Raw genomic sequence first — 55,045 nt, 5'->3', positions numbered from 1 at the left:
GGCTCGCTCTCGCTGTTGGCGATCCAGCCGAGGTCGATGAGCGACTTCGTGATGACGGCGCTGGAGGAGATGTAGACGATGCCGCCTAAGAGGGCGGATTCGAGCAGACTCCACCCGAACAGCAGACCGAGGCCGACCCCGACGGGGAAGTTGACACCGAGGTCTAACAGCCCCACACCGGTGATTCGCCGCCTTGCCTCCAAGAGGCGGTCGAGACTGAACTCCAAGCCGAGAAAGAACAGCAACAGCACGATGCCGATTTCGGCGAGTATCGTCACGATGTCGCCGCTCGGGACCGCGAACTCGGAGGCGTACCGCCCGAGCACGTTCGGTCCGACGAGCATCCCGACGACGACGTACAGCGGAATCACCGAGAGACCGACGCGCGTCGCTATCGTGCCCGCCACCGCGATGCTGACGAACAGGGCACCGACCTGCCACAGTTCCATCGCCGCCATCTAACCGCCGCCCCCTTCGTCTAGAGCCGTCGCTGCCGTGCTCTCGGCGGCGTACGCGCCGCCGTTCATTCGTCGGTTGCCGACTCTGCGGTCGCGTACTCTTGAAACTCCCGGCAGGCGTCTTGTCCGCCGATGACGACGAGGGTGTCTCCTTCCTCGACCGCAAAGTCCGCGCCGGGGTTCGAGACGGTCTCGTCGCCGCGCTGGACGGCGACAACGGAGACGCCGACCCGCTGGCGGACCTGCGACTCGGCGAGCGTCTTACCGACCAGCGGCGAGTCGACGGTGAGCTTCACCCACTCGATGAGCGTGTCGTCCGACAACACCGTGTCGATGGTCTCGGTCCGAATCGGTTGGAAGTACGCCCCTTCCATGATGGTGCCGACCTGCCGCGAGAGGCGGTCCGAGAGCTCGAACAGTTTCTCGGAGTCCGCGTCCGGCGATTCGCGGAGAAAGAGCTCGCGCTTGCCGGTGTTGTGGATGACGATGACGAGTTGACTCCCGTCGTTCAACTCCACCTCGAACTTCTTGCCGACGCCCGGAAGGTCGCTCTCGTAGACGGTCATACCATGAAGAATTGAACGCGGGCACCAAGATTCTACCGTCGTTCCCTGCCGCGAACGCCGACCGTACCTACCGTCCGGGACGGACTCAGGCCACCAACAGCACCGCCGCGATGCCGACGCAGGCCGTCGGCGGAATCGAGAGGTTGTCGTCGACGACGTAGCCCGCGACGACCGGTTTGACGCCGTCGGCGAACGTCGCGCCCGCCGCGCCCGCCGCCGCCGCGCCGAGGCCGACGAGTCGGGAAACGTCCGCCGGTCCGGTGGTGAACGGCACCGCCAGCGCGAAGCAGACCAGGAACATGACGCCGAGGACGCCGAGTTCCTTCGCGCGTCCCGCCTCGTTGCTGCCCAGAATCCCGCTTATCGGGTCGCCGACGGTGAGCATCAACATCCCCGGCACCGCGACGAACCACGGGAACAGCCACGCGACGGCAGTCATGCTGTACATGTACAGCGCGTAGCCTGCGACGTTCTCCCGTTCGTACTCGCGGGTCAGATTGCGGTACACCCACCAGTCGAGACCGACGCCCAACCGGGCGAGTTCGAGCACCGAGACGAGCACCGAGAGACCGAGCAGCACGTACCCCAGCTCCTGCCACGTGACGACGCCGAGCAGGTAGAGCGCGGGGATGCTCGTTCCGCTCGCGTGGACGAACCGGCGCGTGAGTTCGCTCACGCCTCCGCGGTGTCGGCGTCGACGCGTTCGTACGCGTCGAGCAGGTCGTCGAACGTCTTGCGACCGGACCGCATCGCGGTCAGTTCGTCGACGAGCGCGTCGACCGGCAGCCGAATCTGGGCGGTCGTGTCGCGTTCGCGTACCGTCACCGTCGTCTCGCCGTCGCTCTCGACGCCGTCGCGGTCCACGGTGACGCAGAACGGCGTACCGATTTCGTCCTTGCGACGGTAGCGACGGCCGATGTTACCCGAGTCGTCGTACTCGGCGGAGAGACCCGCCTCGCGTACGTCACGGACGAGCTCCCGTGCGAGGTCGGTCAGTCGCTCGTCGTTGCCGACCAGCGGGAAGACGCCGACGTACGTCGGCGCGACTTCGGGTTCGAGCGCGAGGTAGGTACGCTCCTCACCCGCCACCTCGTCCTCGCGGTAGGCGTGTTCGAGCACCGTGTACACCGTGCGGCCGACGCCGAACGACGGCTCGACGACGTGGGGGGTGATGTGCTCGCCGGACTCGGTCTGCTCTTCGACGCGGAAGTCGGCGACCTCGGTCGAGACGGTGTACTCCTCGCCGTCGGCCTCGACGGTCACCTCGTCGCTGTCGAAGGCGTCGGGGTCGCGCGCTGCGAGGTCGCGCAGCGCGTCGGCGATGTCGGCGGCCGCGCCGCCGAACTCCGGACCGAGCGAGCTCATGTCGGGTTCGACGACGGCGCGTTCGACCGTCTTCGGTTCGTCGTACTGCTTGAACACGGTGAAGTCGTCGTCGCCGTACTCGCCGTGCTTCGAGAGGTCGTAGTCGCCGCGGTAGGCGAACCCGGCGATTTCGACCCAGTCGCCGCCGACCTCGGACTCGGCGTCCCAGCAGTCGCTGGCGTAGTGGGCGCGCTCGCCCGCCAGGTGCTGGCGGAAGCGGAAGCGGTCCATGTCGACGCCGATTCGCTCGTACCAGCCCTTGGCGACGCCGAGGTAGTAGCCGACCCACTCGTTGGCGATGATGCCCGCCTCGACGGCGTCGCCGATGGTCGTCTCCAGGTAGTCGCCGTCGTCTTTCTCCTGTTCGGTCGCCGGGTAGAGGCGAACGTCGACGTCCGAAACGGCGTCGAGGTTCGGTTCGTCCTCCTCGGGGTCGATGAACTGTTCGAGCTCCGCTTGCGTGAACTCCCGCACCCGAACGAGACCCTTCCGGGGGCTGATCTCGTTGCGGTACGCGCGACCGATCTGGGTGACGCCGAACGGCAGCTGGCCGCGGGCGTACTCCTTCAGTCGCGGGAACTCGACGAAGATGCCCTGCGCCGTCTCCGGGCGGAGATAACCGGGTTGGTCGCCGCCGGGACCGATGTCCGTCTTGAACATGAGGTTGAAGTTCTCGACGGGCTGGCCCGCGAGTGGTTCGCCGCAGTTCGGACAGTGGATCTCGTGGTCGGCGATGAGGTCGGCGACTTCGGAGTTCGGCAGCGCCTCGGCGTCTTCGATCTGGGTGACGTCCTCGACGAGGTGGTCGGCGCGGTGGCTCTCGCCGCAGGCGGCGCACTCGACGAGCATGTCGTTGAAGCCGTCGAGGTGGCCGGAGGCCTCGAAGACGGGTTCTGGCATGATAGTCGGTGCCTCTATCTCGCGGTTCCCCTCTCGGACAGTGAAGCGGTCGCGCCACGCCGACTCGACGTTCGCCTTCAGCGCCGCACCCTGCGGGCCGAACGTGTAGAAGCCGGCGACGCCGCCGTACGCGGCGCTGGAGAGGAAGAAGAACCCGCGGCGTTTCGAGAGTTCGGCGATGGCTTCGGTGTCGGTCATCTCAGAGCGCCTCCAGCAGGTTCACGTCGCGAACGACGCCGACGAGCTCGTCGCCGCTGACCATCGGAATCTGTTCGATGTCGTTCGTGATCATCTGCTGGGCGGCTTTCTGCGCCGTCTTCCGGCGCGTCAGGGTGACGAGGTCGCTCGTCATGAACTCGGAGACGGGTTCGGTCGGAATCTCGACGTTCCGGGTCGGGATGTAGCGGTTGCCGACGGCTTTGATGCCTTCCCACATCCACTCGTCGTCCTGGTTGGCCATCGAGTCGCCGGTCTCGTCCTCGCCCTCGACGACGCGGGCGACTTCGATGATGTCGACTTCGGTGAGGATACCGGACATGGTTCCCTCGTCGCCGAGGACGACGGCGTACGGCACGTTCGCGTAGTAGATTTCGCGCTCGGCGACCGTCAGCGGCGTCCCCTGATACGCCGTGTTGATATCCGTCGCGGCGAGCTCGCCGACCTCCGTCTCGCCGTCGACGTCGCCGCGGGCGATGGCGTGGACCACGTCGGTGATGGTGACGATACCGACGAGCGTCGTCGTGCCGCCGGTCTCGACGACGGGGACGCGGCGTGCGCCCTCGCGGAGCATCAGTTGCACGGCGTCGGTCAGGTCGGTGTCGGGCGTCGTCGTCGGGACCTCCCGCATCAGGATGGCGAGTTGGTCCTCGTCGGGGTGTTCGATGAGATCGTCGCGGGAGACGAGACCGCGGTACTCCTCGCCGTCGTCGGTCTGTTTGACGACCGGAACGGAGGAAAAACCGCGCTCTTGGAGATACTCGAGTACGTCGTCCCGCGTGCCTGGGAGTTCGACCGTCACGACCTCCTCGCGGGGCGTCATAGCGTCGGCGACTTGCATAGCGTCGCGTACTCTCTCGCACCTCTTGTACTCTGCGAAGGTGTGGTGGTCGGTCCCGTTCGGACCCTCGGTTCTCCGTTAATACCGTTTCGCTTCCTGTAAACCCATTACCTATTCTAGGCGAGACCGACTGCTTTCCGGAAATCGGCGTTTTCACGCGCTCTCTGCGTCATTCAACTCCACGAACACACCGCCAGTAGAGTGGGACAACTGGCCTGTCGTTTCGGTGTGTTTATTACCCCATGCGATAACATCCCATACATGACGCCGGAAGCGACGGCAGCCGTCGATGTCCCGGACGCCGAGGTCATGGCCTCGGTGGATTCCTCCTCTCCTCGCAGCGCGGAGCTCATCATCGCAGATATTACGCGAGACGACGCCTGGCTTTCGATGCGAGCGGCCGACGCCCCGGTACTCGCCGAGTGGTGCTGAACGTCTCGCCCCCGACCGACGACCGCCTTTTTGCGTGGCTCTCTTCGTGAGCCGAGCGTACCGCTCTCTCGTCTGAGCCACCCGGCCTCCCCGGACCTCCGTCGCAGCTCCACCGAAAAACGGCGTCGACGCGCGGTTACCGCGTCGGGGCGCTGCGCTGCCGACTCCGACCGCGTCCGCGCTCGTCGCCGCGACTGCGCTCGGTCACCGTCGCGGTGACGTCGGCGTTCGCCCGCGAGGAGTCGAAGTAGATGCGGTCGTACTCGCCGGAGTCGTAGTCGACGTAGAGGTCGAGGGGAACCTCGCCTTCGCCGTCGACCATCTGCGCGACCGCGGCGTCGTCGAAGCGGACCACCAGTCCGTCGTCGCCGTCGACGACGGCCTCGGGTTCGACCGCCTCGCCTGTCTTCGTCCACAGTTCGACGCGCTCGCCGAGTCCCTCGAAGTCGTCGAGTTCGTCGAGATAGATGACCACGCGGCCGCGACCGTCGACCCGAACTTCGGGTTCGTTGCCGAACGTCGAGTCGACGCGCTGCATCCGTCCTTCGACGGTCGGCGCGACGGTGCCGCGCTGTTTCAGGTACGCGATGACCGCCGGCGCCAGCAGTTCGTCCGTCTCGTCGAGCACCGGTTTGTCCGACAGCGGGAAGCCGCTGCCGCCGCCCGCCATGTAAGAGTTGACCGCGACGGCGTACGTCTCCGCGGGGTCGATCGGTTCGCCGCCGACGTAGACGTCACGGACGAGCTCTTCGCCCTCGTGGCCGATCCACTCGAAGCGGACGCCGCTGACCTGTTGGCTGACCTCCGCGCCGTACTGCTGACCGACCTCGCTCTCCAGGGTCACGACCTGACTGGCGAGCGTCTCGACGAGCTCCTCGCCCGTCAGTTCGAGCGTCGTGAGCGTGTTGGCGAACGGGAGCACGTTGAACACGTCGCCGCCGGTGAGTTCGCCGGGTCCGTAGGCGGCGTCCGAGCGGATGCCACCCGAGTTCGTGATGGCGACGTCGGCGTCGGTTCGCTCCCGCATCGCGTCGGTGATGAGGTTCCCGATGGCGGTCTCTTCGTGGTAATTGAGGTTCGCGCTCGCGTCGAGCTCTGTTTCGGTGGTCGCGATGACCTCGTCGAGGTTGACCTCCGCGCGGTACTCGTTGATTATCTCCGAGACCCGCTCGTTCTTCTCTACGTCCGCGGTTTCGAGCAGTTCGCCCTCGGCGGCGGTGACCGCCCCGTCTTCGACCGCGAGGTGAATCTCGCTGAGGTGGTTCGCGTTCGCCTCGGCCTCGCTGACGACGGTTCCGGAGACGAGGCTCGGTTCGTACGCCTGCTCGTCGTGGCCCGCGAGCACGACGTCGACGTCGGTTGCCTCGGCGAGTTCCTCGGCGGACCTGACGCCGATGTGATTGAGCACGACGACGACGTCGGCGTCCTCCTCCTCGCGGAGTATCGTCTCGTACTCGTCGACCGTCTCGACGGGGTCGCGCACCGTCAGCCCCGCCGCGCCGAGGTCGTCGCTGACCGACCCGTCGAGTCCCTGGTAGATGGTGCCGAGCACGCCGACGCGGACGCCGCCGCGCTCGACGACGACGTACCGCTCGGCACCCGCGACCGGCTCCTCGCTGTCCTCGTACACGAGGTTCGTAGCGACCCACGGAAACGAGGAGGCCTCGGCGGCCTCGGCGAACCCGTCGACGCCGTAGTCGAACTCGTGGTTGCCGACCGTGTCGGCGTCCGGGTCGATGACGGCGAGCGCCTCGACGGGCGCGCGCCACTCCGACACCGGAGACAGCGCGTGCGGGCCGATCTGGTCGCCCGCGCCGAGGACGACGACCGGTCCGTCGGCCGCCGCCCGACGCTGTTCGACGAGCGTCGCCAACCGCGGCAGCGTCGTGTCCTCCGCCGCCGCGTTCTGAACGTCGTTGTACGAGAGAATCGTCAGCGTCTCCGTCTCCGCGGCGGCGACGTTCGTCGACAGCGCCGCACCGCCGAGTAGCGCGCCCGTGGTCTTCAGGAACTCACGTCGCTCGAACCGGTGTTTCGATGACATGTGGCAGGCGGAAACTGGCGAAGACGGTTGAAAAAACATGCTATTATCTGTCTGTAAATATTACTGCGTCTCTCGACCGCTCCGTTCGGGTACGTACCGGTCCGTACCCGCTTCGTTCGTCTCGCTCGGGCGCCACCTCCCGCGTACGTCGGTTTGCGTTTCGCTCGCATTGGTTCGTGGTTCGCTCGCATCGATTCCCGCCACCTGCCCCGCGAACACTGAACTTTTTTGATGGTCCCCCGCAACGAGTGGTCCATGAACTACCGGGAGGTCACTTCGAGTCGAGAGTTTCTGGCGCGACTCGAAACGGGTGCGGACTGGCGCGAGGAGATCGAGGAGTTCGCCGAGCGCGAGGGGATCGAGTCGGCGTGGTTCAACGCGATGGGCGCGGTGCAGGACGCCGACGTCTGGTTCTACGACCAGGCGGACAAGGAGTACCGCTCCGTCCAGTTCGACGAACCGCTGGAGGTCGCCGCCTGCGTCGGCAACGTCGCGCTGCTCGACGGCGAACCCTTCGCGCACACCCACGCCGTGCTCTCGCGGCCGAGCGGACAGGCGCTGGCGGGTCACCTCAACGCCGCGACGGTGTTCGCCGGCGAGGTGTACCTCCGCGCGTTCGACGAGTCGCTCGAACGCGACCACGACGACGTGACCGACCTGGACCTCTGGCTCTAACGTGAGGCCGGACGACGAGCGCTACTTCGCGCGCATCGAAACCCGCCTCGACGAGGCCTTCGAGCTCGCCGACGCCGCCCGCGAGCAGGGCAGAGACCCCGGAACGGAAGTCGAAATTCCGGTCGCCAAGGACATGGCCGACCGCGTCGAGAACATCCTCGAAATCGAGGGCGTCGCCGAGCGCGTCCGCGAACTGGAGGAACAGATGTCCCGCGAGGAGGCGGCGCTGGCGCTCGCCGAGGACTTCGCGGAGGGCCGCGTCGGCGACTACGACACCCGCGCGGGGAAGGTCGAGGGCGCGGTCCGCACGGCCGTCGCGCTGCTCACCGAAGGGGTCGTCGCCGCCCCCATCGAGGGTATCGACCGCGTCGAGATCCTCTCGAACGACGACGGCACCGAGTTCGTCAACGTCTACTACGCCGGGCCGATCCGCTCTGCGGGTGGCACGGCGCAGGCGCTCTCGGTGCTCGTCGCCGACTACACGCGGACGCTCATCGGCCTCGACGAGTACAAAGCCCGCGACGACGAGGTCGAACGCTACGTCGAGGAAGTCGCGCTGTACGACAAGGAGACCGGCCTGCAGTACTCGCCGAAGGACAAGGAGACGCGCTTCATCTCGCGGAACATGCCCATCATGCTCGACGGCGAGGCGACCGGCGACGAGGAAGTCTCCGGCTACCGCGACCTCGACCGCGTCGACACCAACTCCGCGCGCGGCGGGATGTGTCTCGTCATGGCCGAGGGAATCGCGCTGAAAGCGCCGAAGATTCAGCGCTACACCCGTCAACTCGACGAGGTCGACTGGCCGTGGCTCCAGGACCTCATCGACGGCACCATCGGCAGGGACGACGGGGAGCCAGACGGGAGTAAAGACGCCGACGAAAGCGAGAAAGCGGACGCCGAGGTCGACGCGGCCGACGACGCGGGCGACGTCTCCGAGGCCGACCCGGCCGAACCCGACGGTCCGCCGCGCGTCGACCCCGCGACCAAGTTCCTGCGCGACCTCATCGCCGGCCGCCCGGTGTTCGGTCACCCCTCCGAAGCGGGCGGCTTCCGACTCAGATACGGCCGCGCGCGGAACCACGGCTTCGCCACGGCGGGCGTCCACCCGGCGACGATGCACATCGTCGACGACTTCATCGCCACGGGAACGCAAATCAAGACCGAACGCCCCGGGAAGGCGGGCGGCGTCGTCCCCGTCGACTCCATCGAGGGGCCGACGGTCCGCCTCGCCAACGGCGACGTCCGGCGCATCGACGACCCCGAGGAGGCGCTGGAGATCCGAAACGGCGTCGAGAAGATTCTCGACCTCGGCGAGTACCTCGTCAACTACGGCGAGTTCGTCGAAAACAACCACCCGCTCGCGCCCGCCTCCTACACGCCCGAGTGGTGGGTGCAGGACCTCGACCACGCCGGCGCGGACGTACAGGCGCTTCGGGACTCGCCGCGCGTCGACCTCGAGTCGCCGACCGCCGAGCAGGCGCTGGAGTGGGCCACCGAGTACGACGCGCCGCTGCACCCGAAGTTCACCTACCTCTGGCACGACATTTCGGTCGCTGAGTTCGAGGCGCTCGCCGACGCCGTCTCGGCGGGCGAACTCGTGGACGGAATTCTCGCCATCGAGCGCACCGAGACCACGCGACGCACGCTCGAACACCTACTCATCGAACACTCACAGACCGACGACGCGCTCCGCATCCCGGAGTGGCGACTGTTCGCGCGGACGCTCGGCGTCGACGACGGCCTCCGGAAGACGTGGGACGCCGACGACCTCTCCGCGGAGGCTCGCAGCTGGAACGGCGGCGACAACGCCGTCAAAGCCGCTACCGAGGTCGCGCCCTTCTCGATACAGGAACGCGCGCCGACCCGCGTCGGCAACCGGATGGGCCGACCCGAGAAATCCGAGAGCCGCGACCTCTCACCCGCAGTCCACACGCTGTTCCCCATCGGCGAGGCCGGCGGGAGCCAGCGCGACGTCGGCGAGGCGGCCCGGAAGATGGACGACCGGGGCCGACGCGGTGTCGTCGGCGTGCGCGTCGGCCGCCGCGAGTGCGCCGCCTGCGGCGAACGCACGTACAAACCGGACTGCCCCTCCTGCGGCGGGCACACCGAACCGTACTACGAGTGCGCCGACTGCGAAATCGAGGTCGAGCCCGACGAAGGTGGTCGGGTTGTCTGCCCGCGCTGCGAGCGCGACGTCGAGAGCCCCGACTGGCACGACGTCGACGTCGGCCGCGAACTCACCGAGGCCTTGGACGCCGTCGGCGAGCGGAAAGCCTCGTACAAGATTCTGAAAGGTGTGAAGGGGCTCACCTCGGCGCACAAGACGCCGGAAGCCATCGAGAAAGGGATTCTCCGCGCCAAACACGGCGTCACGGCGTTCAAAGACGGGACGGTCCGCTACGACATGACCGACCTGCCCGTCACCGCCGTCAGACCCGAAGAGTTGGACGTGACGGCCGAACACTTCCGCGAACTCGGCTACGAGCGCGACATCGACGGCGAACCGCTGCGCCACGACGACCAACTGCTCGAACTCAGAGTGCAGGACATCGTCCTCTCGGACGGCGCGGCCGAGCACATGCTGAAGACGGCGAACTTCGTCGACGACCTCCTAGAGAGCTACTACGGACTCCCCGCCTTCTACGAGGTGAACGAGCGCGACGACCTCATCGGCGAACTCGTCTTCGGGATGGCACCGCACACCTCCGCGGCGGTCGTCGGGCGGGTCGTCGGGTTCACGAGCGCGGCGGTGGGGTACGCGCATCCGTACTTCCACGCCGCGAAGCGTCGGAACTGCTTCCACCCGGAAACGAAGGTGTGGTTCGAGGACGAGGTGGGCGAGTGGCACTACGACAGTATCGAATCGCTGGTCGAAGCGCGGCTCGACGACCCTGAGACGGACGACTTCGGGACGCTAGTGCAGGAGTTGGACGAAGACGTTCTCGTTCCTGCTGTTGGCCCCGACGACAGCCCGTGCTTGAGCCGTGTGGAGTCGATCTCGAAGCATCAGTCACCCGACCACTTGGTTCAAGTAGAAACGCGGAGTGGTCGCACGCTCATTGTAACAGCTGATCACAAACTCCGACGATGGAACCGAGGACTCGAACCAGTAGAGGCTCAGTCTCTCCTGGTCGGCGACGAACTTCCCGCACCGGAGGCTGTTTCCTTCGACGGAGATCATGTCACCGTCGACCTCTTAGAGGAGTTCCTCGCCATCGAGTCGATTCCGAACGAAGACCTCGTAATTCGAGGCTTCGGTACCGAGCAACTCAAAGCACTGCTAGACGATGCAACGTCCGGCAAAGGCTACTGTAAAGCTACCGCCGAGACGCTCGGAGTTAGTCAATCGACGGTCTACAACTGGGTTAGTAGAGACAGCATCCCCGTCAGTATCCTCATCGAACTGGTCGGCGAAGACGACATCGTTGACCTCGTTCCTACCGAAGTCAATCTCGGTATCCGCCGCGATACGGCAACCGTTTCCCGTCAGTTAGTGGTCGATGAAGACGTTGGCACTCTCCTCGGATATTACGCGGCTGAGGGGTTTACTCGGCGTGAAGTGGGCCAGTTCTACCAGACGACCATCTGTATTCCAGACGAAGAGGCACGGACGGCAGTCATCGACGCTTTCGCCGACGCACTCGGCATTGGGGCCTACGAGGAGAACAAGTGGAAAGTGACGGTATCCAGCCGCCTCGTCACAGCACTGTTTTCTGATGTCCTTGACGTAGGCGGCCGTGCTGAGTCGAAGCGCGTTCCGGATTGTGTGACTTCCTCCACTCGCGGCGTTGTCGCCGCATTCCTCGCCGCGTACTTCAGCGGAGACGGCAGTGCCTCCGGTGACCGCATCGAGATTCGTGCCCATACGGTTAGTGACGAACTCTCGCAGGATCTCGTCGGTCTTCTCAAGCGGTTCGGAATCGCGGCGAAGACGTACTCCGAGGTTCGCACCGTCAATTCGGGCGTCGTTGCTGAGTTCTACGACGAGTCACCGGTGTTCGAGACGACCGTTCTCAAGATAACCTCGGAGAACGCCGTTCGCTTCGCCGAAGAAATCGGATTCCATCTCGAACGGAAGCAAACCACGATAGATACTGTGCTGGCGGCGACCGAACTCCGTTCGCAACGGCTCTTCGGCGACGGTGGCGACGTACTCCTCGACGAAGTTGTCTCCGTCGAGTACGTCGAAAGTGACATAGAGCATACGTACTGTCTCACCGTCGAGGAGACGCACACGCTCGTGGCCAACGACCTCTACGTCGGTCAATGCGACGGCGACGAGGACTGCGTCATGCTCCTCATGGACGGCCTGCTGAACTTCTCGAAGGAGTTTCTCCCCGACAAACGGGGCGGGCAGATGGACGCACCATTGGTCATGTCCTCGCGCATCGACCCCTCCGAAATCGACGACGAGGCGCACAACATGGACATCGTGCGACAGTACCCGCGGGAGTTCTACGAGGCGACCCGGGAGATGGTCGACCCCGGCGACGTGGAGGACCTCATCACCATCGCCGAGGACAACCTGGGCACCGACCTCGAATACTCGGAGTTCCGCCACACCCACGACACCTCGAACATCCACCTCGGCCCGGCGCTCTCCGCCTACAAGACGCTCGGGTCGATGACCGAGAAGATGGACGCCCAGCTCCACCTCGCGCGGAAACTCCGCGCCGTCGACGAGACGGACGTCGCAGAGCGCGTCATCGAGTACCACTTCCTGCCGGACCTCATCGGCAACCTCCGCGCCTTCTCGCGCCAGCAGACGCGCTGTCTCGACTGCGGCGAGAAGTATCGGAGAATGCCGCTCACCGGCGACTGCCGCGAGTGCGGCGGGCGCGTCAATCTCACGGTCCACCAAGGCTCCGTGAACAAGTACATGGACACCGCCATCGAGGTGGCCGAGGAGTTCGGCTGCCGCGACTACACGAAACAGCGCCTCGAAGTGCTCAAGAAGAGCCTGGAGAGCGTCTTCGAGAACGACAAGAACAAACAGAGTGGTATCGCGGACTTCATGTGATTTACTCCTTTTTGGTCCAGATTTTTGCGACGAAGGCGGCGCGAAGCGCGGCCTGAGGAGTAAAAAGGTGGTCGCAGAACGATAAGAACAAACAGAGCGGCATCGCGGACTTCATGTAAGCGAACGTGCTTCGACGCGTCGATGGCGGTAACCGACGAGACAGAGCGTCGGCCCGAGGGCGGTCAGCGGCTCGTCCACGGGGTCAGAGCCCGCATCGCGGCCGCCGATTCGAAGGATGCCGTGCGGCCCGTTCAGCCACGTACTACCGTCGCCCCCTCACCACGACCGTGTTCGCCGCGAGGTCCCCGAGACGTTGACCTCGTTCGGTGAGACGGATGCTGAGGACGCCGGCGACGTAGCCGACCGGGAGCCAATCCACGAAGCGGAGTGCGGTTCGAATCCCGGCGGCCCGGTAGGTGCATCGAGCTCCGTCGGCTTCGACGACGACGATGCCGACGGCCGCTTTACCGACGGTTCTCCCCCGACTCCCTTCGAACGCGACGTGATAGAGCAATCCGACGATCGTTGCGAGGAGTCCGAACGCCAGTACTCGCTTTCCGAGCGAACGGTCCGACCGATTCACTACGCCGAGCACGCCGCCGCCGACGAGGAGCAGGTCCACGAGGTACGCGACCGCCCGTCGTCGGACTCCCGCCGCTTCGAGTTCGCGGTGCATTCTAACCGAACGCATTCGAATACATCTCCCGCCGAAACTACTCGTCGCGGCTTACCTATCCGTTTCGGCGGCCCGCCGCCCGATTTTCTATCCCGCGAACGAAACGCCATGGGAGAGGACGTTCAACAGTGGAGTCCTCACAGCGCAGGGCGTCGAGACACTCGCTCTCGGGTTCGGTAGCGCTCGGTTCTCCTCTCCGAAACGTTCTCTGCGACCTACTCCATCCTCCTCTCGGAGACACGTCGTCACGCCGCGTCGACTGTCCAGTGACGCGAACACTCAGCTATAACTTAATTTTCTGCCGACACAAGAATAACTCTAATAGCTCCTAATCGTGATTGTCAACGACACGCATGAGAAACTATCACGACCCGACGTACACGACACGCGAACGCGATTACGAGCAAAAGACGACCGGACTCCGACGACGGACGGTGCTAGGCGCACTCGCGGCCGCGGGCTTTCTCGGTTCCGCGGAGTCGGCCGCCGCACTGGACGACGACGGCGACACCCCCGACGGCGGCCCGACCGACGCCGACACGGCCGCTCAGCAAGAAGACGTCCCGGTCGGAACCGACGCGCTCCTCGCGTACGTCGAGGCGAACTACGGCGACCAGCTGAGCGACGACCAACTCGACGCCGTCCGCACGCGCATCGCGGGAATTCTCGCCTCCGGCGAGGCCGCCGCCGAGTTCGATCTCGCGTACACCACCGACCCGGCGTACACCTTCGAACCGTACCGAGGTGAGGAGTGATGGTCGACGAAGCGACTCTTTTCTCGACCGTCGAAGAACTCGGCGAGGGGCTCCGAAACGGCGAGTTCACCTCCCGCGAGCTGACCGAGGCGTACATCGAGCGACTGCGCACCGTCGGCGACGACCTGAACGCCGTCGTCACCGTGACCGAGGAGCGCGCGCTGGAGGCGGCCGACCGGGCGGACGAGAAACTGTCGAACGGCGGAGGTGAGGACCGACCGCTGCTCGGCGTTCCGTACGGCGCGAAAGATCTGCTGGCCGCGGAGGGTTACCCGACGACGTGGGGCGCCGCCCCGCTCCGAGACCAGGGGTTCGACTACGACGCGACGGTCGTCGAGCGTCTCGACGAGGCCGGCGCGGTTCTCGTCGCGAAGTTGGCGATGATAGAACTCGCCGGCGGCTTCGTCTACGATTCGGCGGACGCTACCTTCACCGGCCCGACGGCCAATCCGTGGAACACCGATGCGTGGGCCGGCGGTTCCTCCAGCGGTCCCGGCGCGGCCGTCGCGGCCGGACTCGTCGGCTTCGCCGTCGGCAGCGAGACGTTCGGCTCTATCACCACGCCGGCGGCGTTCAGCGGTATCGCAGGCTTCCGACCGACGTACGGCCGGGTGAGTCGGCACGGCGCGATGGCGCTGTCGTACACGATGGACAAACTCGGACCGCTCTGTCGCTCCGCGCGGGGGTGTGACCTCGTTTACCGAGCCATCGCCGGGGCCGACGAGCGCGACCCGAGTACGACCGAGCGTCCCCCTGCGAAGCCGCCTGCCCGCCTGCGAGGAAACGTCAGAATCGCCGTGCTGTCGAGCGCAGGCGAGAACGAACAACCGGCCGTCCGTGAGAACTACCGGCAGTCGGTGGAGACGTTCTCGGAGTTCGCCGACGTCGAGGAAATCTCGCTACCCGATATCCCGTACGCATCCGTCGCGGGCACCGTCATCGACGCCGAGTCGGCGTCGGCGTTCGCGGAGTTCGTCGCCCGCGGCGACGCGCTCGACCTGACGAACGAGGCCTCCCGAATCGGCGGCTACGCCCAGCAGGCTGTCCTCGCGGAGGATTACATCACGGCGAACCGCGTCCGGACTATCGCACAGCGCGAACTGGACGAGACGCTCGCACCGTACGACGCCGTCGTCGTCCCGACGCGGGCGACGGTCGCCAGCCCCCTCGGGTCGCCGTTCGTCGACTACTTCGCCGAGTTCAGTAGCACCTCGATGGGCGCGGCGTCGAACGTCGCGGGACTGCCCGGCGTCTCCGTGCCGAACGGCTTCGGCGAGCGGAACCTCCCGACCGCAATCGAAATCGTCGGGCGCGCGTACGACGACGCGACCGTGCTGGCGCTCGCCGAGGAGTACCAGTCGCGGACCGGGCACGTCGACTACACCGACCTGGTCGGCGAGTTCGACACCGAACCGATGGCTCGCCTCGCCACCGAACTCGGCGTCACCGGCGATTGAACACTCGGCCCCCTGCTCGATTTCTCTCTGGCTCTCTGCCCGATTTCTCCCTACCCTCTGCCCGAGAGACTATGACCGGCTACGTCAGTGATAGCGTATGGACGTGCTCATCACCGGCGGCCACGGCGTCGTCGGGTCGGCGATAACCGACCACCTCGGCGACAGCGACGAGTACGAGTTCACGCTGCTCGACGTCGAAACCGGAGACGACGAGGGTCAACACGAGAGCGTCGTCGCCGACGTGCGCGACTACGACGCGATTCGCCCCCACTTCGACGGGCAGGACGCCGTCGTCCATCTGGCGCTCGTACCCGGAACCGGCGGTCCCGACTCGCGCGAACTCGGCTGGTCGACCCCGCTTTCGGACAACCTCGAAGCGCTGCACAACGTCTACGAGGCGGCCGTCGACGCCGACCTCGACAGCATCGTCTTCGCCTCCTCGAACCACGCCGTCGGCATGGTCGAGGTGCGGAACGCGCCCGGTGTCTACCACGACCGAGGCGTGAGAACCGACCACGCCGAACCGCACCGCCCGGACTCGCGCTACGGGCTGACCAAGAGCTACGGCGAGGACCTCGGTCGGCTGGCCGCGGAGGCCCACGGCATCCGGTTCTACGCGCTCCGAATCGGCTCCGTCCGCGCACCGGCGTACGACCACCCCTACGGCGACGCCGAACGCGGTGTCGAGGAGGGCCGGTGGGAGCGCGGCAGCGACGCCTACGAGGAGCAGATCGCCCGACTCAAGGGGCTGTGGCAGTCGCGCCGCGACCTCGCGCAGTTGGTCGACTGCTGTCTCCGTGACGACACCGTCGAGTGGGACCAGTTCTACGGCGTGAGCGGGAACCAGCGGCGGTGGCTCGACGATCTCGACCACGCCCGTGAAACGGTCGGCTACGATCCGCAGGACGACGGCGAGGAGTGGGACGCGCCACCCGAGTAACCCGTGGACGGTGGCCCGTTCGCGGCTCCATCCTCCGACGAGCGACCGCGGCGAAGCGACCGCGACGACGCGACCACGGTCATTCGGTCTCCGCGTCGGTACGGAATTTTATCCCCCTCGGCGTCGAAATTCCGTGTATGGTTGGAGACAGTGGAGAGACCCCGGACGACGTCTCGGACAACGAAATCGAACGGCTCAGCCTCGGTAAGGTGGTGTACGACGACGAGGGCACCGAACTCGGCACCATCCGCGGGTTCGACAACGCGGGCTTCTACGTCTCGATGCGCGAGGGATTGGAGGCGATGAGCATCGAACACGCTCGCTCCGGACACGATTGGGGAGAAGCGCATCTGATGTGGCGCTGCACCGAGTGCGGTGAGATGGGCGAGATTGGCGACGGCCTCCCGGACCAGTGTCCCAACTGCGGGACGCCGAAAGAGGACCTCTACTACTGGACCGAGGACTGAGTTCGCCGCCGGCCCACGGCCGAACCGCGGACTGACCGCCTTTTTGTCGCCCGCTCCGAGAGGGGTGGTATGGACGTCGTCGTCTTCGGTGCTGGAAGTCTCGGCAGTCTCGTCGGCGGGTTGCTCGCGCGCGTCCACGACGTGACGCTCGTCGCCCGCGACCCGCACGCGAGTCGCGTCCGCGAGGCGGGACTTCGAATCTCGGGTGCGGTCGACGCGGACACCGCCCCCGACGCGACGACCGACGGCACGGGTCTCGCTGCCGACCTCGCGCTCGTGACGGTGAAGGCGTTCGACACCGCCGACGCGGCCGAGGCGCTTGCGACCGGCGAGTTCGACGCCGTGCTCTCGCTGCAGAACGGCCTCACGGAGGAGGTGCTCGACGAAAAACTCGACGCCCCCGTGCTCGCCGGCACGGCGACCTACGGTGCACGACTGCTCGAACCCGGTCACGTCGAGTGTACGGGTGTTGGACGAATCGTCCTCGGGTCGCTCGACGTTGGCACCGACCCGCTCGCCGAACGCGTCGGGCGGGCGTTCCGCGTCGCCGGTATCGAGACGCTCGTCGCCACTGACATGCCGCGGCGTCGGTGGACGAAACTCGCGGTCAACGCCGGTATCAACGCCGTGACGGCGCTCGCGCGGGTCGAAAACGGTGCGCTCGCCGACGGCGACGCGGCCGACGTGGCCCGGAGCGCGACCCGCGAGACGGCGCGCGTCGCCCGCGCGGAAGGCGTCTCGGTTCCGACCCGACGCGCGCTGGCGACGCTCGACAGAGTCGTCGACGCGACGGCGGAGAACCGGTCGTCGATGCTCCAAGACGTCGACGCCGGCCGGCGAACCGAAGTCGACGCCATCTCGGGGGAGGTCGTCGCCCGCGCCGAGCGCCACCGACTCGACGTGCCGACGAACCGCACGCTCGCGGCGCTGTTGCGGGCTTGGGAAACGGAGCGAGGGCTGCGTTGACGTTCGACGCCGACTCCGCTACTCCATGTACCCCAGGTCGCGGAGGCGGTCCTGGGTCGTCTCGTCCATGTCGTCGAGCGCGTCGTCGGTCACCTCGACGTCGTCTTCGCCGGTCCAGGCACCGCCGGCGGCCTCCTCGAAGCGGGCGAGCGCCTGTTCTGCGGCCTCGATTTTCTCGTCGCCCTTGCCGGCGAGGTTCGTCAACTCTCCGGGGTCCTCGTCGAGGCGGTACGCCTCGTTGGGGATGCGGTCGATGCGGACGTACTTCGCGTCGGGTCGGCGAGCCGCACGCATCCGCGAGTAGAAACGGGAGTCCTTCGGGAGCGTGATGCCGCCGGCTTTCGCCTTCTCCTCCAGTTGTTTGAGTTCGACGATGGGACGCGAGTACTCGACGAACGCGTACTCGCCGTCGGGCGACCCTTTCTGACCGGGGTCCGGCGAGTCGGCCTCGGCGAACTCGCGGTACGACGCCGAGAGCAACGAGCGGGTCCGGTCGCGGGCGACCACGTCCTCGCCGGGCGACGCCGGCGTGCCGCCTTCGACGTCGAGCGCGTCCAACACGGTGTGATAGAGGTCGACCAACTCGACCTGGTCGTCGCGGCGACCCGTGCCGAGTTCCGGGTGCTTCACCAGCAACGGGACGTTGATGAGCGGGTCGTACAGGCAGAACTCGTGGCCGTACAGGTCGTGTTCGCCGTGGAGTTCGCCGTGGTCGGCGCAGACGACGACCATCGTGTCGTCCCACCGGCCGGTCTCTTTCAGCCAGTCGAACAGTCGGGTGAGCTGGTCGTCGATGTGCGCTATCTCGGCGTCGTACAGCCCGCGGATGTCCTCCCACTCGCTGTCGGTGATGTCGCGTGCGCCGGAGTTGTACTCCTTGGAGTTCTGGCAGAGTTCGGTGGAGTCGACGCCGGGGGCGAACTTTCGCTTGTACTCCTTCGGCGGGTGGTACGGGAGGTGGGCGTCCATCAGGTTGATGAAGGCGAACGACCGGTCGCTCTCCTCGATGAACTCCATCGTCTGGTCGATGACGGCGGGCGTCTTCGAGTCTGCGCCTTCGCCGTCGGCGAGGTACTCGTGAGCTGTGTTGCCGAGGCTCACCAGCTTGTCGGCGACCGCACGCAGGCGTTCGTTGTCGTTGAGCGTCTTCCACGCCTTCGCCAGCGGCCCCGAGAGGAGGTCGCCGGGCATCACCTCGAAGAAGTTGTTCTGGTCGTCGAAGCCGTCGGTGAGGTGGGTGTACGGCGTAATCCACGCGTTCGAGGAGTAACAGGCCGTGTCGTAGCCGGCCGCGGACAGCGTCTCCGCGAGCGTCGTCACGTTGTCGAGGTACGGCGTCTCCTGGTCTGCGCCGTGGCGACTCGGATACATCCCGGTGAACATCGACGCGTGGACGGGGAGCGTCCACGGCGCGGGAGCGACGGCTTGGTCGAACACCATCGCCTCTTCGGCGAACGATTCGAGACCGGGCGTCGTGGGTTTATCGTAGCCGTACGGCGTCAGGTGGTCTTTCCGAACCGTGTCCATCACCACGAACAACACGTTCGCGGGAGACTCGTCGCTCATACCTCACTCTCTGTCGGTAACCGGAATAAAACACGGGTATGTTTCCTGGCGCTAAGCCGACGCTACCGCGGCGAAGACGGGCCCTAAAACGGAGTTAGAACGGGGCCTGCGGGCCTTCGTCGCCCTCGTCGTCGCGGGTCGTCTCGCCGGGGAACGACGGGCTCATGCCGCCGTCGTCGCCCATTCCGCCACCGCCCATGCCGGTGTCGGCGTTGACTTTGTTGATCTCGGGGATCTCTTTGACCATTCGGCTCTTGATGGCCTGGATGGTCATCGGCGAGATGCCGCAGCCGGAACACGCCCCGCCGAGGGCGATGCTCACCTCGCCGCTCTCGCGGTCGAGGTGCTGGATGGCGGCGCTGCCGCCGTGCATCTGAATCTGCGGGAAGTTGCGGCGTAGGAAGTTGGTGACGCGCTCTTTGAGGTCGTCGTCGGCGTCCTGTGGCTCCGTACTCATGTTCGCGGCTTGGCGGTGTGGCGTCTTATGCCTTTGGTTCGCCTCGACTGCTGAACGGGGAAATCACGGCTTCGACGCGTCTGGACGCCGATTTACGGCCGCTCGACGCCGAACACACGGTGGTGTTCGGCCTCCAACTCCTCGACGTACCGCTCCAGCGTCGCGTCCAGCTTCTCGTCGTCAACGACGACGCTCGTGAGGCGGTCGTGGGGGTTCTCGGGCAACTGGATGCGGAAACGACCGTCCTCGTACACCGGCTCGGACTCGTTGAGAATCTGCTGGTCGATGCCGTGGATGAGCGTCGAGTCGTACTCCTCGTTCATCGTCTCGAAGGCGCTCTTGTACGCGCGTTGTAGCTGCGGGAAGTAGTGGACGTACTTCTCTTCGAACTTCTCGGGGTCGAAGTCGGTCATACCGGGGAGTCGGTCGGGGGTGTGCAAAAGTCGGACGGTCCGTGTTTCGAGCACTTGGACGTTGGGCGACCCGAAGCCGGTCTACTCTCTCTAACTGAGCCCGTTTCCAACGCTGTTAGCTTCCCCTTCGCTCGACGTACGCGTCGAGTTCCCGCTCGATGAGTTCCGCGACGCGCTCGCTGTACGTCCAGAGCGCCGCGTTGATTCGCTCCTCCGTCTCGTCGTCCACATCGTCCTGTCCCCGGAGCACGGAGTCGCCGGTTATCTGCGGGTGGTAGACGCAGACGACGCCGAGCGAGGCGTCCGAACTCCCGGTACCGGCCGTGTGGATTCCGTACTGATCGGTCCCCCAGATACCGTCGCCACCCGCCCGTTCCATCGCCGAATCGAACGAATCGAGGACCTGTAGCTCTTCGGCGGTGAGAAGCGGGTCGTCGCCCTCGAACAGTTCGGTGTACGCCTCTCTACGGGCGGTGTTCGTCCACTCCTCCAACTGGGAGCGCAGTTCCACTACAAGTTGACGTTCGTCTGGAAACTCGGCCATGCTATCGTGAGGTCCCCCAGACCAATCAACGTTAGTACGACGTCCAGTGGTGAATCCACGATACTGGCGTCACGCGGCCTCGACTCTGACTCTCCGACTCACACCCGAACGCCCCAGAAGAACGCGATTCCGAGGACGGTCACGACCGACAACAGGAGCTGTAACGGCGCACCGACGCGGATGAAGTCCGAAAACGTGTAGCCGCCCGGTCCGTAGACGAACAGATTCGTCTGATAGCCGACGGGCGTCATGAACGCCGTCGACGCCGCGAACGTCACGGCGAGCACGAACGCGAACGCGTTCGCACCGATCGACTGCGCGGCGCTGGCCGCCACGGGAATCATCAGCACGACGCTCGCGTTGTTGCTGATGACGCTCGTCAACAGCCCGGTCGCGAGATAGAACACCCAGAGGACGCCGATTGCGGGCAAGAACGCCGCCGTCGAGGCGACGGCGTCCCCCAGCAGGTCGGCGGCTCCGGTCTGCTGGAGGGCGATTCCGAGCGGGATGACGCCCGCGAGCAGGAAGATGACGTTCCACTCGACGGACGAATAGAGCTCGGTCGGTTTGAGCACGCCGGTGAACACCATCGCCACGACCCCCGCCAGCGCCGAGACGACTATCGGGAGGACGTCCAGCGCGGGAAGCGCGACGACGCCGGCGATGATGAGGACGGCGAACGGTATCTTCTCGCTCCGGTAGGTCACCTCGTCGAACTCGTGGGCGACGATGAAATCCTCGTTCCCGACGAGCCGGCTGAGGCTGTCGGGCGGTGCCTGAACGAGAAGCGTGTCCCCGACGCGAACCTTGATATCCTCGAAGCGGTCGCGGACCACGTCGCCGCGGGTCCGGAAGGCGAGCACGTTCGCGTCGTAGCGCTGTCGGAACGCCGAACTCGAAAGTGTCTCGCCGACGAGAAACGACCCCGACGGGATGACCACTTCGACGAGGACGGGCTCCTCGTCGTCCGGGTGGAGCTCGTCTTCGGTCCGGGGTCGCCCGGCGAGCGCGAGTCCTTCCGCGTCCATGATGCGTTCGAGCGTCTGCCGGTTCGTCCTGAGCCGAAGCGTGTCGCTCTTGTGAATCTCCTTGCGGGCGAGCGGCTCGGAGAAGCGCTCTCCGTTCCGAATCAGTTGAAGAACGTCGATATCGAGTTCGTCGTCGCCGAGGGCTTCCTCGACGGTTTGGCCGAGCAACGAGGAGTTCGCCGGCACGACGACGTCCGCGAGATACTCCTGGAGGGCGTACTCCTCGACGAGGTCCTCGTCGACCGGCACGCGCTCGGGGAGCAACCGGACGCCGACCGTCATGAGATAGACGGCTCCGACCGCGAAGACGACGACGCCGAGTTTGGTGAACTCGAACATCCCGAACGCGTGTAACCCGAGCTCGGGCGACTCCGCACCGATTTGGGCCGTGATGTCGCTCGCGAGGATGTTCGTCGACGTGCCGATGAGCGTCAACGTCCCTCCGAGCATCGAGGCGAAAGAGAGCGGCATGAGCAGCTTCGAGGGCGACGTTTTCCCCTCGTGGGCGAGGTCGGCGATGATGGGGACCAGGATGGCGACCACTGGCGTGTTGTTGATGACCCCTGACACCGGTCCGGCGACGCCGATAGTCGCGGCGAGTTGCTTGCGCCGGTCGTCGCCCGCGAACGCGGCCATCTTCCGACCGAACAGTTGGACGATTCCGGTCCGATTGATGCCGGTGCTCAATATGAGCATCGCTAACACGGTGATGGTGGCGGGGTTGGCGAAGCCGGAAATCCCCTCCTGCGGGGTGATCTGCGTCCACGGTTCGAGAACCATCAACAGAACCATCAACAGGATGGCGGTGACGTCGATGGGAAACCGCTCGGTCGCAAACAGCACGAGCGCGAGGAGAATGAGGGCGAAGACGACGAGCATATCGACCGTCAACGGAGACGAAGCCACACTCTGGACTGACGGTGTGGCCGAAGAGAAGGACATATCGAAACGAGGCGGTTGTAAGGGAAAAGAGCTGGTATCCGCGCCGACCGTCGACTGCTCGTTCTACCGCGGGCGGGTACCTCCGCTCTCAGTCGTCGAATCCGTCGTCGTCCTGCTCGTAGATAATCGTCAGTTTGCCTCTCGTCGGACGCTTGGCTGCGTCTCGAAGCGTCTCGAACTCTCGAATAAGGGCCTGTGCGTCGTCCGTACCCTCGCGGACGCTCCGCGACTCCTCTCGAATCGTGTCGTACGCTCGTTCTAAGAGGCGTCGAGCGGCGTACGAATCCGTTTTTGACTCTATCTCGAAGGAAGCCTCGTGTCGCGACATACTCTCGATTGGTTCCCTACCGTGTTAACAGTCACCTGTGCCAGGCGGGCCGTGTTTTCGGCAACGATGTAATTTTTGTATCTCGGTATTTGGTTTATGGCAGGCATTCGGTCCGGGTCATCACCTGCTGGTCTCGGAGATCTCCTTGGCGGATTCCGGTGTCTCTCCGCCGCTAGTGAGTGAACTATCCGGAGCGGGCTACGGAACTGCGCGCGGAAGCGTCACCACCAGCTGTAGACTGAAGAAGGTACGATACCGCGTGTGGGCAGTTCGGCGCACCGTCGATTTCGTTACCACTCGCAGTCACCAGCGAGTAAATTGTCCGTCGCTCTCCAGGGCGACGACGTAACGCCGGGCGGGAGATCCTGAACGGTACACACCCGCGCATTTTGTTCGGTTCGAGAGCGACTCGCTGGACGTGGCGGCCGGAACTCGGCGGCTCGACGAACGTGACTGGTGCTCGCTCCGAGATGAGATGGCGGAGACCTAGCGCAATCGACCGCCCGCCACCTCTCTGGCGTATTCCCGTGCTATTCTCCTTGACGACCTGTCTCCTACCCAGACCCCGGCGTTTCCGTGTCGTTCGCATGGCTATTCGGGCTGACCGTGGCGGCTCTATCCTGTAAATTGACTCAACCTGTATCCGAAGAACGAACGACGCGAGAGCGAGAGGCCGAGCGGACCTGAACGACGAGAGTCTGTACATCTCTCTCGAAGTGCCACATTCGGCAAATCCGAGAGGATAGGCGGGACTGTTCTGCTGCTTCTCGGCAGCGCTTGTGCACCGAACTAGCCACGCATCTGCGAGCACTGCCAATAAATCATATAGTGATATACTAATTCGGTGTGCCTTCCGACGAGAGTCCTCTCACAGTTTCTGACTACTCCATTCGAGACTCTCGGTTATCGAGTACAGAGGACAACACCGGCATTTCGACCCGATTCGGGCCGTCGGATCTACCCCAACTGCTCGCCGACGATACGGTCTACTTCGGCGACGAACGCCTCGCGCTCGCCGGTCGGGATCGTCGCGCCCGCGGCGACGTTGTGACCGCCGCCGTCGCCGTCGACGGCACGGGAGGCGTCGCGCATCGCCACCGACAGGTCGAGTCCCTTCCGCGTGAGAAAGTGCGACCCCCGCGCGGAGACTTTCACCTCCCCGTCGTTCTTCTCGGCGAACGCGACGATGGGTTTGCTGCGACTGATACCGCTCGCGCCGACGGCCATGCCGGCGACGATGCCGACGATGGTCTCGCGGATGCGCGTTCCGGCGTCGAACCACTGGACGTTCTCCTCGACGGTGACGCCCTCGTTTTTCACCCACTGCAACCCCTCCGAGAGGTTCCGGCGGTGGTTCCGCAGCAGTTTCTGTGCGCGGTCGAGCGCCCCGTCTCGGTCGCCGAGACTGACGGCCAAGCCCACGTCGGCGCGGTCGTAGCGCGCCGTCGCGTTCAAAAGCGTGGAAAACTCGCTCACGTCGCGGAGTTCGGTTCCCGTCTTCTCGTCGACGAGGGTGTACGCCGTCCCGACGAGCGAGTTGATTCGGTCTGCGGGCACGCCGCTGGCGACGGCGCGGCGGACGAGGGCGCTGGCGACGGTCTGTCGTTCTTCGGCCGTCAAATCCGCCCACCGTCGCCACTCGCCGTCGGCTTTCAGGTCGAGCTCCAGTTCGTCGAGAAATCGGATGGAACCGGCGTGGTCGTTCGAGATACCCGGAATCCGCACGTCGCTGGCGTACTCGAGTAGCTTGGGTAACGGTCGGGTCTGCTTGCCGTACAGCGTGAGGTCGGTATTCGCTTCGAGCACGCCCGCGTCAACGCCCTCTTCGACGATCTCTTCGTTCGCGCCGCGGAGCGCGCCGTCGGAGTCCTGCATATCGCCTACCGCCCCGACGACGGCCAACGCCGCCAAGTCGCGGTTGTCTCCGCCGTCTCGTTCGAGTGCACGGGCGAGCACGTAACTCGCGCCCGCGCCGGAGAGCTCCGACGCACCGTCGATGCCGAACAGCAGCGGGTTGAGGTGATACTCGGTGTCGGCGTCGGCGGGTTGGTGGTGGTCGGCGACGACGGGCGTGAACTCGCCCGCCGCCTCGTGGTCGACGATGCTGTCGAGTTGGCCGCTGCCGAAGTCGGTGAACAGGACCGTTTCGTGGTCCGTCGCGGCGATGGCGGCGATCTCGTCGGCGTCGAGTTGTTTCGAGAAGACAGTGTCGAACGGAATCTCCGCGCGTTCGAGCGCGCTCGCGGCGACGGCCGCGCTCGTCAACCCGTCGGCGTCGATGTGGGAGGCGAGAAGCACGGAGTCGGCGCTTCGGAGGTGGTCGGCGCAAGCCTCGGCGCGCGCGTGCAGTTCGGGGACGGGACCGGCGGACATCGACGGAGGATGGGTCGTCTTCGGGGTTAAAGGCTCGCCTCCGCCTCGCCGGGCCAACGAACGCGGCTCTCGGCGTTGTCTCACCGTCTTCTGACGACTCGGTCGTCCGCGCTACGGTCACCGGTTCTGACGATGGCCGCCCGCCGCCCGTCGTTCGCTTACTGGCCGGTCGACCCGGACGCAGTTCGGCCGCTGGTCCCGTACCTGCTCGAAGTCGACAGCCGCGACGGAGACCATCCGCGAAAACGACCTCTTCGCGGCCGCCGGGGTTCCGGTCCCCAGCTCCGAACCGGTGTACCGGTTCTGCTCGTCGGGGTCGATGCGTGCGTCGGTGCCCTCGCGTGTCCACGACTGACGCCGCTCGTCGTGTCCCAGTTTTCGGCATTCCGCAGACTCGACTCGGGCCGGACTAGACTTTTCGTTCCGCTCGTTGATGGCTAGCCTATGTCACTCACCGACGACGTTGGTGAGGCGGACGAGACCGTCCCTGCCGAGGCGGAGGCAGTCGAGACCACCGCCGAGACGACGGTGTACGAAGAGAGCGTCGAACTGGAGCGTACCGTCGGACTCTCCGGTGCGCTCGCCATCGGCGTCGGGACGATGGTCGGCGCGGGTATCTTCGTCTTCCCCGGTCTGGCCGCCGGACGCGCCGGTCCCGCCGCCGCGGCGTCGTTCGCCATCGGCGCGGTCGTCGCCCTCGCGGTGGCGCTACCGACCGCGGAGTTGGCGACGGCGATGCCGAGAAGCGGCGGCGGCTACTTCTTCATCTCGCGCGGTCTCGGGTCGGCGTTCGGGACCGTCGTCGGAATGAGTCTGTGGCTCGGTCTCGTCTTCGCCTCGGCGTTCTACCTCGTCGGCTTCGGCAGCTACGCCGCCGCGGTGCTCAACGAGGCCGGGCTCTCGCTCGGCGGCGGTCTCGTGACGCCGCTCGGCCTCCTGTTCGGCGTCGTCCTGACGCTCTTGAGCGTCACGGGAACCGAGAACGCGGCCAAACTCCAGAACGTCGTCGTCGGTCTGCTCATCACGATTCTCGTCACGTTTCTGGGCTACGGGTCGCTCTCGTCGCTCGGCCTCATCGGCAGTCGAGCCATCCCCGAGACGTTCGCCCCGTTCGGCACCGCCCCGATTCTGACGACGACAGCGCTCGTCTTCACCTCGTATCTCGGATTCGCGCAGGTGGCGACCGTCGCCGGAGAGATCAAAGAGCCGGGTCGAACCCTCCCGCTGGCGATGGTGGGGTCGGTACTCGCCGTCGGCCTCCTCTACGTGACGACTATCTTCGTCGCGACGAGCGCCTTCGGCAGCGAGCGACTCTCGGGGTTCGGACAGACGGCTATCGTCGAAGTCGCCCGCTCCTTTTTCGGCACTGCGGGAGCCGTCGCCATCCTCTTCGCCGGGCTGCTCGCCACCTTATCGAGCGCGAACGCGTCGATACTGAGCTCCTCGCGCGCCGTCTACGCGCTCAGCCGCGACCGACTCGTGCCGCGGTGGTTCGGTCGACTCAACCTCCAGTACGGCACGCCGCACGTCGCGCTGGTCGCCGCCGGTGGGCCGGTGCTCGTCCTCGTCGCCGTCGGGCAAGTCGAGGTGCTCGCGGAGGTGGCGTCGTTTCTCCACCTCGTGATGTACGCCTTGATGTGTGTCGCACTGCTCGTACTTCGACGCTCGCCGCCGGAGTGGTACGACCCCTCGTTTCGGACCCCGGGTTATCCGGTGACACCCGCCGTCGGCGCGCTGGCGAGTTTCGCGCTCATCTTCTTCATGCGCCCGCTCTCGCAGGTCGTCGGGGCGTTCGTCATGGTCGCCTCCGGCGGCTGGTACCTCTACTACGCACGCGGCGTTCGACTCAAGGGGGTGTTCTGATGCCGGACGGACCCCGGATTCTGGTCCCCCTCCGCGTCCTCGAAGGTGAGTCGCTGGCGACGGGGCTCGCCGCGTTTCTCGCCCCGGCGTCGGTCGTCGTCCTCGGCTACTACGTCGTCCCCGAACAGACGCCGCCGGGACAGGCGCGCATGGAGTTCGAGCAACTCGGGCGGTCGAAGCTCGACGAAGTGACCGCCCTCTTCGCCGACGAGGTTGAGACGCGACTGGTGTTCACTCGCGGTGAAGCGCAGACGGTCAACCGTGTCGCCGACGATCTCGACTGCGAGGCGTACCTCATCGCCAACCCCGCACCGACTGTCGAGCGGGTGCTCGTCCCGCTTCATCCCGACGTCGATATCGACCACGTCGCCCGCGTCGTCGCCCCGCTCGTCGCCGGACGTGACGTCGAAGTGACGTTGTTCCGCGCGGTCTCCGAAGACGCGGATTCGCCGGCAGGACCCGCCGCCGAGAACCCGCTCGTCGCAGATGCGAGAGCGACGCTGCTCGACGGCGGCGTCTCCCCGGAGCAGATTTCCGCGGCGGTCGTCGCCACCGACGACCCGATTTCGGATACCGCGGACGTCGCCGCCGACCACGATGTGGTGGTGATGGGCGAACGCACGCCGTCGCTCCGGTCGTTCGTCTTCGGCGAGGAGAGCGACCGCGTCGCCGACCGCTCGCTCGGTCCGGTCGTCGTCGTGCGCCGCGAGAAGATGGAGGGAGGCGAGGCGACGTAACCCCCGAATTTTCGCCGTCGGCGCTCCCGGCGAGGAAGCGTAACGAGACAGCGAGTCGAGAGCAGTGAGACGGGAGGAGACCGGCGGGCCGCGTCGAGACCGGCGGGTCGCGTCGAGTGCTCCGCTCTGGCTACTCGTGGTACGTCGGCGCGGCGGCTTCGACGACGGCGCAGGCCAGTTCCTCGAAGTCGGCGGCCTCGGGAACCACGTCGACGGTGATACCGAAGCGCTCGGCCGTCTCGCGCGTCGGTTCGCCGATAGCGCCGACGACGGCGTCGTTTAACCCCGCGATAGCTTCGTCTCGAAAGCCGCGTTCGGCGGCCGCGCCGAGGAAGTGTTCGACCGTCAGCGACGAGGTGAAAAGCGCCGCCTCCAACTCACCGGAGGCGGCCCTCTCGGCCGACTCTCCGGACCCCGGCGGCCGGACGAGTTCGTACAGAACCGTCTCGTGGACGTAACCCCCGGCGGCTTCCAATCCATCCGTGAGCACCACAGAGCCGTGGTCGCTTCTGGCGACTTCGACCCGCGCGCCCGGCACCCGGTCGCGGAGCGCCTCGACCAGCCCTATCGACGAAAACTCGTCGGGGACCAAACCGACCGCGTAGCCGCGTTCGCGCATCACCTCCGCGGTGCTGTCGCCGATGGCGCAGAGCGCCGTCTCGCCGGGGGCCCACCCCGCGTCGGCGACGAGCTCGACACCGGTCTTGCTCGTCAGGATGGCGTAGTCGGCGTCGTCTCTCGGCACCGCACCCGTTGGCTCGACCGCGAGCATCGGGTCGGGGACGGGCGTCGCGCCGAGCGAGTCGAGCAGTTCGACCGCGTCCCGGAGACGCTCGTCGTCCGGGCGGAAGACGGCGACGCGGACTTCTCGGCTCACGGCTCCACCCCCGATTCCGACTCGTTTCGCAGGAACTCCAGCACCCGCTCGCGCGTTCCGGCCACGTCGCCGACGACGGTGACGGCGGGCGGTTCGATTTCGTGTTCGTCGCGCACGTCGACGATGGTGTCGAGCGTCCCGGTTGCGACGCGCATGTTCGGCCACGTCGCGCGCTCGACGAGTGCGACCGGCGTCTCGGGGTCCATCCCGGCGTCACGAAGCGCTTTCGCGTAGTCGGGTAGTTTGCCGACGCCCATGAGGACGACGATGGTGCCGCCCGCCTCGGCGAGCGCCTTCCAGTTCACCGCCGATTCGCCTTTGGTAGGGTCCTCGTGACCCGTGACGAAGGAGACGGAGGATGCGTGCTCGCGGTGCGTCACCGGAATTCCGGCGACGGCCGGGCCGCCGATGGCCGACGTGATACCGGGGACGACCTCGAAGGGGACTCCTTCGCTCGCGAGGTGCTCGGCCTCCTCGCCGCCGCGGCCGAAGACGAACGGGTCGCCGCCCTTCAGGCGGACGACCGTCCTGCCCTCGCGGGCGAGTTCGACGAGGCGCTTGTTCGTGTACTCCTGCGGCGTCCACTCGCCGCCGGCGCGCTTGCCCACGTCCTCGCGCTTCTCTTCGGGAATCTGGCCGAGAATCTCGGGACCCGGGAGCTTGTCGTGCAGCACGACGTCCGCCTCGTCGAGCAGTCGACGCGCTTTCACCGTCAGCAGGTCGGGGTCGCCCGGGCCGCTGCCGACGAGGTAGACCGTTCCGACGGTCGATTCAGACGTCCCCTCGGACCCATCGTCCGCGTCGCTCATTCGTCCGCTTCCTCCGGGTCCTCCCGCGCGCCTCCTTCGTCGGCGGCCGCCTCGTCGGCGTCGCGTTTCGCTTCCTCGATGAGGTCGGCCGCGCCGCGGTCTCTGAGGTCGGCGGCGAACTCCGCGGCGGCGACGGCGTGCGTCTCGACCGGCAGGTCGCGCGTCGACTCGACCGTCTCCTGGCCGTCGCGGCCGAGCACCTGCACGCGCGTATGGACGTGCCGACCCTGCACGAGCGCGAAGACGCCGATGGGGGCGACGCACCCGCCGCCGAGTTCGGAGAGAATCGTCCGCTCGACGGTCGTCTCGACGCGCGTCCGCGAGTGGTCGATAGCTTTGTGGATGGCGTCGGCGGCGTCGCCGTCGACGCTCGTCACGGCGATAGCGCCCTGACCGGGCGAGGGGACGAACCGCTCGCGCGGCAGGCGGGCGTAGTTCACGTGGTGGTCGAGGCCGCTACGCTTGAGGCCAGCCTCGGCGAGCACGATGGCGTCGTACTCGGTGTCGATCTCGCGGCCGAGGGCGTTTCGCTGGAGTTCGCTCAGGCTATCGAACCACTCCTCGGGTCGCTCGTTGTACTCGGGTTCGTAGTCGTCGTTGTCGACATTTCCCTTCCGGTCTTTGTCGGCTTCGACGCGCTCTTCGTGCTCTCGCTGCAGCGACGGTGCGAGCAGTTTCTCGACGCGCGTGTCGACGTTGCCGCGCAGCGGTTCGACCGTCAGGTCGGGCCGGGCGGCGAGCAGTTGCGCCTGCCGGCGCAGCGACGAGGTGCCCACCGTCGCGCCGTCGGGCAACTGGTCGAGGTCGCGGCCGTCGGGCGTCACCAGCACGTCGCCGGCGGGTGCGCGCTCGGGAATGCCGGCGACGAACAGTTCCTCGGGCTGTTCGGTCGGCATGTCCTTCATCGAGTGGACCGCGGCGTCGACCTCTCCGGAGAGAATCTTCTCGTCAAGCGCGCGGACGAACGCTCCGGTCTTGCCGAGACGATGGATGAGTTCGTCCTGAATCTGGTCGCCGCGGGTCTCGACTTCGACCAGTTCCACGTCGCGGCGTCGCCCGGCGAGCGCCTCCTGTACGCTCGCGGCCTGTCGCAGCGCGAGGTCGGAGCCTCGCGTCGCGAGGCGGAGTGTCCCGTGAGTACTCATGTGCGTCGGTGGGCGTCGTACCCTGAAAAGGGCTTCAGTTCCGCCTGCGGCCGATTCGGCGAGGGTCTCTCACGCTCACGGCCGCCCGATAGCCTCGTGGCGCTTGTAGAGGTAGTACACCGAAAGGGGAACGCTCAACACGAAGTTCGTGGCGACGACGGCGAACACCGCGCCGAGGAAGTACAGCACCGGGTCGGGGTTCCAGCCCAGATCGGCCACCTCGACGGCGCGGGCGTCGACGTAGATCGCCACCGGGAACAGCACGGCGACGACGAGGCTTGCGAGCGCCAACAGCGAGGCGACGAGGAAGAACAGCAGGCCGAAACCCGCCGACGCGAGGCCCATGAACCCCGCGATGTCCAACCCCACGCCGAGAAGCGCGAGGAAGAACGCACTCACGCCGAAGCCGAGCGAGACGACCAACAGCGCGGGCACGGCGGCGATCCAGTACCACCAGTTCGACTCGACCGACGCGGTCGGGAGGTACGTATCCAGAATGCGGCGGACGCTCTCGGAGGTGGACCCGGTCGAGTCAGTCCGACCGTTCGGTCCGCTCGTCGACGTCGGGCCGTCGATTCGGGTGTCGCTGTTCGTCGTCGGTTCGTCGGTAGGAGGGCTCATACGGGCGAAGATAGGGCGCCCCGGATGATAAGTATCGCCCGCCACGTCGAGACATCGACGAACAGGTCTGTACATCGCGTCCCATTTGCCTCCGCCCTCGAATTCTTCCTCGCGCGCGGAGACGACCGTCCATGGACGTGCTCATCGTCGGCGGGACCGGACTCATCAGCACCGGAATCACCCGCCAACTCGTCGCCGCCGGCCACGACGTGACGCTGTACAACCGCGGCGAGACCGACGCCGAGATTCCCGATTCTGTCTCGGCGATTCGCGGCGACCGGACCGAGTACGAGCGGTTCGAGCGGCAACTCGGCGACCGCGACTTCGACGCCGTCGTCGACATGGTCTGTTTCACCCCCGAAGACGCCGAGAGCGCGGTCCGAACGTTTCGAGAATCGGTCGACCGCTACGTCTTCTGTTCGACTATCGACGTCTACTCCCGCCCCGTCTCTCGGATGCCGCTGACCGAAGACACGCCGCGACATCCGCCGACGAGCGAATATGGGAGAGAGAAAGCCGCCGCCGAAGACGTGTTCTTCGCGGCGTACGAGGAGTCGGGCTTTCCGGCGGTCGTGCTTCGTCCGTGGCACACCTACGGCGAGGGCGGGAGGCTCATTCACTCGCTCGGCGACCGGACGAGCTACATCGACCGCATCCGCGCGGGCAAACCGATCGTCGTCCACGGCGACGGGACCTCCGTCTGGGCTCCCTGTCACCGCGACGACGTGGCGCGGAGTTTCGCCGCTGCAGTGGAAGCGAAGGGGTCGGTCGTCGGGGGCGAGGCGTACCACGTCACCGCCGAGGAGCACCTGACGTGGGACGAGTACCACCGAGGGGTCGCCGCCGCCCTCGACGCGCCCGAACCCGAGTTGGTCCACATCCCGTCGGACGTCCTGTTCGAGGTCGCACCCGACCGAACGCGGGGGCTTCGAGACCACTTCCAGTACAGCACGGTGTTCGACAACGCGAAGGCGAAGCGAGAGCTGGGTCACGAACAGACCGTCGGTTGGGAAGAAGGGGTGAGACGGACCGTCGACTGGTTAGACGAGAACGGTGAGACGAAAGCGTGGGCGTCGGACCCCCTGCCGGACCGACTCGTCGGCGCGTGGCGCGAGGCGAGAGAGTCGCTCGTCTCGAACTTCGAGCGGTAGTGGGCTCCGCTACAGCGCCTCTTTGTACGCTTCCAGCGTCTCCTCGACGTCCTCGTCGGTGTGGGCGTAGCAGACGAACTGCGACTCGAACTGGTTCGCCGTGAGGAAGACGCCCTGATCTTTCATCTCCTGCCAGAAGATGCGCTCCCAGCGCTCCGTTTCGGCGTTGGCGACGTCCGCGCCGGTTTTCGGACAGTACTCGAAGCGCGGGCAGTCGACGCGTTGTCGGCATCCGGCCTCGCACTGTCCACCGAGGCTCGACGGTCCCTCGCGGGTGAACACCGTCTTGAACATGCTGTCGGTGCCGACGACGGTGTACTCGGGGGCCTGGTCGGCGCAGATGTCAGTGATACCGCGCCGCAGTTTCTCGCCCAACCGGTCGATGTGCTCGTACACGTCGTTCTCGGCGGCGTACTTCAGGTACTCGTGGCCGGCGGCCATCGTCACCGGGTGCCCCGAGAACGTCCCCGACTGGAACACGTCGCCCGCGGGGGTGAACTGCTCTATCAGTTCGGCGCGGCCGCCGATAGCGCCCACCGGGAAGCCGCCGCCGATGATCTTGCCGAACGTCGTGAGGTCGGGCGTGACGCCGAACTTCCCCTGCGCGCACTGGAGGCCGCCGACGCGGAAGCCCGTGATGACCTCGTCGAATATCAAAAGCGACTCGTGTTCGTCGCAGAGGTCCCGTAGGGTTTCGTGGTAGCCGTCGACGGGGGCGACGATACCCGTGTTTGCCAGAATCGGTTCGACGAGGACGGCCGCGATGTCGCCGCCGTGTTCTTCGAACACCTCGGCGACCGCTTCGGCGTCGTTGAACGGCACGGGGAGGGTGTGTTCGGCGAACGACTCGGGGATGCCGCTGGTGCTCGGATGGGGGTTGTCGGGGCCCCCCTCGACGAGCGTCGACTCCTGGGCACCGTGGTAGCCGCCCTGCATGACGACGATTTTGTCGCGGTCCGTCGCCCCGCGGGCGAGGCGGACCGCCGAGACGGTCGCCTCCGTCCCGGAGTTGACGAACCGAATCATCTCGACGGAGGGGACGTGTCGGGCGACGAACTCGGCGTGTTCGACCTCTATCTCCGTCGGCGCGCCGTACATCGGCCCGGCGCTGGCGTACTTCTGGACGGCGGCCTGCACCGGTTTCGGCGCGTCGTGGCCGTACAATAGGGGGCCGTAGCCCATCACGTAGTCGACGTAGCGATTCCCGTCGGCGTCGACGACGTGGCCGCCGTCGCCACGCTCGATGAAGAACGGGTAGGGGCGCGTCGCGCGCACCGAGGAGTTGACGCCGCCCGACAGCACCGACAGCGCTCGGTCGTACAGGTCGCGGGAGCGGTCGTGGTTCACGCGAAGTCGCCTCCGTGCGCAGGAGCGCGGGTCGTCCCCCGACTGAGCGACGCAGCCGAACTGGTCCGTCTCGACGTGTTCATGGCTCGCGGTTCGGACGCAGACGAAAAAGTAGTTACTGAGTCGTCGGAGTCGGCGCGTCGACTACTGCGCGGCGTCGGCTTCGGCGTCCGCCTCGCTCTCGTCTTCCTCGGCTTCGAGTTCCTCGTCTTCCAGCAGCTGCGGCTTGCCGAACGGGAACGACCCGAACAGCGCGTAGTGGGCGACGGAGGCGACGACGAACAGTGCGACGAGTCCGAGCAGGGCTTTCTTCGCTTTCGAAGGCATACCAACGTGTACGAGTACTCCGCCCATGAGCGCTTCGGGAATTCTCTCCGGCTGCAGTCGGGACACGTGACCGAGTGGACGAGCTGAGTCACCACCTCGTGCCACCGTGTCACCACTGGCGAACGCGGACACTCGAAAAAAAGTACTGGCGGCGGACCGTCGCTCAGACCGCGTCGGGGCCTTCGTTTCCAGTCCGGACTTGGACGGCGCTCTCGACGGGGAGGACGAATATCTTCCCGTCGCCGGGTTCGCCGGTGTTTGCGGCCTCGCGGATGGCGTCGACGACCTCTTCGGCGGGGATATCGGCGACGACGCACTCGACTTTCACCTTCTGGTGGAGGTCGACGGTGTACTCCTCGCCGCGCCACTGACCCTTCTTCGCGGGCTGGCTGCCGCGACCGGAGACGTTCGTCACCGTCAGCGAGGGCGCGCCCACCGAGGCGAGTCCCTTCTTCACGTCGCCGAGTTTGTCCGGACGGACGATGGCGATAACCATCTTGATTTCGCCGTCGTTCGGGAGTTCACTGCTCATTCGTTCTCACCCTCTGCGGTCGAGTACTCGTCGCTCGCACCGATAACGCCACCGTCGGTGCGGACGCCTGCCGCGTCGGTGACGGGTCCTTCGGGCTGGCCGAACTCGGGGTAGGTGTCGACGCCGTGTTCGGAGGTGTCGAGGCCCTCACGCTCGTGTTCGGGCGTGACGCGGGCCTCACCGAGCACGCGAATCCCGCCGAACACCAGCGCCGTCGCGGCGACGGTCCAGATGGCGATGACGCCGGCACCGACGACCTGGGTCACCAGTTGCCCGACCGAGAAGCCGTCGACGGCGAAGAACGGGAACAGGACGACGCCCATGATGCCCGCCGAACCGTGAACGGGGAACACCGCACAGACGTCGTCGATTCTGAGGCGCTTCTCGACGAACTCGAAGACGAGGGGGAGCTGCGCGCCGGCCAAGAGACCGAGCGCGAGCGCACCGGGCCAGACGATGGCGTCGGCGACACCGGTGATGCCGACCAGACCGGCGAGCAGGCCGTTGGCGACGTACAGCGTGTCGACTTTGCCTGTCTTCAACAGGGCGACGCCCGCAGCGCCGATTGCGCCGGCAGCCATGCCGAGCGTCGTGACGAGCGCGACTCGACCGACGTACGCGAAGTCGGCGAGTTCGCTGCCGCCCTCCGCCAGCGGCGCGGCGGCGGTGCCGACGTTGAAGCCGTACCAGCCGAACGCGAGGATGAGCGTGCCGAGGACCGCGAACGTCAGCGAGTGACCGGGGATGACGTTAGCCGTGCCGTCGTCGTTGAAGCGGTCCATACGCGGGCCGATGACCCACGCCGCTGTGAGGCCGGCGATGCCGCCCATCCCGTGGACGATCATGCCGCCCGCGAAGTCGTGAAAGCCCATCGCGTCGAGGAAGCCGCCGGCCCACGTGAAGCCGACGACGACCGGGTAGATGACGGCCGCGAGCAGGACCGTGTAGGTGACGTACGCGCGGAGCTTCGCGCGACCCGCCACCGCACCGGAGACGATGGTCGCGGCGGTCATCGCGAACACCGCGCCGAAGAGCCAGTCGATCCACGCGGCCGACCCGCCGTTCATGTAGGCGAACGAGTCGGCGAAGCCGGCGCCGGCGACGAGATTCGATACCCCGGCACCGACGAGGAAGAAGACGATGACGCCGATGCTCCAGGTCAGTAGGTTCTTCGTCAGCTGGTTGGCGACGTTCTTCGAGCGTACCTGTCCGGCCTCCAGCATCGCGAAGCCGGCGTGCATGAAGAAGATGAGGAACGTGACGGTGAGAACCCACACCGCGTTGATACCTTCGACGACCGCCGAGAGGTCGGTCTGTAGGAACGCGTCCATCAGTTACACACCTCTCCCATGGAGCCCGATCCACATGGACGTTTGTTCACGATTCTTCTGATTACGTGGCGATTAGTGCTCTTAATCACGTCAAAAGGTCACGGAATACACTCCTATAAGCGTTGGTGTTAGAAAACACAATTTCCGGGGCACCTAAATGGTCATACGGTCGCTTTAATATCGAATACATGTTATATAAGGTCATATTCTCCGCAGCCGTTCGACAAATGTTGCCGCGGATGTGGACGATTGTACGGTCGAAAATCGAGCGTTTCGGGTCGAATCCGTCGCGCGCGCGCCCCGAGATTGATGGCGGTTGAACGACGCTACAGCTGGTCGGCGACCTGCTCTGCGAAGTAGGTGAGGATGAGGTCCGCACCCGCGCGCTTCATCGAGACGAGCGACTCCATCGCCACCTCCTCTAAGTCCAACCACCCCTTTTCGGCGGCCGCCTGTAGCATCGCGTATTCGCCGGAGACGTTGTAGGCGGCGACCGGGTGGTCGAACTCCCGGCGAATCGCGTTGACGATGTCGAGGTAGGGGAGCGCGGGTTTAATCATCAACACGTCCGCGCCCTGCTCCACGTCGAGGCGAGCTTCTCGAAGCGCCTCGCGGGCGTTCGCGGGGTCCATCTGGTAGTGTCGCCTATCGCCGAAGGCGGGCGCGCCGTCGGCGGCGTCGCGGAAGGGGCCGTAAAACGCGCTCTGGTACTTCACGGCGTAGCTCATGATGGGGACGTCGTCGAATCTCTCCGCGTCGAGCGCCTCCCGAATCGCGCCGACCATCCCGTCGGTCATCGACGAGGGGGCGACCATCTGCGCGCCCGCTTCGGCGTGCGAGACGGCGATCTTCCCGAGCAGGTCGAGCGTCTCGTCGTTTTTCACCGTGAGGGTAGGGTTCTCGTCGGCGTGGTCCTCTATCACCCCGCAGTGGCCGTGATCGGTGTACTCGCAGAGACAGACGTCGGTGATGACGTACGCGTCTGTCTCGGCGGCGATATCGCGGGTCGCCCGCTGGACGACGCCGTCTTCGGCCCACGCGCGTGTTCCGAGTTCGTCCTTCGATTCGGGGATGCCGAACAGCATCACCGCCTCGACACCGGTTTCGAGGATCTCCTCGACACGGTCGACCGCGTCGTCGACGGAGACGCGTTCGTGCCCCGGCATCGACTCGATGGGGATGCGCTCGTCGGTCGTCGCGTCGACGAAGACGGGGGCGATGAGGTCCGACGCCGAGACTCGGTTCTCGCTCACGAGGCCGCGAACGCCGTCGCGCCGAAGCCGACGCGGGCGGTCGGTGAGGTTCATACCCGGGGTACGGCCGGCGGACGCAAAGTCGCGTCGTTCTCTCCTTGCCTGTGTCTCTCTATCGGGGCCAAAACGATAAATGCTGTTACGACGGACGTTCACTGTATGCTGAGCCTGCTGCTCCAGGCCAACTTCGAGGTTCCCTCGATGTTGCACGACCTGCTCGACTCGGAGTTCGCGTTTCTCTTACTCCTCGGTATCTTCGTCCTCGAAGGCGCGATGCTGATGTACTTCATGCCGAGCGAACTCGTCGTTCCCGGGGCGATATTCGTCTTCGGCGCCACCGTCGAGATGGCCATCCTCATCATCGGTATCGCCGTCCTCGGCGCGACGATCGGCCAGTTCGTGCTGTTCATGGTGGCCAAGCGCGGCGGCCGCGAGTATCTGCTCCGGAAGCGCTGGTTCCGAATCAGCGAGGAGCGTCTCGACAAGTTCGACGGCTGGTTCGATCGCTGGGGCCCCATCGTCGTCCCGGTGAGCAACACGCTGCCGTTCACGCGCGGGATGCTCACCGTCCCGGCTGGCCTCTCCGAGATGCGTCCCCGCGAGTTCATCGCGCTGTCGGCGCTCGGAACGCTCTCGTTCGAGACGCTTCTGGCGCTACTGTACTTCGTCGTCCTCCCGTACCTCTGACGTCGCTGTTTCGCACTCGTCTCTCAGACGGCCGACGTTACTTTCCGTCGTCGCGTGGACGTCCCGACCATGCCCGGCCCCCTCTTCCTCGTCGGCGACCGCGTCGAACTCCGGACCGTCGAGCGCGAGGACCGCGAGTTCATCGCTCGCCACCGCAACGACCCGACGTTCCGTCGCGTTCTCGGCGACGCGCGCCCGATGAACCTCTCGGCGGCGACCGACTACTTCGAGTCGGTCGTCGGCAGCGACGACGGTGAGACGCTTCTGGTCTGTGTCGACGACCGGGCGGTCGGCCTCTGCTTCTTCTACGACCTCGACGAGACGAACGGCAACGCCGAACTCGGCTACTGGATTACGCCGGAGGCGCAGGACCGAGGCTACGCGACTGACGCCGCGCGGACGCTCGCGCGCTACGCGTTCGACGAACGCCGCCTCGACAAACTCACCGCCCGCGTGCGCGAACCCAACGCCGCGTCCGTGCGGGTGCTCGAGAAACTCGGCTTCCGCGAGGAGGGCGTTCTCCGCGAACAGGAGTTCGTCGGCGGGCGACGGGTCGACCTGCGCGTGTTCGGGCTCTTGGCGTCGGAACTCGAACGCTGACCCGTCGCCGTCGCTGACGGCTGGTCGAATCGAAGACGTTCGTCGGCCGTGCTCTGCTCCGCAAAACTGCCCGGAGCGAGTTCGTCCGAGGCTCACTCGGCTCGGTCCACGTCCTCTCGATGCCGACCGTCGCTCGCCGCAAAATACTCACTCGGCTCGGTCGACATCGAGCCGCTCCCGCAGCGATTGCAGCTCGTCGGATTCGGCGAGTTCCTCCATGCGTTCACGGAAATGCTGCTCGCAGAGACCGACTCGAATGCCGTCTTTTCCGGCGGCGAAAGCGGCATCTCGGTCGCAGTAGTGGCACTGCATATCTCTCCTTTCGTGCCCCAGTGCGTTTAAGCCACCGCTTCCGGGAGTCGGCTGCGAACCGCCGCGAACGCTCGCGGGGGGACGCCACAGACGCCGAGCTCCGTCCCGTGCGCGTCGCTCCCGCCGGTCGCGAGCAGATTCTCGCGCTCGACGACCTCGTCGACGAGCGCCTCTTCGACCTCGAATTCGTACGGGTAGTGGCGTTCGACGGCGTCGAGATGCCGCGTCAGCGACAACGCCGCCTCGGGGTCGTCGTAACGGAACGGGTGCGCCAGCGAGACGACCGTGCACGCCTCCGAGAGCAACTCCACTCCCTTCTCGAACGTCGGAATCTCGCGGGCGACGAAACAGGGACCGCCGTCGCCGATGAGGTGGTCGAATGCCCCTTGGAAGTCGTAGTCGGCCTCGCTCTCGTCGATGGCGCGGGCGACGTGCGGGCGGCCGATCCCCGGCCGAGGTTCGACGTCGAGGTCCACGTTCAGATACGACTCGACGCGTTCGACCATCCCCGCGCCGCGTTCGACGCGGTTTCGCTGGAGCCGTTCGAGTTCGTCGGTCAACGCGGCGGTCCGCCGGACGCCGTACCCCAGGAGGTCGACCTGCATTCCGGCGATGTCGGACTCCGTCCAGCCGCCCGCCAGAGTTCGCTCGGAGACGTCGACGCGGAGTTCGAGGCCGCGAATCACCGTGACGCCGTCGCGGACGCTCACCGGCGCGTCGAGTTCCGGGTGTACGGTGTCGTGGTCGGTGACGGCGACCCAGTCGACGCCGCCTGCCCGCGCGGCCGCCGGCACCTCCTCGAGCGTCAGTTGCCCGTCGGAGGCGGTGGTGTGGACGTGGAGGTCGGCGGCGATATCCATGGCTGTCGCTAGGCTCGCGCTGTCAAAAGCGCCGCGCCATCCGCTCGCGTAGCTGCATCGCTCCGACATTAAGGACCATTAAGGACTTATTGGTGTCCCGTCCCGACTAATGATGTACATGGAAAATCGTTATAAACTTCTGCGGCGTCGTCGTAATCGATGCGCTTGAACAGAACCGGCGACCTCGTTGCCAACCACGAGTATCCCGCGACCACCGACGAACTCGTCAGCGCCTACGGTACAGAGACGATTCACCTACAGAACGGCACGGAGACGGTCGGAACCGTGCTCGAACGTCTCGGTGCGCAGACGTACGCCGACGCGGAGGAGGTGTACGAGGCACTGCTCACCGGCGTCGGCCACGAGGCCGTCGGCCGGCGATTCTACAGCGACAGGGACGCACCGACTATCGGTGAGGGGTACTCCGGTCAGGTCTCCTTCTGACGCCGTACCCCGTCCACCCGCCGGGCGCGTCGGGCCGCCAGTACACCGACCCGCCAACGTACCCTCTTTTCGACTCGACTCACACCCATTCGACGGCGTCGTCGAGGTCCAGCGGAACGCTTCCCTTCCGGTAGGCTTCGACGCGTCCCGACGGTCGCGTCCGAAAGACGACCGCGGGACGGTGTCTCACGTCGGGTTTCTCGCCGCGGACTGCCCGCCAGTCGTCGTCCGGGAACGACGAGCAGTCGACGAACAGCGTGACACCGCCGCCGTGTCGCTCCAACTGTCCCGACGTCTTCGTCTCGGCGGTGTCGCGGACGGCGGCGACGGGCGTGCCGGCGCTGCGGCGGTCCGTCGGCAGCGGACGGGTCACCTCGACGAGCGTCCCCTCGCCGTCGCGTTCGGCGCGGTAATCCAGCGAGTGACCGGTCGTCACCTCGATTTCGGGGGTGATGTCGTACCCCGCCTCGGTGAGCAGTGCGGCCGCGTTGAACTCGCCCATCGAGGCGCTCATGCGCACGAAGTCGAGCTGCTTCGAGGTGCCGAGTTTACCGGCCATCAGCTCGCGATACTCGTCTAAGACCCCCGTCTTCAGAAACGACTCGTAGAAGGAGAGCGCCTCGTCGCGCGTCGCGTCGGGAAAGCCGGCGGCGTATTCGTCGAAGAACCGCCGCGTCGTCTCCCGACCGTCCTTCGAGAGAAACACCGGGAGAAAGAACCACGAGAGGTGCGGGAACGGTTCGAGCCACGGCGTCTCCTCGTAGAGTTGCGCGAGCAGTTCGCGCTCGGCCCACCGACAGACCGGGTAGGGAACCTCCGTGAAGCCGTGCTTGTCGGTACGCCAGAGCGTACTCGGCGTCTCCGTGTTGCCGAGCCAGTACGCGCCGTCGCCGTTCCAGCAGAACAGTGCCGTATCGCCGTTGTCCATCTCGAAGCGTCGCGCTTCGTAGCCGGAGGGCGGTTTGAACCAGGGACGCCTCATGGCCGCACCGAGATTCGAATCGAGATGAGAGTACACATCGTGCCGGACGCGCTGTTCGGTCCATCGACCGGGCGCGTACCGGAACCGCAGAGGTCGTGCCACGACGCGGAGTTACCGGTGGGACACCTTACGTGTTCCGTGCGTGGTCGGTCCTTCCCTGTTGGAAATCTGAGCGACCGTTATGTATTTATAGGTGAATTGTTAAGTGTTGACATAGCATGTCAATGGGTGCCTATGACGAAGAAGAACACGAGCGTCGTGCGCAGAAAACGAGTCAGGTCGACGCGGACTTCGACGAGGCGCGCACGGAGTTCCGCGGACGTCTCGAGTACGACTCCGGTGACTCCGCCGAGGACCTGCTCGACCAGTTCCGCAAGATGAAAAAGGAGCGCTAGTCGGCTACTTGTTTTCGTCGCCCGTCTCGACGGTGAGCGTCAGCGCTGCCAGCACGGAGACGACGGTCACGGCGACGACGTGACTGCCGACGGCGAACAGCAACACCGGTCGGTCCAGGATGAACGGCACGAGCACCAACTGTGCGAGTCCGAACGCGACGTTCATCAGGTTGATGCGTCGCAGTTCGGCGGCCGTCTCTCCGTCGAAGGTAAAGCGGAAGGAACGCCACAGCGCGACGACCGACGCCCACCACGAGGTACCGATGCGATAACAGAGGTCCCAGAGGACCAGAAGCATGAGGTAGACCGGAATCGCGTCCGGCCGTTCGCCGAACAGCGTCTCGACCAGCGGGTTCGCCGCCCGTTCGGGGTCGAACACGAACAGGTGCGTGACCAGCGCGATAAACGCCAGCACCGCGAGCACGACTTCGATGCTCGACCCGAACAGCAGTCGCTGATACGAGTTCGGTAGTCCCACCGAGCGGGTCCTCTCGCCGATACGGACCATCGCTACCGTTCCCACGGCGGCGACGAACACCGCCGCCGTCCCCGCGAGCGCGGCGTGCCAGAGGTCGTACGCCCACGCCAAAAACAGCACCGGGACCTCGAAAATCGCTATCTGGAGCAACACCGCCTGCCAGTCGGTCAGGTCGATGCCGGGGAGCGCACCGACGATGCTCTCGTACACCCAGGTGTCGCCGTACTCCGGTTCGGGTCCTGTCCTCTCGTCGTACTGCTGGTGCTGCATCCTATCTCCGTCCGGTCTTCGCTCAGTTGGTGTTCGGCGCACTCGTCGCGTCCGCGACCGCCGTCGTTTCGGTCTCCTCACCGGTCCCGAGCGCCGGCACGAGTCGCCCACCGACGAACCCCGTCGCACCCGTCACGAGGACCTTCATCGGCTATCACGACGGGCGTGAGTCGGTTAACAGCTCTCGCCGTCACTCGGTGTCGACTCGTCACCACTCCTCGGTCGGCGGCGCGCCGCGCCGCTCTTCGAGCTCCGACCGGTCTGCACGCACCTCCGCGTCGTCGCCGGGTCGGCCCGCTCGCCTCGTCCACGCCTCGATGACCGCGCCGGCCCACGAGTTCGCCTCCAGCGCTCGCTTTCGCCCCCGCTCGGCTTTCTCCCCGTCGACGGCCGTCGTCCCGGGACGCGACCCGACGGCGGCACCGACGAACAGCGCGCGGTCCGCCGCCGCCGTCTCTCCGTCCGCGAGCCGGTCGACGACGCCCGTCAGTTCCTCGGGGTCGGGGTAGACGAACAGCTTCGCACCCAACGCTTGCGGACCGAGCGCGAACCCCCGAAGCTTCTCCGGCGGGTCGTCGTCGAGAAGCCGCTCGCCTCCGTAGCTCCGCTCGACGCGCTCGCACTCGGTCTCGCGGTCCAGCGTGAGGTTCTGTCCGGGGTAGTCGCCGCAGGTCGCGGGGTACAGCTCCGAGCCGTGGATGCGACAGCGAAGCGTCTCGGGGTCGAGAAAGATGCACGTGTCGAGCCACGTCGGGTCGAGACCGAACGGACCGACCGGTTTCGGCGGTTTCCGGAGACCGACGTAGAAGACGGGACCGCCGTCGATGGCGGCGAGGTCGTAGCCGTCGACGGTGACCGAGTTGGTCCTCCCGTCGGCGCGGAACAGCCGCGGCGTCATCGCGTCGGCGAGCCCCTCGTCGAGGAACGTCTTCACCTCGTCGCGCGTCAGCGGCACGAGGTTGTAGGTGTCGTCGAGCGGGTCGCGCCGCCCCCGGCGCTCGTGGTCGAGCGTCTCGGGGGCGACCGGTCGCCAGTCGATGCAGCAGCCGGCGCACCCCTCGCAGTTCACCCTCATACGTCGTCGGTCGGTTCGGCGGCGCATAAACTGTCGTGTGCCGGAGAGGTGTCGCCGCGGCTGTCGCCCCGACGACCGAGTACGGGCACCGTACCCGTTCGACGGACGACGCTAACCGCCGGTAGCGTCGCTCGCCGCCCCGAAGGGGTCTTGTGTCGCCCTCGCTAGTTTTCGGACATGGCGAAGGCACGCTGTGATGGCTGTAATCTCAAAATCCGAATCAGCGGCGGTATCGGCGACTTCTGGAGCTTCAACTACGGGCCCTCCGGGGGGATGGCGCTCGAACTCGCCGACGGCACCGACTGCTTGCTCTGTTTCGACTGTATCGAGCAGCTGCCCGATGACCGGGATGTCACGGCGGCGGACGTGAAGGCGCTGTAGTGTGGCGGCGAGTTCGGAGATCCGCGCCGCCGCCGAGTCGGTGGCTTTAGGCCGCTGCCCGCGGTGGCTCTGCGCGTGAACCCCGAGCGCATCTTCGAGGCCTTCCCCGCGCCGAGTTTCCGCGGCAACCAGGAACAGGCGCTCCGGGACATTCGTGACGCGTTCGCCACCGGCAACGACGTGGTGCTGGTGCGCGCGCCGACGGGCAGCGGCAAGTCGCTGCTCGCGCGGGCCATCGCCGGGTGCGCCCGAACGGTCGAGGAGTCCGAACCGAAACACGCCACCGACGCGTACTACACGACGCCGCAAGTCTCGCAACTCGACGACGTGGAGAGCGAGTCGCTCCTCGACGATTTAAGCATCATCCGCGGCAAGCGCAACTACAGCTGTATCCTCCCGGGCGAGCACGACACGCCCGTCAACCGCGCGCCGTGCGTCCGACAGAAGGGGTTCGACTGCACGGTGCGTCATCGCTGTCCCTACTTCTCGGACCGCGCCATCGCCTCCTCGAAATCCATCGCGGCGATGACGCTCGCGTACTTCATGCAGACCGCAGGAAGCGACGTGTTTCGAAAGCGCGACGTCGTCGTCGTCGACGAGGCCCACGGCCTCGCCGAGTGGGCCGAGATGTACGCGACCATCGAACTGAGCCCGCAAACCGTCCCCGTCTGGGACGACGTGGGCATCCCCGACGTCGCGGACGCGGACGACCCGGTCGAACGCGCGTCCCGCCTCGCGGAGACGCTCTCGGGCGTCTGCGAACGCGCCAAGGACGAACTCCTGGCGAAACCGGAACTCACGCCCGACGAGGCCGCCCGCCGCGACAGGCTTCAGGAACTGCGCTCGGAACTCGACTGGTTCGTCAAGGACTACCGCGACCCGACGAGCGCGACGACGTGGGTCGTCGACCAACCCGGCGGCGAGGGCACCCAGATCGTCATCAAGCCGCTCAACCCCGAGAAGTATCTCCACCACACGGTGTGGGACCGCGGCAACAAGTTTGCGCTTCTGTCGGCGACGATTCTCAACAAGGACGCCTTCTGCCGGCAGGTCGGTCTCAACCCGAAGGACGTCGCGCTGGTCGACGTGCCGCACACCTTCCCCGTCGAGAACCGCCCGCTGTACGACGTGACGCAGGGACGGATGACGTTCGAACACCGCGACGAGACCATCCCGAAAATCGCCCGTCTCGTCGTCCGCCTGATGGCGAAACACCCCGACGAGAAGGGGTTGATTCACGCGCACTCCTACAGCATCCAGGAGCGACTCGCCGAATTGCTCGTCGACTTCGGCGTCGGCGAGCGCGTTCGAACCCACAGTAAAGAGAACCGCGACGCCGAGTTAGACGCCTGGAAGGCGAGCTCCGACCCCGAACTCTTTCTTTCGGTGAAGATGGAGGAAGCGCTCGACCTGAAGGGCGAGCTCTGTCGATGGCAAGTGCTGTGTAAAGCGCCGTACCTCAACACGAGCGACTCACGGGTCGCACGCCGCCTCGAAGAGGGGCAGTGGAGTTGGTACCACCGCGCGGCGCTCCGAACCGTGATTCAGGCGTGCGGGCGCGTCATCCGCGCGCCGGACGACCACGGCGCGACGTACCTCGCCGACTCCAGTCTTCTGGACCTGTTCGAGCGCGCGCGGGCCGATACGCCCGACTGGTTCGCCGAGCAGGTCGACCGGACGAGGAATCCAACACTTCCCGAGTTCGACCCGCGGGCGGCGCTCTCGGGCCTCGACGGCGGCGACACGGGAACGCTGGGTGGGTCGTCGGACTCCGGCGAGCACGCGAACTTCGGCCGCGAGAGCCGCGGCTTCGGCCGCCGTCGTCGACGCGGTAAGAGCGGCGTTCGCTCGAGCGAGGAGGAGCGGAAGAACCACCCGCTGTCGGACGTGTGGGGCGACGGTTGAGGTGTGGGGTGACGGCTGGGTTCGCCTATTCGCCGTCCCAGTCGTTGTGGTCGACCGTCACCCAGTAGACGGCGCCTTCGTATTCGAGTACCCACTGGCCGCTGTACCATCCGCTCGCCCGGTCTTCGGTGAGCTCGAACGCCTTGTGAGCGTGAATCTCGTCTGCGAGCGACCGGAACGCTTCAGTCGCCTCGTCCTCTTGGAACACGCTCTGCTCTTCGATGGCTGTCTCGAACAGGTCGCGTTCGCCGTTCGACAGCCCAGAGAGGGTGAACAGATACTCGTCTCGAATCTGACCGGCGTACTCCGCGGTGCTTCCGGCGACTTCCTCGGCCGTGTATCGGTAGGTTCTGAACTGCGTATACTCGGAATCACCGATACTCAGACCGTACGTTTCGTCGTCGACGACGACGAACTCGTACGCGGGTTCCGGAACAAGTTCGGACTGTTCTTCCTCTGCAACTGAGTACACTCGACTGCCTCCGATCTCCGGTCCGTCGCCGGTCTGTGTCACGTCTCGAAGTTCGAGCAGCTCTCCCACCAGTTCGCGGTCGGGTTCTGGAAGTGCCGACAGTTCGACGCTCTGGCCCTCGGTGTTCGGTGGGTTAAGGTCTAACTCGGCGGTGTACGACTTCCGCCGCTCGACGTCCACCACTTCGTCGGAGAACGTGTAGTACCGCCCCTCGTGCTCGGTCACTCGGGTGGTGTCGGGACGCCACTCGTCCTCAGGGATGGTCACAGAGCCGCTCGTAGCGAGTTCGTGGACGACAGGTGCCGTTTGGTTCGTCACCTGCCGGCTGGTCCGTTCGGCGAGTTCGTCGTCCTCGTCAGCAGTGGAGACGTAGAGGGAGGCGGCGGGTTGGGCGCATCCGGCGAGGCTCACGCCGAGTGCGGTTGCGGCAGTCGCGAGGAACGTGCGGCGACGCATACTCCGATGCTGACAACCAACTGATAAACGCTTTGTGGTCGTCTCCCGCGCGTTCAGAACAGGCTCGCGCCCGCGTAGACGACGGACGACCCGATCATGAGCACGACGAAGAAGATGGCTATCCACTGCTGTCGGTCCATACACCCGCGTTCGGCACACCCCCATTTGTAGCTGTTCACTCACCCGTTGGCAGAATTTGCCGAACACGTATGACACGATTGTTCATTCTCTTACCTCTATGTCCTCCTTATGGAGAATATATTGGACAATCGTCAATCGAATATGCTTCCTACTGATGGGTAGTGGCACGTACTCTCACGATAGCTTTAAATGCACCTATTCTGTATCTCTCCTCGAACGCAGATGCACACTCACTCCCTCACGACGGCGCTGACGCTGTACCGCAGCGGAACCCTGACGCTCGCGCAGGCCGCTTCCCGCGCCGGGAAGTCGCAAGCGGAGTTCCGGAAGGTGCTCGCCGCCCACGGTATCGCGCTCCGTGAGGCCACTCCGTCGTCGTCTGAGTCGGTGACCCCCGCCCGCGCCGACTGAGCGTTTTTACTCCTGACTTCGTCCGATGAACCTCGCGCAGCGATGCGACTCTACTCTCGCGTAGCGACGGGAGTTCCCGACTCTACCGCTTTTACTCGCTCTCCGCTCCGCCCGTCATTTGTCGCCGACGGCGTCCTCGGGGAGGATGTGCAGTCCCGCCCGACTCTTCAGCACCGACACCGTGTCGGCGTCGGGGTCGAAGTACGACGGTCGCGCGATGGTTTTCGACTGGTACGTTTCGGGATCGAGCACCTGCACTGCGTGGTCGTCCTCGACGGCGACGACGGTCGTCTCTTCGGCGTCGTCGACCGAGCCGAGTTCGCGGGCGTCGGGCGTCTCACCCTCCTCGAAGCGCGCCTCGTAGCGGTCGCCCGTCGTCAGTCGCGTCCCCTTCAGGTTCCCCTTGACGCTCCGGACCAGCACCGGCCCCTCCTCGTCGTCGGGGTCGATGACCGTCCCGGGCGTGTAACGCGGCAGACGGACCGCGTAGGTGACGCGGTACACCTCGTTGCCGTCGCTGTCTTCGGTGACGAGCGTCGGGTAGCTCTCGACGTTGCCGCCGAGTTCGCGGGTGATGCGCGTGGCGACCGCCTGCCCCAGTTGGTTCGTCGAGAGTTTGATGTCGGTGCCGTCGGCGACCTCTTTCGACTCGGTGATGAACGCGTTTCGGTCGCCGGCCTCCTCGCGCTTGGCGACGAACTCCTCGGCGATGTCGACCGCCCGCGACTGCTCGTCGGGCGTCGGTTCGCGGCTCTCGGCGCGGATCTGAATCTCGCTGGCGTAGTAGCCGCCGGCGATGCGCCCGCAGCGCTGGCACGTCTCCCGCGAGATGTAGACGGGAACGACGACTTCCTCTTCGACGTACGTCCCGCGGACGACGCCGGAGAATTGACAGTGCATCCGAATCGTGTTCTGGTCGACCTGCTCGGGTTCGACGGCCCACGCCACGTCCCGGGCTTTGAGATGGACGCCCAGCGACTCGCTGACGGCGTCGACGGCGACGTCGGTGTAGTCGCGCGCGCCGACGTCGACCCAGCGGTTGCCGCGGTGGACCGCCCCGCAGTTCGCACAGACCCGGACCGTCACCCGGTCGGGCGCGTCAACGAGGTCGAAATCCTCGAAGTAACACGCGTTGCAGAGCACCTCGTCGCGTTCGCGCGGCGCACCCGGCAGCGGTTCGGACCGCTCCTCGACCGGGTTTCCGCAGCGCGGACAGAACTCGCGCGTTTGACTCATTGTCCAGGCTAAGCCGCTCGGATGTTTAAGACCGACGACTACCGCGTCCCGCCGCCCGAGTCCCCGTCTTCAGGTGCGCTCGACGCGCATCCGCTCGCCGTTCACGGCTCGTACGACTCCAGCATCGCCCGCGCCTCCTCGTTCGACACCTGTTCGAACGACCGGTAGTACTGGCCGACCGCGCCAAACTCCCTCGGCGACTGGACGCAGACGAACGCGTCGAACTCACCCGCGAGCCGTGATTCGGCGTCTCCGGGGGCGACCGGAACCGCGAGGGTGACGTGCGCCGTCCCGGCGTTTCGTATCTGCCGGAGGCAGGCGATGGCCGTCGCGCCCGTTGCGATGCCGTCGTCGACGAGGACGACTCGTTTGTCCTCCAGTTCCGGCACTGGCTTTCCTCCACGGTAGGACGCGACCTTCTCGCGGGCGTTCTCGGCTTCGTTCTCGCGGACCTTCTCGACGTACGCCGACGACACGCCGAGGTGGTCGATCAGCTCGTCGTTCAACCAGACGCTCCCGTCGCCCGCGACGGCTCCGATGGCGAGCTCCGGGTTGCCCGGCGCGCCGAGTTTCTCCGCGACGACGACGTCGAGAGGAACGGCGAGTCGGTCGGCGGCGGCGCGGCCGACCGGGAGTCCGCCGCGCGGAATCGCAAGCACGAGGTCGGATTCGACGTCCCGTCGTTCGAGCAGGTCGGCCAATCGCTCGCCCGCGTCGGTTCTGTCGTCGAACACCATACGCTACGGTGTGCCACTCGGTCGCAAAAACCCACCGCGGGTCAGTCCGCGAGGAGGTCAGGTTCGGCGACCGATTCGTCGGCCGCCTCGCGCCACGGGTGAGCGGGTCGCCAGTCGAGCAGGCGGTCGGCTTTCGCCGTCGACAGCGCGGACGCCTCGCCGTCGAGGTCGGTGTTCTCGGGGAGTGCGCCGAACTGTTCCTCGATCGCGTCGAGCGTCGCGACGCCGAGATAGTTCTCGGCGGCGACGGCGTGGAACGCTTCGTGGCCGTCGAACTCGGTGTCGAGCGCCGTCGCAACGAGCGACGCCACGTCGCGCACGTCGACGTAGGACCAGAAGTTACCGACGCCGACGTCGAGGTCGAGTTCCGAGAGCGGTCGGTCCTCCCGAAGATCGTCTCGGTCGCGGCAGTTGTACTCGCCAGGGTACTGAATCCACGACGGGCGAACCGAGGCGACCGAGACGCCGTAGCGACGGACGACCATCTTCGCAATCTCCTCGCCGACGACTTTTGAGGTGCCGTACGGGTCCTCGGGTCGCATCGGATGGGCTTCGGTGACGGGAAGTTCGTCGGGTAGCGGCGTCTCGCGGGCGAACGGGAAGCCGTAGGCGCTCTCGCTCGACGCCCAGACGATGTTGGCCCCTCGCCGCGCAGCGGCGACGAGCACGTTGTACGTCGCCATCGTGTTCGTCTCGAACACCCGGCCGCCTGCGTGGCGCGTCGGCGACGGGAGCGCCGCCCAGTGGACGACGGCGACGGGGTCGAACTCGGAGACGAGGTCGAACGTCTCCCCGCGGTCGGTCAGGTCGGCGGCCCGGAAGTCGATTCGCGGGCGCTCCGACACCTCGAAGCCCGGTTGCGACAGGTCAATGCAGAGTACGTCGTAGTCCTCGGCGAGTCGGTTGACGACCCAGCGACCCGAACGGCCGAGTCCGCCGGTGACGAGTACAGTGTCCATATCGCTCGAAGGGACGACGGCGGCAAGTAGCCTCGCCCGTCCCGTCAGGGTTGCCGAAGTCGGTTCGGATGGGTGGTTGTGGTCGTCCGCGACCGACGAACCGTCGGCTTCCGCCGTCGGTTTTCGAGTATCGCACTATCTGGCCCCCGTTTCCGACAGGGTTTATGCTTCGCAGACGGTATGTTTGAGTATGGAATGGAAACCCGACTGGGGGCTTCGCGGGCGCATGGCGCTCACGATGTTCCTCCTGTTCGCCCTCTACATCGCCTTCGTGGGGGTACTCTCTCAAATCGGATACACGTCCATGCTGATATTCGTGGGCATCTTCTTCCTCGCCCAGTTCTTCTTCAGCGACAGGCTCGCACTGTACAGCATGGGCGCGAAGAAGGTCAGCGAGGACGAGTATCCGCAGCTACACGCGATGGTCGGCCGGCTCTGCCAGCAGGCGGACCTCCCGAAACCCGACGTCGCCGTCGCGCAGTCGCGCGTCCCGAACGCGTTCGCGACCGGTCGGAGTCAGAAGAGCTCCACCGTCGCCGTCACAACGGGGCTGCTGCAGACGCTCGACCAGGAGGAGTTGGAAGGCGTGATGGCCCACGAACTCGCGCACGTGAAGAACCGCGACGTGATGGTGATGACCATCGCGTCGTTCCTCTCGACGGTCGCGTTCATGATCGTCCGCTGGGGCTTCTGGTTCGGCGGCGGCAGCCGCCGCGAGGGGGGTGCGCCCATCATCGTGGCCATCCTCGTCTCGCTCGTCGTGTGGATCGTCTCGTTCCTGCTCATCCGAGCGCTCTCGCGCTACCGCGAGTACTCTGCCGACCGCGGCGGGGCGACAATCACCGGCAAGCCCGGGGCACTCGCCTCCGCGCTGCTGACCATCGACGGCCGGATGGACAACGTTCCGAAGGAGGACCTGCGCGAGCAGTCGGAGATGAACGCGTTCTTCATCATCCCCATCCGCAGCGGCTTCATCGGCAAAATCGCCAGCACCCACCCCTCCACCGAGAACCGCGTCGAGCGCCTCCGTCAACTGGAGCGCGAGATGGAAGGGTTCTGAGCGAACTTCGCGGTAGACGTCCTGTTTTCCGTCTCCTGTCACCCCGACGGCGTCTCCGTCGGATCGCCCGCCAGACAGAAACGTCCTAACCAGCGGAGCACTGATGGGTAGCCATGGGACTGTTCGACTCGATTCGCTCCGTGCTGGGACTCCGCGCGGAGGCGGACGCGACGCGCGCGGCCGACCCCGAGGACCTCTTCGGGATGTCGACGGCGTACCTGACGATGGAAGCTGATCTCGGCTACGACCACGTCGGCGCGGCGGCGCTCTGTTTCTCGTCGGTCGATAGCACGGACTTCGCCGAGACGCTCGACGAAGTCGAGGCCATCCTCCACGCCGGCAGCGAGGAGACGGGGACGACGTTCCGTCGCCACGAAGACAGCCACGGCTACCAGTGGGTAGTGCTGGAGGACAACGACCCCGAGGACCTCGTGACGAGTATCCACTTCGCCGCCGACGAGTTCATCGAACGCGGCTACGGCTCTCGTCTCCTCGCGGCGGTGTTCGGCTTCGAGAAACCCGACGAGAACGTCCACGCGTACTGGATCTACTCGTTCCGCCGCGGCGCGTACTACCCGTTCGCCCCGCAGACGGGCCACGAGCGTAACCAGCGCGTCGAGTTCAAACTGCAATCCGTCCTTGACGGCGAACTCGGCATCGAGGACGACGAACGCTACTGGTACCCGCTGTGGCCGGATTCACGCGGCGGCCACCCCTGGGACTGACGCGCGCCTCTCGAACTCTTCGCTTTTGAACGTTCTCGGCCGTTACCCGACGAACCCCGCGCTCGCCTCCATTTTCACTTTCACTTCCCTGTTAACGAGGCTTTATATCCGGTGGGGCGCAAGCCGGATGTACAATGGCAGATGACGACCTCGAAAACCTCCCCGGCGTCGGCCCCGCGACCGCAGACAAACTCATGGAAGCCGGCTACCGGACGTACGAGAGCATCGCCGTCGCGAGTCCGAGCGACCTCGGCTCGAAGGCCGACATCGGCGAGAGCACGGCCAACGACGTAGTCCTCGCCGCCCGCGACGCCGCCGACATCGGCGGCTTCGAGACCGGTTCGACGGTGCTCGAACGCCGTCAGACCATCGGCAAACTCAGCTGGCAGATTCCGGAAGCCGACGACCTCCTCGGCGGCGGACTCGAAACCCAGTCTATCACCGAGGTGTACGGCGAGTTCGGTGCGGGTAAATCGCAGATCACGCACCAGATGGCCGTCAACGTCCAACTCCCGAAGGAACAGGGCGGTCTCCGCGGTTCCTGTATCTTCGTCGACTCCGAAGACACGTTCCGCCCCGAGCGAATCGACGACATGGTGCGCGGCCTCGACGACGACGTGCTGCAGGCGACGATGGACGATCGCGAAATCGAGGGCACTCCGGCCGACGACGACGCGATGGAGGAACTCATCGACGACTTCCTCGACAAGATTCACGTCGCGAAGGCGTTCAACTCCAACCACCAGATGCTGCTGGCCGAGAAGGCCGAGGAACTCGCCAGCGAACACACTGACACGGAGTGGCCGGTTCGCCTCCTCTGTGTCGACTCGCTGACGGCGCACTTCCGCGCCGAGTACGTCGGCCGCGGGAACCTCGCCGACCGCCAGCAGAAGCTCAACCGCCACCTCCACGACATCGACCGCGTCGGCAACCTCCACAACTGCGTGATCATCGTGACGAACCAGGTGTCCGCCAACCCCGACGCGTTCTTCGGCGACCCGACCCAGCCCATCGGTGGGAACATCCTCGGCCACAAGTCGACGTTCCGGATGTACCTCCGCAAATCGAAGGGCGACAAGCGTATCGTCCGCCTCGTCGACGCGCCGAACCTCCCCGACGGCGAAGCCGTCATGCGCGTCAAAAACGAAGGCCTGAAGCCCGAATAGTCCTCGAAAACTCTCTCTAACTGTTCCGGGTGATGCTGAGATTCAGCATCTCCCCGCCGCACGTCGAACAGTGTCCCGGCGGCGCGTTCGTCCGTAGCCGTCGGCCGCAGTCGGCGCATTCGTATGTCTGTGTGGGGTGTTGTGCCATGACAGTGATACGGGCTGTGACGACGTATCTGTTCGTATCGTCGTCCCGCGCTGAAAGAGAGAACCGCGAGAAGAGTCCTGCTAGCGGTTCTGTACGGTCACCGAGTCCCGACGCCGCTTCGTTCCTCACTCCTCGGTGACGGTTCTGTCGAGGTCGTCGAGTTCGCCTTCGTGGAGTTTTGCGCCGTCCTGGGCGACCTGTCGCGCGAGCACCGCGCACTTGATTCGCATCGGACTGATGTCGACGCCGAGCATCTCGGTCACGTCGTCGGTGTCCATCGCTGCCAGTTCGTCGAGCGTCCTCCCCTGCAGTTTCTCCGAGAGCAGACTGGCGCTGGCCTGCGAGATGGCACAGCCGTCGCCGGTGAAGGAGACGTACTCGATGGTCTCGCCGTCGTCTTCGAGGCGAACGTCGACCTTGATGGTGTCCCCGCAGGAGGGGTTCTCGCCCACGTGTGAGAACGTCGGGTCCTCCATCTCGCCGTAGTTGCGCGGGTTCTTGTAGTGGTCGAGAATCTGCTGCCGGTACATGTCCGAGCCCATACCCATAGTTGCCTCCGGGTAGGCCAGTGTGACGCAAAAGGGTTCCGGGGCGCTCGCAGGGCGTCTCCGGAACTCAGCGCGCCGCCAGCCTCTCTCCGAGCTCGTCGATACCAACCCGGTCGACGCTCGCCTTCTCCGAGGCGGGCGGCGACTCCGAAATCCCTCTCCCCGTGGCCACCGCGACCACGTCGTCGTCGGCGTCGAGTTCGCCGTCGGCCGCGAGCCGCCGAATCGCCGCGAGCGACGTCGCCGACGCGGATTCGACGCTCAGACCGCCGGATTCGGCTATCGCCCGCCGCGCCGCGCGTATCTCGTCGTCCGAAACGGCGACGACACCGCCGCTGGTTTCTCTTGCGGCCGTGAGCGCCCGGGTCCCGCTCGGCGGGTCGGCGTTGGCGATGGAGTACGCGACGGTTTCGCCGCCCTCCACGGGTGAGACTCCCTCGTCGCCCGCGGCGAACGCCTCGGCGATGGGCGCGCACGCGGCGGCTTGCGCGAAGTACAGCCGCGGCACTCGGTCGATGGCACCTACCGCCTCCAGTTCTCGAAGCGCTTTCCAGACGCCGCTTGCGTGGCCGCCGCTGCTGACCGGGAGGACAATCGCGTCCGGAACCTCGGGCGCGAACGCCTCGCATAGTTCGAGCGCCGTCGTCTTCTGTCCCTCGACGCGCAGCGGCACGTCGGAGTTGTAGAACGGGATTCCGAGTTCCGCGCCGAGTTCGAGCGACCGGTCGTAGAGCTCGGCGTAGTTCCCTCTCACTCGAAGGAGCGTCGGTCCGTACTGCGAGATGAGCGCGATGCGCGACTCGGGGATGTCGTCGGGGACGAGCACGACGCAGTCGAGACCCGCGCTCGCGGCGTTCGCGGCCGTACTCATCGCCATGTTGCCGTGCGAGACGGTGCCGACGGTATCGGCACCTGATTCGAGCGCCGCCGCGACGCCGAGTGCGCTGCCTCTGTCTTTGAAACTCCCGGTCGGGTTCGACCCCTCGTCTTTCAGGTGGAGACGCACGCCGGCGAACTCGTCGAGTCGGGGAAGGCGAAGCAGCGGCGTTCCTCCGGCCGCGTCGGCGACGCCGCCAGGTGACTCGAACGGAAGCAACTCGGCGTAGCGCCACATCCCCGGGTCGTCGACGACGGCGTTCCAGTCGAAGTCGAGGGGGTCGCTGTCGAGCCAC

General features: G+C 66.0%; 58 protein-coding genes (2 of these 58 only partly in view). 21 read left to right on the top strand and 37 right to left on the bottom strand.

The window, feature by feature from the left end:
- The 5 genes from LAQ73_RS07310 to LAQ73_RS07290 form a co-directional block, all read right to left on the bottom strand.
- A protein-coding gene (locus tag LAQ73_RS07310; RefSeq protein ID WP_224270572.1) for a cation:proton antiporter crosses the window boundary here: on the bottom strand, window positions 1-458 show its 5' portion. Its footprint begins 742 nt before the window's first position; only the first 458 of its 1,200 coding nucleotides appear in the window; the start codon lies at window positions 456-458; its stop codon lies beyond the left edge, outside the window.
- A gap of 65 nt (window positions 459-523) precedes the next feature.
- On the bottom strand, window positions 524-1,024 hold the full coding sequence (locus LAQ73_RS07305) for a cation:proton antiporter regulatory subunit (RefSeq protein WP_224270571.1): 501 nt from the start codon (window positions 1,022-1,024) through the stop codon (window positions 524-526).
- 85 nt (window positions 1,025-1,109) lie between these two features.
- Complete coding sequence (locus tag LAQ73_RS07300) at window positions 1,110-1,700, bottom strand: dolichol kinase (RefSeq protein ID WP_224270570.1); 591 nt, start codon at window positions 1,698-1,700, stop codon at window positions 1,110-1,112.
- Window positions 1,697-3,487: a glycine--tRNA ligase gene (glyS, locus tag LAQ73_RS07295; protein WP_224270569.1), complete on the bottom strand. Its 1,791-nt coding sequence runs from the start codon at window positions 3,485-3,487 to the stop codon at window positions 1,697-1,699. Before glyS ends, LAQ73_RS07300 begins: the two co-directional genes overlap by 4 nt.
- Window position 3,488: 1 nt before the next feature.
- Window positions 3,489-4,346 (bottom strand): CBS domain-containing protein, encoded by an 858-nt coding sequence (locus tag LAQ73_RS07290; RefSeq protein WP_224270568.1) that lies wholly within the window; start codon window positions 4,344-4,346, stop codon window positions 3,489-3,491.
- A gap of 261 nt (window positions 4,347-4,607) precedes the next feature.
- On the opposite strand from LAQ73_RS07290, the gene LAQ73_RS07285 reads away from it, so the two are divergent.
- A complete protein-coding gene (locus LAQ73_RS07285) occupies window positions 4,608-4,778 on the top strand; it encodes a DUF7556 family protein (RefSeq protein WP_224270567.1) in 171 nt (56 codons plus the stop codon).
- Window positions 4,779-4,914: 136 nt separating this feature from the next.
- Here the strand turns inward: LAQ73_RS07285 and LAQ73_RS07280 are convergent, their stop codons facing one another.
- A complete protein-coding gene (locus LAQ73_RS07280; RefSeq protein ID WP_224270566.1) occupies window positions 4,915-6,822 on the bottom strand; it encodes a bifunctional metallophosphatase/5'-nucleotidase in 1,908 nt (635 codons plus the stop codon).
- A 255-nt stretch (window positions 6,823-7,077) separates the two neighbouring features.
- On the opposite strand from LAQ73_RS07280, the gene LAQ73_RS07275 reads away from it, so the two are divergent.
- Together LAQ73_RS07275 and polC are read left to right on the top strand one after the other, a co-directional pair.
- Window positions 7,078-7,497, top strand: coding sequence for a PPC domain-containing DNA-binding protein (locus LAQ73_RS07275; RefSeq protein WP_224270565.1), 420 nt, complete (start codon window positions 7,078-7,080; stop codon window positions 7,495-7,497).
- Window position 7,498: 1 nt separating this feature from the next.
- Window positions 7,499-12,520: a DNA polymerase II large subunit gene (polC, locus tag LAQ73_RS07270; protein WP_224270564.1), complete on the top strand. Its 5,022-nt coding sequence runs from the start codon at window positions 7,499-7,501 to the stop codon at window positions 12,518-12,520.
- Between the two features lie 262 nt (window positions 12,521-12,782).
- On the opposite strand, the gene LAQ73_RS07265 is transcribed toward polC, so the two are convergent.
- Window positions 12,783-13,211 (bottom strand): RDD family protein, encoded by a 429-nt coding sequence (locus LAQ73_RS07265; protein ID WP_224270563.1) that lies wholly within the window; start codon window positions 13,209-13,211, stop codon window positions 12,783-12,785.
- Window positions 13,212-13,630: 419 nt separating this feature from the next.
- Here LAQ73_RS07265 and LAQ73_RS07260 point away from each other — a divergent pair, with 419 nt between their 5' ends.
- The 5 genes from LAQ73_RS07260 to LAQ73_RS07240 all read left to right on the top strand — a co-directional run bounded on the left by LAQ73_RS07260 (window position 13,631) and on the right by LAQ73_RS07240 (window position 17,781).
- Window positions 13,631-13,951 carry a hypothetical protein gene (locus tag LAQ73_RS07260; RefSeq protein WP_224270562.1) on the top strand — a complete coding sequence of 107 codons (321 nt, stop codon included), beginning with the start codon at window positions 13,631-13,633 and terminating at the stop codon, window positions 13,949-13,951.
- On the top strand, window positions 13,951-15,408 hold the full coding sequence (locus tag LAQ73_RS07255; RefSeq protein ID WP_224270561.1) for an amidase: 1,458 nt from the start codon (window positions 13,951-13,953) through the stop codon (window positions 15,406-15,408). The genes LAQ73_RS07260 and LAQ73_RS07255 overlap by 1 nt, the downstream gene beginning before the upstream one ends.
- Window positions 15,409-15,505: 97 nt before the next feature.
- Window positions 15,506-16,348 carry an NAD-dependent epimerase/dehydratase family protein gene (locus LAQ73_RS07250; protein WP_224270560.1) on the top strand — a complete coding sequence of 281 codons (843 nt, stop codon included), beginning with the start codon at window positions 15,506-15,508 and terminating at the stop codon, window positions 16,346-16,348.
- 137 nt (window positions 16,349-16,485) lie between these two features.
- Window positions 16,486-16,815: a DUF7130 family rubredoxin-like protein gene (locus LAQ73_RS07245; RefSeq protein ID WP_224270559.1), complete on the top strand. Its 330-nt coding sequence runs from the start codon at window positions 16,486-16,488 to the stop codon at window positions 16,813-16,815.
- Window positions 16,816-16,884: 69 nt separating this feature from the next.
- Window positions 16,885-17,781 carry a ketopantoate reductase family protein gene (locus LAQ73_RS07240; RefSeq protein ID WP_224270558.1) on the top strand — a complete coding sequence of 299 codons (897 nt, stop codon included), beginning with the start codon at window positions 16,885-16,887 and terminating at the stop codon, window positions 17,779-17,781.
- Window positions 17,782-17,799: 18 nt separating this feature from the next.
- On the opposite strand, the gene LAQ73_RS07235 is transcribed toward LAQ73_RS07240, so the two are convergent.
- The 7 genes from LAQ73_RS07235 to recJ form a co-directional block, all read right to left on the bottom strand.
- Window positions 17,800-19,347 carry a sulfatase gene (locus LAQ73_RS07235; protein WP_224270557.1) on the bottom strand — a complete coding sequence of 516 codons (1,548 nt, stop codon included), beginning with the start codon at window positions 19,345-19,347 and terminating at the stop codon, window positions 17,800-17,802.
- A gap of 94 nt (window positions 19,348-19,441) precedes the next feature.
- On the bottom strand, window positions 19,442-19,804 hold the full coding sequence (locus LAQ73_RS07230) for a NifU family protein (protein WP_224270556.1): 363 nt from the start codon (window positions 19,802-19,804) through the stop codon (window positions 19,442-19,444).
- A 92-nt stretch (window positions 19,805-19,896) separates the two neighbouring features.
- Window positions 19,897-20,217 carry a DUF5783 family protein gene (locus LAQ73_RS07225; protein ID WP_224270555.1) on the bottom strand — a complete coding sequence of 107 codons (321 nt, stop codon included), beginning with the start codon at window positions 20,215-20,217 and terminating at the stop codon, window positions 19,897-19,899.
- Between the two features lie 115 nt (window positions 20,218-20,332).
- Window positions 20,333-20,761, bottom strand: a complete 429-nt coding sequence (locus LAQ73_RS07220) for a DUF7539 family protein (protein ID WP_224270554.1) — start codon at window positions 20,759-20,761, stop codon at window positions 20,333-20,335.
- 98 nt (window positions 20,762-20,859) lie between these two features.
- Window positions 20,860-22,668, bottom strand: coding sequence for an SLC13 family permease (locus LAQ73_RS07215; RefSeq protein ID WP_224270553.1), 1,809 nt, complete (start codon window positions 22,666-22,668; stop codon window positions 20,860-20,862).
- 151 nt (window positions 22,669-22,819) lie between these two features.
- Window positions 22,820-23,059, bottom strand: a complete 240-nt coding sequence (locus tag LAQ73_RS07210) for a hypothetical protein (protein WP_224270552.1) — start codon at window positions 23,057-23,059, stop codon at window positions 22,820-22,822.
- 957 nt (window positions 23,060-24,016) lie between these two features.
- A complete protein-coding gene (recJ, locus tag LAQ73_RS07205; RefSeq protein WP_224270551.1) occupies window positions 24,017-25,432 on the bottom strand; it encodes a RecJ family nuclease in 1,416 nt (471 codons plus the stop codon).
- Between the two features lie 444 nt (window positions 25,433-25,876).
- Here recJ and LAQ73_RS07195 point away from each other — a divergent pair, with 444 nt between their 5' ends.
- Both LAQ73_RS07195 and LAQ73_RS07190 read left to right on the top strand, forming a co-directional pair.
- A complete protein-coding gene (locus LAQ73_RS07195) occupies window positions 25,877-27,295 on the top strand; it encodes an APC family permease (protein ID WP_224270549.1) in 1,419 nt (472 codons plus the stop codon).
- On the top strand, window positions 27,295-28,032 hold the full coding sequence (locus tag LAQ73_RS07190; protein ID WP_224270548.1) for a universal stress protein: 738 nt from the start codon (window positions 27,295-27,297) through the stop codon (window positions 28,030-28,032). The genes LAQ73_RS07195 and LAQ73_RS07190 overlap by 1 nt, the downstream gene beginning before the upstream one ends.
- A gap of 130 nt (window positions 28,033-28,162) precedes the next feature.
- On the opposite strand, the gene LAQ73_RS07185 is transcribed toward LAQ73_RS07190, so the two are convergent.
- From LAQ73_RS07185 to LAQ73_RS07170, 4 genes are all read right to left on the bottom strand, one after another.
- Window positions 28,163-28,909 carry a uroporphyrinogen-III synthase gene (locus LAQ73_RS07185; RefSeq protein WP_224270547.1) on the bottom strand — a complete coding sequence of 249 codons (747 nt, stop codon included), beginning with the start codon at window positions 28,907-28,909 and terminating at the stop codon, window positions 28,163-28,165.
- The gene (cobA, locus tag LAQ73_RS07180; protein WP_224270546.1) at window positions 28,906-29,718 is read right to left on the bottom strand and encodes a uroporphyrinogen-III C-methyltransferase; all 813 of its coding nucleotides are present in this window, start codon (window positions 29,716-29,718) and stop codon (window positions 28,906-28,908) included. The genes LAQ73_RS07185 and cobA overlap by 4 nt, the downstream gene beginning before the upstream one ends.
- Window positions 29,715-30,863, bottom strand: a complete 1,149-nt coding sequence (hemC, locus tag LAQ73_RS07175; protein ID WP_224270545.1) for a hydroxymethylbilane synthase — start codon at window positions 30,861-30,863, stop codon at window positions 29,715-29,717. The genes cobA and hemC overlap by 4 nt, the downstream gene beginning before the upstream one ends.
- Window positions 30,864-30,938: 75 nt before the next feature.
- Complete coding sequence (locus tag LAQ73_RS07170) at window positions 30,939-31,484, bottom strand: hypothetical protein (RefSeq protein ID WP_224270544.1); 546 nt, start codon at window positions 31,482-31,484, stop codon at window positions 30,939-30,941.
- A 131-nt stretch (window positions 31,485-31,615) separates the two neighbouring features.
- On the opposite strand from LAQ73_RS07170, the gene LAQ73_RS07165 reads away from it, so the two are divergent.
- Window positions 31,616-32,635, top strand: a complete 1,020-nt coding sequence (locus LAQ73_RS07165; RefSeq protein ID WP_224270543.1) for an NAD-dependent epimerase/dehydratase family protein — start codon at window positions 31,616-31,618, stop codon at window positions 32,633-32,635.
- 9 nt (window positions 32,636-32,644) lie between these two features.
- Here LAQ73_RS07165 and hemL read toward each other — a convergent pair whose 3' ends face one another.
- From hemL to hemB, 5 genes are all read right to left on the bottom strand, one after another.
- Window positions 32,645-33,982 (bottom strand): glutamate-1-semialdehyde 2,1-aminomutase, encoded by a 1,338-nt coding sequence (gene hemL, locus LAQ73_RS07160; RefSeq protein WP_224270542.1) that lies wholly within the window; start codon window positions 33,980-33,982, stop codon window positions 32,645-32,647.
- A gap of 144 nt (window positions 33,983-34,126) precedes the next feature.
- On the bottom strand, window positions 34,127-34,309 hold the full coding sequence (locus LAQ73_RS07155; protein ID WP_224270541.1) for a hypothetical protein: 183 nt from the start codon (window positions 34,307-34,309) through the stop codon (window positions 34,127-34,129).
- Between the two features lie 163 nt (window positions 34,310-34,472).
- Window positions 34,473-34,841 carry a nitrogen regulatory protein GlnK1 gene (gene glnK1, locus LAQ73_RS07150; protein ID WP_224270540.1) on the bottom strand — a complete coding sequence of 123 codons (369 nt, stop codon included), beginning with the start codon at window positions 34,839-34,841 and terminating at the stop codon, window positions 34,473-34,475.
- A complete protein-coding gene (locus LAQ73_RS07145; protein ID WP_224270539.1) occupies window positions 34,838-36,172 on the bottom strand; it encodes an ammonium transporter in 1,335 nt (444 codons plus the stop codon). The genes glnK1 and LAQ73_RS07145 overlap by 4 nt, the downstream gene beginning before the upstream one ends.
- Before the next feature lie 326 nt (window positions 36,173-36,498).
- On the bottom strand, window positions 36,499-37,479 hold the full coding sequence (hemB, locus tag LAQ73_RS07140; RefSeq protein ID WP_224270538.1) for a porphobilinogen synthase: 981 nt from the start codon (window positions 37,477-37,479) through the stop codon (window positions 36,499-36,501).
- Between the two features lie 105 nt (window positions 37,480-37,584).
- On the opposite strand from hemB, the gene LAQ73_RS07135 reads away from it, so the two are divergent.
- Both LAQ73_RS07135 and LAQ73_RS07130 read left to right on the top strand, forming a co-directional pair.
- The gene (locus LAQ73_RS07135) at window positions 37,585-38,112 is read left to right on the top strand and encodes a DedA family protein (RefSeq protein ID WP_224270537.1); all 528 of its coding nucleotides are present in this window, start codon (window positions 37,585-37,587) and stop codon (window positions 38,110-38,112) included.
- Window positions 38,113-38,181: 69 nt separating this feature from the next.
- Complete coding sequence (locus tag LAQ73_RS07130; protein ID WP_224270536.1) at window positions 38,182-38,712, top strand: GNAT family N-acetyltransferase; 531 nt, start codon at window positions 38,182-38,184, stop codon at window positions 38,710-38,712.
- Between the two features lie 147 nt (window positions 38,713-38,859).
- Here LAQ73_RS07130 and LAQ73_RS07125 read toward each other — a convergent pair whose 3' ends face one another.
- A complete protein-coding gene (locus LAQ73_RS07125; RefSeq protein ID WP_224270535.1) occupies window positions 38,860-39,024 on the bottom strand; it encodes a DUF6757 family protein in 165 nt (54 codons plus the stop codon).
- Between the two features lie 26 nt (window positions 39,025-39,050).
- On the bottom strand, window positions 39,051-39,884 hold the full coding sequence (locus LAQ73_RS07120; protein WP_224270534.1) for a PHP domain-containing protein: 834 nt from the start codon (window positions 39,882-39,884) through the stop codon (window positions 39,051-39,053).
- Between the two features lie 159 nt (window positions 39,885-40,043).
- On the opposite strand from LAQ73_RS07120, the gene LAQ73_RS07115 reads away from it, so the two are divergent.
- A complete protein-coding gene (locus tag LAQ73_RS07115) occupies window positions 40,044-40,328 on the top strand; it encodes a DUF5789 family protein (RefSeq protein ID WP_224270533.1) in 285 nt (94 codons plus the stop codon).
- Window positions 40,329-40,407: 79 nt separating this feature from the next.
- On the opposite strand, the gene LAQ73_RS07110 is transcribed toward LAQ73_RS07115, so the two are convergent.
- Window positions 40,408-41,412 carry a DUF5784 family protein gene (locus LAQ73_RS07110; protein WP_224270532.1) on the bottom strand — a complete coding sequence of 335 codons (1,005 nt, stop codon included), beginning with the start codon at window positions 41,410-41,412 and terminating at the stop codon, window positions 40,408-40,410.
- A 116-nt stretch (window positions 41,413-41,528) separates the two neighbouring features.
- Here LAQ73_RS07110 and LAQ73_RS07105 point away from each other — a divergent pair, with 116 nt between their 5' ends.
- The gene (locus tag LAQ73_RS07105; RefSeq protein ID WP_345778395.1) at window positions 41,529-41,705 is read left to right on the top strand and encodes a DUF5786 family protein; all 177 of its coding nucleotides are present in this window, start codon (window positions 41,529-41,531) and stop codon (window positions 41,703-41,705) included.
- 4 nt (window positions 41,706-41,709) lie between these two features.
- Here LAQ73_RS07105 and LAQ73_RS07100 read toward each other — a convergent pair whose 3' ends face one another.
- The 3 genes from LAQ73_RS07100 to LAQ73_RS07095 are packed head-to-tail and all read right to left on the bottom strand — an operon-like array spanning window position 41,710 to window position 43,528.
- Entirely contained in the window at window positions 41,710-42,453 is a 744-nt protein-coding gene (locus LAQ73_RS07100) for a DUF7530 family protein (RefSeq protein ID WP_224270531.1), read from the bottom strand.
- A 22-nt stretch (window positions 42,454-42,475) separates the two neighbouring features.
- On the bottom strand, window positions 42,476-42,601 hold the full coding sequence (locus LAQ73_RS17605; RefSeq protein WP_255635075.1) for an NAD-dependent epimerase/dehydratase family protein: 126 nt from the start codon (window positions 42,599-42,601) through the stop codon (window positions 42,476-42,478).
- Window positions 42,602-42,661: 60 nt separating this feature from the next.
- Window positions 42,662-43,528, bottom strand: coding sequence for a YkgJ family cysteine cluster protein (locus LAQ73_RS07095; protein WP_224270530.1), 867 nt, complete (start codon window positions 43,526-43,528; stop codon window positions 42,662-42,664).
- A 177-nt stretch (window positions 43,529-43,705) separates the two neighbouring features.
- Here LAQ73_RS07095 and LAQ73_RS07090 point away from each other — a divergent pair, with 177 nt between their 5' ends.
- Entirely contained in the window at window positions 43,706-43,909 is a 204-nt protein-coding gene (locus LAQ73_RS07090) for a DUF7561 family protein (protein ID WP_224270529.1), read from the top strand.
- A 75-nt stretch (window positions 43,910-43,984) separates the two neighbouring features.
- A complete protein-coding gene (locus LAQ73_RS07085; protein WP_224270731.1) occupies window positions 43,985-45,814 on the top strand; it encodes a helicase C-terminal domain-containing protein in 1,830 nt (609 codons plus the stop codon).
- 25 nt (window positions 45,815-45,839) lie between these two features.
- On the opposite strand, the gene LAQ73_RS07080 is transcribed toward LAQ73_RS07085, so the two are convergent.
- Entirely contained in the window at window positions 45,840-46,742 is a 903-nt protein-coding gene (locus LAQ73_RS07080; protein ID WP_224270528.1) for a hypothetical protein, read from the bottom strand.
- A gap of 53 nt (window positions 46,743-46,795) precedes the next feature.
- Window positions 46,796-46,921 carry a hypothetical protein gene (locus LAQ73_RS17600; protein ID WP_255635074.1) on the bottom strand — a complete coding sequence of 42 codons (126 nt, stop codon included), beginning with the start codon at window positions 46,919-46,921 and terminating at the stop codon, window positions 46,796-46,798.
- 184 nt (window positions 46,922-47,105) lie between these two features.
- On the opposite strand from LAQ73_RS17600, the gene LAQ73_RS07075 reads away from it, so the two are divergent.
- On the top strand, window positions 47,106-47,294 hold the full coding sequence (locus LAQ73_RS07075) for a DUF7317 family protein (RefSeq protein WP_224270527.1): 189 nt from the start codon (window positions 47,106-47,108) through the stop codon (window positions 47,292-47,294).
- Window positions 47,295-47,408: 114 nt separating this feature from the next.
- Here the strand turns inward: LAQ73_RS07075 and LAQ73_RS07070 are convergent, their stop codons facing one another.
- From LAQ73_RS07070 to LAQ73_RS07060, 3 genes are all read right to left on the bottom strand, one after another.
- Window positions 47,409-48,530, bottom strand: a complete 1,122-nt coding sequence (locus tag LAQ73_RS07070) for a 60S ribosomal export protein NMD3 (protein WP_224270526.1) — start codon at window positions 48,528-48,530, stop codon at window positions 47,409-47,411.
- Window positions 48,531-48,631: 101 nt separating this feature from the next.
- On the bottom strand, window positions 48,632-49,264 hold the full coding sequence (locus LAQ73_RS07065) for a phosphoribosyltransferase (RefSeq protein WP_224270730.1): 633 nt from the start codon (window positions 49,262-49,264) through the stop codon (window positions 48,632-48,634).
- Between the two features lie 44 nt (window positions 49,265-49,308).
- Window positions 49,309-50,226, bottom strand: a complete 918-nt coding sequence (locus tag LAQ73_RS07060) for an NAD-dependent epimerase/dehydratase family protein (RefSeq protein ID WP_224270525.1) — start codon at window positions 50,224-50,226, stop codon at window positions 49,309-49,311.
- A gap of 190 nt (window positions 50,227-50,416) precedes the next feature.
- On the opposite strand from LAQ73_RS07060, the gene htpX reads away from it, so the two are divergent.
- The 3 genes from htpX to radA all read left to right on the top strand — a co-directional run bounded on the left by htpX (window position 50,417) and on the right by radA (window position 53,177).
- The gene (gene htpX / locus LAQ73_RS07055; protein WP_224270524.1) at window positions 50,417-51,286 is read left to right on the top strand and encodes a zinc metalloprotease HtpX; all 870 of its coding nucleotides are present in this window, start codon (window positions 50,417-50,419) and stop codon (window positions 51,284-51,286) included.
- 113 nt (window positions 51,287-51,399) lie between these two features.
- A complete protein-coding gene (pspAB, locus tag LAQ73_RS07050; protein WP_224270523.1) occupies window positions 51,400-52,011 on the top strand; it encodes a PspA-associated protein PspAB in 612 nt (203 codons plus the stop codon).
- Window positions 52,012-52,145: 134 nt separating this feature from the next.
- Complete coding sequence (gene radA / locus LAQ73_RS07045; RefSeq protein ID WP_224270522.1) at window positions 52,146-53,177, top strand: DNA repair and recombination protein RadA; 1,032 nt, start codon at window positions 52,146-52,148, stop codon at window positions 53,175-53,177.
- A 16-nt stretch (window positions 53,178-53,193) separates the two neighbouring features.
- Here the strand turns inward: radA and LAQ73_RS07040 are convergent, their stop codons facing one another.
- The 3 genes from LAQ73_RS07040 to thrC form a co-directional block, all read right to left on the bottom strand.
- Entirely contained in the window at window positions 53,194-53,325 is a 132-nt protein-coding gene (locus LAQ73_RS07040) for a rubrerythrin-like domain-containing protein (protein ID WP_224270521.1), read from the bottom strand.
- 125 nt (window positions 53,326-53,450) lie between these two features.
- Complete coding sequence (sufU, locus tag LAQ73_RS07035; protein ID WP_224270520.1) at window positions 53,451-53,873, bottom strand: Fe-S cluster assembly sulfur transfer protein SufU; 423 nt, start codon at window positions 53,871-53,873, stop codon at window positions 53,451-53,453.
- Window positions 53,874-53,940: 67 nt separating this feature from the next.
- A protein-coding gene (thrC, locus tag LAQ73_RS07030) for a threonine synthase (RefSeq protein ID WP_224270519.1) crosses the window boundary here: on the bottom strand, window positions 53,941-55,045 show its 3' portion. It continues 77 nt past the right edge of the window; 1,105 of the gene's 1,182 nt are visible here — the last part of the coding sequence; the start codon falls outside the window, past its right edge; the stop codon is at window positions 53,941-53,943.

Origin of the sequence: Haloprofundus salinisoli (assembly GCF_020097815.1) — an archaeon.
Lineage (GTDB): Archaea > Halobacteriota > Halobacteria > Halobacteriales > Haloferacaceae > Haloprofundus > Haloprofundus salinisoli.
Note: the sequence above shows the minus strand (reverse complement) of the source record. Positions and strands in the feature narration are given on the sequence as shown.

Excerpts from the sequence above, each read along its gene's own strand:
- LAQ73_RS07305 (WP_224270571.1), bottom strand. The coding sequence starts at position 1,024 with ATGACCGTCTACGAGAGCGACCTTCCGGGCGTCGGCAAGAAGTTCGAG.
- glyS (WP_224270569.1), bottom strand. The coding sequence starts at position 3,487 with ATGACCGACACCGAAGCCATCGCCGAACTCTCGAAACGCCGCGGGTTC.
- LAQ73_RS07290 (WP_224270568.1), bottom strand. The coding sequence starts at position 4,346 with ATGCAAGTCGCCGACGCTATGACGCCCCGCGAGGAGGTCGTGACGGTC.
- LAQ73_RS07285 (WP_224270567.1), top strand. The coding sequence starts at position 4,608 with ATGACGCCGGAAGCGACGGCAGCCGTCGATGTCCCGGACGCCGAGGTC.
- LAQ73_RS07280 (WP_224270566.1), bottom strand. The coding sequence starts at position 6,822 with ATGTCATCGAAACACCGGTTCGAGCGACGTGAGTTCCTGAAGACCACG.
- LAQ73_RS07275 (WP_224270565.1), top strand. The coding sequence starts at position 7,078 with ATGAACTACCGGGAGGTCACTTCGAGTCGAGAGTTTCTGGCGCGACTC.
- LAQ73_RS07265 (WP_224270563.1), bottom strand. The coding sequence starts at position 13,211 with ATGCGTTCGGTTAGAATGCACCGCGAACTCGAAGCGGCGGGAGTCCGA.
- LAQ73_RS07255 (WP_224270561.1), top strand. The coding sequence starts at position 13,951 with ATGGTCGACGAAGCGACTCTTTTCTCGACCGTCGAAGAACTCGGCGAG.
- LAQ73_RS07250 (WP_224270560.1), top strand. The coding sequence starts at position 15,506 with ATGGACGTGCTCATCACCGGCGGCCACGGCGTCGTCGGGTCGGCGATA.
- LAQ73_RS07245 (WP_224270559.1), top strand. The coding sequence starts at position 16,486 with ATGGTTGGAGACAGTGGAGAGACCCCGGACGACGTCTCGGACAACGAA.
- LAQ73_RS07240 (WP_224270558.1), top strand. The coding sequence starts at position 16,885 with ATGGACGTCGTCGTCTTCGGTGCTGGAAGTCTCGGCAGTCTCGTCGGC.
- LAQ73_RS07235 (WP_224270557.1), bottom strand. The coding sequence starts at position 19,347 with ATGAGCGACGAGTCTCCCGCGAACGTGTTGTTCGTGGTGATGGACACG.
- LAQ73_RS07230 (WP_224270556.1), bottom strand. The coding sequence starts at position 19,804 with ATGAGTACGGAGCCACAGGACGCCGACGACGACCTCAAAGAGCGCGTC.
- LAQ73_RS07225 (WP_224270555.1), bottom strand. The coding sequence starts at position 20,217 with ATGACCGACTTCGACCCCGAGAAGTTCGAAGAGAAGTACGTCCACTAC.
- LAQ73_RS07220 (WP_224270554.1), bottom strand. The coding sequence starts at position 20,761 with ATGGCCGAGTTTCCAGACGAACGTCAACTTGTAGTGGAACTGCGCTCC.
- LAQ73_RS07215 (WP_224270553.1), bottom strand. The coding sequence starts at position 22,668 with ATGCTCGTCGTCTTCGCCCTCATTCTCCTCGCGCTCGTGCTGTTTGCG.
- LAQ73_RS07210 (WP_224270552.1), bottom strand. The coding sequence starts at position 23,059 with ATGTCGCGACACGAGGCTTCCTTCGAGATAGAGTCAAAAACGGATTCG.
- recJ (WP_224270551.1), bottom strand. The coding sequence starts at position 25,432 with ATGTCCGCCGGTCCCGTCCCCGAACTGCACGCGCGCGCCGAGGCTTGC.
- LAQ73_RS07195 (WP_224270549.1), top strand. The coding sequence starts at position 25,877 with ATGTCACTCACCGACGACGTTGGTGAGGCGGACGAGACCGTCCCTGCC.
- LAQ73_RS07190 (WP_224270548.1), top strand. The coding sequence starts at position 27,295 with ATGCCGGACGGACCCCGGATTCTGGTCCCCCTCCGCGTCCTCGAAGGT.
- cobA (WP_224270546.1), bottom strand. The coding sequence starts at position 29,718 with ATGAGCGACGCGGACGATGGGTCCGAGGGGACGTCTGAATCGACCGTC.
- hemC (WP_224270545.1), bottom strand. The coding sequence starts at position 30,863 with ATGAGTACTCACGGGACACTCCGCCTCGCGACGCGAGGCTCCGACCTC.
- LAQ73_RS07170 (WP_224270544.1), bottom strand. The coding sequence starts at position 31,484 with ATGAGCCCTCCTACCGACGAACCGACGACGAACAGCGACACCCGAATC.
- LAQ73_RS07165 (WP_224270543.1), top strand. The coding sequence starts at position 31,616 with ATGGACGTGCTCATCGTCGGCGGGACCGGACTCATCAGCACCGGAATC.
- LAQ73_RS07155 (WP_224270541.1), bottom strand. The coding sequence starts at position 34,309 with ATGCCTTCGAAAGCGAAGAAAGCCCTGCTCGGACTCGTCGCACTGTTC.
- glnK1 (WP_224270540.1), bottom strand. The coding sequence starts at position 34,841 with ATGAGCAGTGAACTCCCGAACGACGGCGAAATCAAGATGGTTATCGCC.
- LAQ73_RS07145 (WP_224270539.1), bottom strand. The coding sequence starts at position 36,172 with ATGGACGCGTTCCTACAGACCGACCTCTCGGCGGTCGTCGAAGGTATC.
- hemB (WP_224270538.1), bottom strand. The coding sequence starts at position 37,479 with ATGAACCTCACCGACCGCCCGCGTCGGCTTCGGCGCGACGGCGTTCGC.
- LAQ73_RS07135 (WP_224270537.1), top strand. The coding sequence starts at position 37,585 with ATGCTGAGCCTGCTGCTCCAGGCCAACTTCGAGGTTCCCTCGATGTTG.
- LAQ73_RS07130 (WP_224270536.1), top strand. The coding sequence starts at position 38,182 with ATGCCCGGCCCCCTCTTCCTCGTCGGCGACCGCGTCGAACTCCGGACC.
- LAQ73_RS07125 (WP_224270535.1), bottom strand. The coding sequence starts at position 39,024 with ATGCAGTGCCACTACTGCGACCGAGATGCCGCTTTCGCCGCCGGAAAA.
- LAQ73_RS07120 (WP_224270534.1), bottom strand. The coding sequence starts at position 39,884 with ATGGATATCGCCGCCGACCTCCACGTCCACACCACCGCCTCCGACGGG.
- LAQ73_RS07115 (WP_224270533.1), top strand. The coding sequence starts at position 40,044 with ATGCGCTTGAACAGAACCGGCGACCTCGTTGCCAACCACGAGTATCCC.
- LAQ73_RS07105 (WP_345778395.1), top strand. The coding sequence starts at position 41,529 with ATGTCAATGGGTGCCTATGACGAAGAAGAACACGAGCGTCGTGCGCAG.
- LAQ73_RS07100 (WP_224270531.1), bottom strand. The coding sequence starts at position 42,453 with ATGCAGCACCAGCAGTACGACGAGAGGACAGGACCCGAACCGGAGTAC.
- LAQ73_RS17605 (WP_255635075.1), bottom strand. The coding sequence starts at position 42,601 with ATGAAGGTCCTCGTGACGGGTGCGACGGGGTTCGTCGGTGGGCGACTC.
- LAQ73_RS07095 (WP_224270530.1), bottom strand. The coding sequence starts at position 43,528 with ATGAGGGTGAACTGCGAGGGGTGCGCCGGCTGCTGCATCGACTGGCGA.
- LAQ73_RS07090 (WP_224270529.1), top strand. The coding sequence starts at position 43,706 with ATGGCGAAGGCACGCTGTGATGGCTGTAATCTCAAAATCCGAATCAGC.
- LAQ73_RS07080 (WP_224270528.1), bottom strand. The coding sequence starts at position 46,742 with ATGCGTCGCCGCACGTTCCTCGCGACTGCCGCAACCGCACTCGGCGTG.
- LAQ73_RS07075 (WP_224270527.1), top strand. The coding sequence starts at position 47,106 with ATGCACACTCACTCCCTCACGACGGCGCTGACGCTGTACCGCAGCGGA.
- LAQ73_RS07070 (WP_224270526.1), bottom strand. The coding sequence starts at position 48,530 with ATGAGTCAAACGCGCGAGTTCTGTCCGCGCTGCGGAAACCCGGTCGAG.
- LAQ73_RS07060 (WP_224270525.1), bottom strand. The coding sequence starts at position 50,226 with ATGGACACTGTACTCGTCACCGGCGGACTCGGCCGTTCGGGTCGCTGG.
- htpX (WP_224270524.1), top strand. The coding sequence starts at position 50,417 with ATGGAATGGAAACCCGACTGGGGGCTTCGCGGGCGCATGGCGCTCACG.
- pspAB (WP_224270523.1), top strand. The coding sequence starts at position 51,400 with ATGGGACTGTTCGACTCGATTCGCTCCGTGCTGGGACTCCGCGCGGAG.
- radA (WP_224270522.1), top strand. The coding sequence starts at position 52,146 with ATGGCAGATGACGACCTCGAAAACCTCCCCGGCGTCGGCCCCGCGACC.
- LAQ73_RS07040 (WP_224270521.1), bottom strand. The coding sequence starts at position 53,325 with ATGGCACAACACCCCACACAGACATACGAATGCGCCGACTGCGGCCGA.
- sufU (WP_224270520.1), bottom strand. The coding sequence starts at position 53,873 with ATGGGTATGGGCTCGGACATGTACCGGCAGCAGATTCTCGACCACTAC.